The 57,671-nt window shown below is 57.6% G+C and carries 52 protein-coding genes and 1 tRNA gene (2 of these 53 only partly in view); 20 read left to right on the forward strand and 33 right to left on the reverse strand.

Annotated elements, in window-relative coordinates; genetic code table 11:
- The 3 genes in view from JQR90_RS15785 to phrB are tightly spaced (at most 1 nt apart) and all read left to right on the forward strand, a layout consistent with a single transcriptional unit that may run on beyond the window.
- On the forward strand, window positions 1-45 hold the 3' end of the coding sequence (locus JQR90_RS15785) for a YbgA family protein (protein WP_286790331.1). Its footprint begins 927 nt before the window's first position; 45 of the gene's 972 nt are visible here — the last part of the coding sequence; its start codon lies beyond the left edge, outside the window; the stop codon is at window positions 43-45.
- A 1-nt stretch (window position 46) separates the two neighbouring features.
- Complete coding sequence (locus tag JQR90_RS15790; RefSeq protein ID WP_286790332.1) at window positions 47-994, forward strand: MerR family transcriptional regulator; 948 nt, start codon at window positions 47-49, stop codon at window positions 992-994.
- Entirely contained in the window at window positions 991-2,427 is a 1,437-nt protein-coding gene (phrB, locus tag JQR90_RS15795) for a deoxyribodipyrimidine photo-lyase (RefSeq protein ID WP_019364859.1), read from the forward strand. Before JQR90_RS15790 ends, phrB begins: the two co-directional genes overlap by 4 nt.
- 44 nt (window positions 2,428-2,471) lie before the next feature.
- Here the strand turns inward: phrB and JQR90_RS15800 are convergent, their stop codons facing one another.
- From JQR90_RS15800 to hemA, 6 genes are all read right to left on the reverse strand, one after another.
- Entirely contained in the window at window positions 2,472-2,996 is a 525-nt protein-coding gene (locus JQR90_RS15800) for an acyloxyacyl hydrolase (protein ID WP_019364858.1), read from the reverse strand.
- Between the two features lie 89 nt (window positions 2,997-3,085).
- Window positions 3,086-3,880, reverse strand: coding sequence for a glutamate racemase (gene murI, locus JQR90_RS15805; protein WP_010795614.1), 795 nt, complete (start codon window positions 3,878-3,880; stop codon window positions 3,086-3,088).
- Entirely contained in the window at window positions 3,870-4,628 is a 759-nt protein-coding gene (locus tag JQR90_RS15810; RefSeq protein ID WP_010795615.1) for a molybdopterin-synthase adenylyltransferase MoeB, read from the reverse strand. The genes murI and JQR90_RS15810 overlap by 11 nt, the downstream gene beginning before the upstream one ends.
- Complete coding sequence (gene prmC, locus JQR90_RS15815) at window positions 4,622-5,452, reverse strand: peptide chain release factor N(5)-glutamine methyltransferase (RefSeq protein WP_010795616.1); 831 nt, start codon at window positions 5,450-5,452, stop codon at window positions 4,622-4,624. Before prmC ends, JQR90_RS15810 begins: the two co-directional genes overlap by 7 nt.
- Window position 5,453: 1 nt before the next feature.
- Window positions 5,454-6,536, reverse strand: coding sequence for a peptide chain release factor 1 (gene prfA, locus JQR90_RS15820; RefSeq protein WP_010795617.1), 1,083 nt, complete (start codon window positions 6,534-6,536; stop codon window positions 5,454-5,456).
- The gene (gene hemA, locus JQR90_RS15825) at window positions 6,533-7,801 is read right to left on the reverse strand and encodes a glutamyl-tRNA reductase (protein WP_010795618.1); all 1,269 of its coding nucleotides are present in this window, start codon (window positions 7,799-7,801) and stop codon (window positions 6,533-6,535) included. Before hemA ends, prfA begins: the two co-directional genes overlap by 4 nt.
- 133 nt (window positions 7,802-7,934) lie before the next feature.
- Here hemA and JQR90_RS15830 point away from each other — a divergent pair, with 133 nt between their 5' ends.
- The 8 genes from JQR90_RS15830 (at window position 7,935) to ychF (ending at window position 14,808) form a co-directional block, all read left to right on the forward strand.
- The gene (locus tag JQR90_RS15830; RefSeq protein WP_037030477.1) at window positions 7,935-9,665 is read left to right on the forward strand and encodes a tetratricopeptide repeat protein; all 1,731 of its coding nucleotides are present in this window, start codon (window positions 7,935-7,937) and stop codon (window positions 9,663-9,665) included.
- 26 nt (window positions 9,666-9,691) lie between these two features.
- A complete protein-coding gene (gene lolB / locus JQR90_RS15835) occupies window positions 9,692-10,285 on the forward strand; it encodes a lipoprotein insertase outer membrane protein LolB (RefSeq protein ID WP_037030479.1) in 594 nt (197 codons plus the stop codon).
- The gene (ispE, locus tag JQR90_RS15840) at window positions 10,282-11,130 is read left to right on the forward strand and encodes a 4-(cytidine 5'-diphospho)-2-C-methyl-D-erythritol kinase (protein ID WP_019364855.1); all 849 of its coding nucleotides are present in this window, start codon (window positions 10,282-10,284) and stop codon (window positions 11,128-11,130) included. Before lolB ends, ispE begins: the two co-directional genes overlap by 4 nt.
- Window positions 11,131-11,161: 31 nt before the next feature.
- Window positions 11,162-11,236, forward strand: a tRNA-Gln gene (locus tag JQR90_RS15845).
- A gap of 44 nt (window positions 11,237-11,280) precedes the next feature.
- The gene (locus JQR90_RS15850) at window positions 11,281-12,222 is read left to right on the forward strand and encodes a ribose-phosphate pyrophosphokinase (RefSeq protein WP_019364854.1); all 942 of its coding nucleotides are present in this window, start codon (window positions 11,281-11,283) and stop codon (window positions 12,220-12,222) included.
- 107 nt (window positions 12,223-12,329) lie between these two features.
- Window positions 12,330-12,947, forward strand: coding sequence for a 50S ribosomal protein L25/general stress protein Ctc (locus JQR90_RS15855; protein WP_010795623.1), 618 nt, complete (start codon window positions 12,330-12,332; stop codon window positions 12,945-12,947).
- Window positions 12,948-13,099: 152 nt separating this feature from the next.
- The gene (gene pth, locus JQR90_RS15860; RefSeq protein WP_010795624.1) at window positions 13,100-13,684 is read left to right on the forward strand and encodes an aminoacyl-tRNA hydrolase; all 585 of its coding nucleotides are present in this window, start codon (window positions 13,100-13,102) and stop codon (window positions 13,682-13,684) included.
- 23 nt (window positions 13,685-13,707) lie between these two features.
- On the forward strand, window positions 13,708-14,808 hold the full coding sequence (gene ychF / locus JQR90_RS15865; RefSeq protein WP_010795625.1) for a redox-regulated ATPase YchF: 1,101 nt from the start codon (window positions 13,708-13,710) through the stop codon (window positions 14,806-14,808).
- Between the two features lie 79 nt (window positions 14,809-14,887).
- Here the strand turns inward: ychF and JQR90_RS15870 are convergent, their stop codons facing one another.
- From JQR90_RS15870 to JQR90_RS15960, 19 genes are all read right to left on the reverse strand, one after another.
- Window positions 14,888-15,013, reverse strand: coding sequence for a hypothetical protein (locus tag JQR90_RS15870; RefSeq protein ID WP_256205461.1), 126 nt, complete (start codon window positions 15,011-15,013; stop codon window positions 14,888-14,890).
- A gap of 296 nt (window positions 15,014-15,309) precedes the next feature.
- A complete protein-coding gene (locus JQR90_RS15875; protein WP_010795628.1) occupies window positions 15,310-16,089 on the reverse strand; it encodes a type IV pili methyl-accepting chemotaxis transducer N-terminal domain-containing protein in 780 nt (259 codons plus the stop codon).
- A 303-nt stretch (window positions 16,090-16,392) separates the two neighbouring features.
- Window positions 16,393-16,632, reverse strand: coding sequence for a hypothetical protein (locus JQR90_RS15880; protein ID WP_010795629.1), 240 nt, complete (start codon window positions 16,630-16,632; stop codon window positions 16,393-16,395).
- 155 nt (window positions 16,633-16,787) lie between these two features.
- A complete protein-coding gene (locus JQR90_RS15885) occupies window positions 16,788-17,810 on the reverse strand; it encodes an ABC transporter permease (protein ID WP_073449886.1) in 1,023 nt (340 codons plus the stop codon).
- A 101-nt stretch (window positions 17,811-17,911) separates the two neighbouring features.
- The gene (locus JQR90_RS15890; protein ID WP_434140111.1) at window positions 17,912-19,480 is read right to left on the reverse strand and encodes a sugar ABC transporter ATP-binding protein; all 1,569 of its coding nucleotides are present in this window, start codon (window positions 19,478-19,480) and stop codon (window positions 17,912-17,914) included.
- Window positions 19,481-19,542: 62 nt separating this feature from the next.
- Window positions 19,543-20,454, reverse strand: coding sequence for a sugar ABC transporter substrate-binding protein (locus tag JQR90_RS15895; protein ID WP_434140112.1), 912 nt, complete (start codon window positions 20,452-20,454; stop codon window positions 19,543-19,545).
- A gap of 389 nt (window positions 20,455-20,843) precedes the next feature.
- Complete coding sequence (locus tag JQR90_RS15900; protein ID WP_434140113.1) at window positions 20,844-20,996, reverse strand: carbohydrate porin; 153 nt, start codon at window positions 20,994-20,996, stop codon at window positions 20,844-20,846.
- A gap of 462 nt (window positions 20,997-21,458) precedes the next feature.
- A complete protein-coding gene (locus JQR90_RS15905; protein ID WP_286790338.1) occupies window positions 21,459-22,394 on the reverse strand; it encodes a sugar ABC transporter substrate-binding protein in 936 nt (311 codons plus the stop codon).
- Between the two features lie 100 nt (window positions 22,395-22,494).
- Window positions 22,495-22,620, reverse strand: coding sequence for a hypothetical protein (locus JQR90_RS15910; RefSeq protein ID WP_019364843.1), 126 nt, complete (start codon window positions 22,618-22,620; stop codon window positions 22,495-22,497).
- 224 nt (window positions 22,621-22,844) lie between these two features.
- Window positions 22,845-23,867, reverse strand: coding sequence for a Gfo/Idh/MocA family protein (locus JQR90_RS15915; protein ID WP_010795634.1), 1,023 nt, complete (start codon window positions 23,865-23,867; stop codon window positions 22,845-22,847).
- 143 nt (window positions 23,868-24,010) lie between these two features.
- Window positions 24,011-24,868 carry a sugar phosphate isomerase/epimerase family protein gene (locus tag JQR90_RS15920; protein WP_010795635.1) on the reverse strand — a complete coding sequence of 286 codons (858 nt, stop codon included), beginning with the start codon at window positions 24,866-24,868 and terminating at the stop codon, window positions 24,011-24,013.
- Between the two features lie 64 nt (window positions 24,869-24,932).
- Window positions 24,933-25,943: a Gfo/Idh/MocA family protein gene (locus JQR90_RS15925; RefSeq protein WP_010795636.1), complete on the reverse strand. Its 1,011-nt coding sequence runs from the start codon at window positions 25,941-25,943 to the stop codon at window positions 24,933-24,935.
- Between the two features lie 94 nt (window positions 25,944-26,037).
- Window positions 26,038-27,975: a 3D-(3,5/4)-trihydroxycyclohexane-1,2-dione acylhydrolase (decyclizing) gene (gene iolD, locus JQR90_RS15930; protein ID WP_010795637.1), complete on the reverse strand. Its 1,938-nt coding sequence runs from the start codon at window positions 27,973-27,975 to the stop codon at window positions 26,038-26,040.
- Between the two features lie 90 nt (window positions 27,976-28,065).
- Window positions 28,066-28,908, reverse strand: coding sequence for a TIM barrel protein (locus JQR90_RS15935; RefSeq protein WP_010795638.1), 843 nt, complete (start codon window positions 28,906-28,908; stop codon window positions 28,066-28,068).
- Window positions 28,909-28,958: 50 nt separating this feature from the next.
- Entirely contained in the window at window positions 28,959-30,461 is a 1,503-nt protein-coding gene (locus JQR90_RS15940) for a CoA-acylating methylmalonate-semialdehyde dehydrogenase (RefSeq protein WP_010795639.1), read from the reverse strand.
- Window positions 30,462-30,537: 76 nt separating this feature from the next.
- Window positions 30,538-32,004 carry a sugar porter family MFS transporter gene (locus JQR90_RS15945; RefSeq protein WP_073449884.1) on the reverse strand — a complete coding sequence of 489 codons (1,467 nt, stop codon included), beginning with the start codon at window positions 32,002-32,004 and terminating at the stop codon, window positions 30,538-30,540.
- A 145-nt stretch (window positions 32,005-32,149) separates the two neighbouring features.
- On the reverse strand, window positions 32,150-32,959 hold the full coding sequence (gene iolB / locus JQR90_RS15950) for a 5-deoxy-glucuronate isomerase (protein WP_010795641.1): 810 nt from the start codon (window positions 32,957-32,959) through the stop codon (window positions 32,150-32,152).
- 11 nt (window positions 32,960-32,970) lie between these two features.
- Window positions 32,971-33,882, reverse strand: coding sequence for a myo-inosose-2 dehydratase (gene iolE / locus JQR90_RS15955; RefSeq protein ID WP_010795642.1), 912 nt, complete (start codon window positions 33,880-33,882; stop codon window positions 32,971-32,973).
- A 53-nt stretch (window positions 33,883-33,935) separates the two neighbouring features.
- A complete protein-coding gene (locus JQR90_RS15960) occupies window positions 33,936-35,879 on the reverse strand; it encodes a bifunctional 5-dehydro-2-deoxygluconokinase/5-dehydro-2-deoxyphosphogluconate aldolase (protein ID WP_407362274.1) in 1,944 nt (647 codons plus the stop codon).
- A gap of 319 nt (window positions 35,880-36,198) precedes the next feature.
- Here JQR90_RS15960 and JQR90_RS15965 point away from each other — a divergent pair, with 319 nt between their 5' ends.
- Window positions 36,199-37,344, forward strand: coding sequence for a DUF1624 domain-containing protein (locus tag JQR90_RS15965; protein WP_010795644.1), 1,146 nt, complete (start codon window positions 36,199-36,201; stop codon window positions 37,342-37,344).
- A 58-nt stretch (window positions 37,345-37,402) separates the two neighbouring features.
- Here JQR90_RS15965 and JQR90_RS15970 read toward each other — a convergent pair whose 3' ends face one another.
- Complete coding sequence (locus tag JQR90_RS15970) at window positions 37,403-37,918, reverse strand: dihydrofolate reductase (protein ID WP_010795645.1); 516 nt, start codon at window positions 37,916-37,918, stop codon at window positions 37,403-37,405.
- A 106-nt stretch (window positions 37,919-38,024) separates the two neighbouring features.
- Here JQR90_RS15970 and JQR90_RS15975 point away from each other — a divergent pair, with 106 nt between their 5' ends.
- Both JQR90_RS15975 and JQR90_RS15980 read left to right on the forward strand, forming a co-directional pair.
- Complete coding sequence (locus tag JQR90_RS15975) at window positions 38,025-39,422, forward strand: DUF2868 domain-containing protein (RefSeq protein WP_010795646.1); 1,398 nt, start codon at window positions 38,025-38,027, stop codon at window positions 39,420-39,422.
- Between the two features lie 72 nt (window positions 39,423-39,494).
- On the forward strand, window positions 39,495-40,874 hold the full coding sequence (locus tag JQR90_RS15980; RefSeq protein ID WP_010795647.1) for a DUF3482 domain-containing protein: 1,380 nt from the start codon (window positions 39,495-39,497) through the stop codon (window positions 40,872-40,874).
- Window positions 40,875-40,877: 3 nt separating this feature from the next.
- On the opposite strand, the gene JQR90_RS15985 is transcribed toward JQR90_RS15980, so the two are convergent.
- Window positions 40,878-41,831 carry a LysR family transcriptional regulator gene (locus JQR90_RS15985; RefSeq protein ID WP_010795648.1) on the reverse strand — a complete coding sequence of 318 codons (954 nt, stop codon included), beginning with the start codon at window positions 41,829-41,831 and terminating at the stop codon, window positions 40,878-40,880.
- 163 nt (window positions 41,832-41,994) lie between these two features.
- On the opposite strand from JQR90_RS15985, the gene JQR90_RS15990 reads away from it, so the two are divergent.
- Window positions 41,995-42,147, forward strand: coding sequence for a hypothetical protein (locus tag JQR90_RS15990; protein WP_156913089.1), 153 nt, complete (start codon window positions 41,995-41,997; stop codon window positions 42,145-42,147).
- Between the two features lie 64 nt (window positions 42,148-42,211).
- The gene (locus JQR90_RS15995) at window positions 42,212-44,416 is read left to right on the forward strand and encodes an FUSC family protein (RefSeq protein WP_434140114.1); all 2,205 of its coding nucleotides are present in this window, start codon (window positions 42,212-42,214) and stop codon (window positions 44,414-44,416) included.
- Window positions 44,417-44,421: 5 nt separating this feature from the next.
- Here the strand turns inward: JQR90_RS15995 and JQR90_RS16000 are convergent, their stop codons facing one another.
- Together JQR90_RS16000 and JQR90_RS16005 are read right to left on the reverse strand one after the other, a co-directional pair.
- A complete protein-coding gene (locus JQR90_RS16000; protein ID WP_010795650.1) occupies window positions 44,422-45,315 on the reverse strand; it encodes a DMT family transporter in 894 nt (297 codons plus the stop codon).
- Window positions 45,316-45,494: 179 nt separating this feature from the next.
- The gene (locus JQR90_RS16005) at window positions 45,495-46,289 is read right to left on the reverse strand and encodes a thymidylate synthase (protein WP_010795651.1); all 795 of its coding nucleotides are present in this window, start codon (window positions 46,287-46,289) and stop codon (window positions 45,495-45,497) included.
- Between the two features lie 386 nt (window positions 46,290-46,675).
- Between JQR90_RS16005 and tkt the strand changes: the two genes are divergently transcribed.
- From tkt to JQR90_RS16025, 4 genes are all read left to right on the forward strand, one after another.
- Window positions 46,676-48,769 (forward strand): transketolase, encoded by a 2,094-nt coding sequence (gene tkt, locus JQR90_RS16010; RefSeq protein ID WP_010795652.1) that lies wholly within the window; start codon window positions 46,676-46,678, stop codon window positions 48,767-48,769.
- Window positions 48,769-51,591 (forward strand): bifunctional transaldolase/phosoglucose isomerase, encoded by a 2,823-nt coding sequence (locus JQR90_RS16015; RefSeq protein ID WP_010795653.1) that lies wholly within the window; start codon window positions 48,769-48,771, stop codon window positions 51,589-51,591. The genes tkt and JQR90_RS16015 overlap by 1 nt, the downstream gene beginning before the upstream one ends.
- A gap of 25 nt (window positions 51,592-51,616) precedes the next feature.
- Window positions 51,617-52,594, forward strand: coding sequence for a phosphogluconate dehydrogenase (NAD(+)-dependent, decarboxylating) (gene gnd, locus JQR90_RS16020; protein WP_010795654.1), 978 nt, complete (start codon window positions 51,617-51,619; stop codon window positions 52,592-52,594).
- A 90-nt stretch (window positions 52,595-52,684) separates the two neighbouring features.
- Complete coding sequence (locus JQR90_RS16025) at window positions 52,685-53,497, forward strand: Cof-type HAD-IIB family hydrolase (protein WP_010795655.1); 813 nt, start codon at window positions 52,685-52,687, stop codon at window positions 53,495-53,497.
- A gap of 46 nt (window positions 53,498-53,543) precedes the next feature.
- Here the strand turns inward: JQR90_RS16025 and JQR90_RS16030 are convergent, their stop codons facing one another.
- The 4 genes from JQR90_RS16030 to JQR90_RS16045 form a co-directional block, all read right to left on the reverse strand.
- Window positions 53,544-54,437 (reverse strand): ABC transporter permease subunit, encoded by an 894-nt coding sequence (locus tag JQR90_RS16030; RefSeq protein ID WP_010795656.1) that lies wholly within the window; start codon window positions 54,435-54,437, stop codon window positions 53,544-53,546.
- Entirely contained in the window at window positions 54,434-55,330 is an 897-nt protein-coding gene (locus JQR90_RS16035) for an ABC transporter permease subunit (protein WP_010795657.1), read from the reverse strand. Before JQR90_RS16035 ends, JQR90_RS16030 begins: the two co-directional genes overlap by 4 nt.
- Entirely contained in the window at window positions 55,327-56,481 is a 1,155-nt protein-coding gene (gene potA / locus JQR90_RS16040) for a polyamine ABC transporter ATP-binding protein (RefSeq protein ID WP_010795658.1), read from the reverse strand. The genes JQR90_RS16035 and potA overlap by 4 nt, the downstream gene beginning before the upstream one ends.
- 175 nt (window positions 56,482-56,656) lie before the next feature.
- On the reverse strand, window positions 56,657-57,671 hold the 3' portion of the coding sequence (locus JQR90_RS16045; RefSeq protein WP_051370210.1) for a polyamine ABC transporter substrate-binding protein. 56 nt of this gene lie beyond the right edge of the window; only the last 1,015 of its 1,071 coding nucleotides appear in the window; its start codon lies off the right edge, out of view; the stop codon is at window positions 56,657-56,659.

The raw sequence follows: 57,671 nt of genomic DNA on the forward strand, positions 1-57,671 counted from the left end.
CTGCAACCGCACCCGGAAGATTTGAGCTTGAGAAATGCCATCTGACATGCAGTCCATACCCAGCAAGTCCCCAACAGAAATCGAAGGGGACGGTGACTATCAGGCCGCCTTGAATGAAGGCTGGCTTCCCATACGTGAAGTTGCCCGACGCACGGGGGTCAATGCCGTCACACTTCGAGCCTGGGAGCGACGCTACGGGCTGATCATTCCCAAGCGAACACCTAAAGGGCACCGCCTTTATGGTGAAAGCCATATCGAGCGCATTAAAAATATTCTGGCCTGGATCAACCGTGGCGTTGCTGTCGGCCAGGTCAAGGCACTGCTGGACAGTCAGCGCCCGCTTTCCTCGCCCAATGACACCCCCTGGGTCGCGCTGCGCCAGGAAATGCTGGACGCTGTGCGTGAGCTGGCTGGACGCCGTCTGGATGAAGCTTATAACCGAACGGCAGCCCTTTACCCGCCCCGGGTGCTGTGCGAACAATTGCTGATGCCGCTGGTCGAGCATCTTGAACAGCACCGCAAGGCGCCTCTGATTGGCTCCCTGGAGCAATCCTTTTTTCTGTCCTGGCTGCGTAGCAAGCTTGGGGCACGGATTTACCACAATAATTATCAACTCAAAGGGCAGTCCGTTCTGCTGGCCAGTCTGGCTGAAACACCAATGAATGCCGGACTCTGGCTCAGCGCCTGGCTATTGAGCAACGCCGACTGTCCAATTGAAACATTGGAATGGCCGCTTGCGCTGGATGCCTACGCACTGGCCGCCGAACGCATGTCGCCGCGCTGCCTCGTACTGTATTTAAATGCTCCGCTGGAATCACAGCAGATACAACAGCTGCGCAGGTTGGCTGAGACATGCCCTGTTCCCGTCATCATTGCCGGTCCGGCAGCCAAATTACTGGATGACGTCAGCAAGACCGCATTGAATGTGGCCTATGACCCTCTGGATGTCTTTAGCCGTCTTCAGGCATTGGGGTTGATGGCAGAACACGTATGACCCAACTCGTCTGGTTCCGTACCGATCTTCGAGTACGGGACAATACGGCATTGGCTGCAGCCTCCGCGGCCGGACCAGTGCTGGCCCTTTATCTGATTACACCCGAACAATGGCAGGAACACGACGACTCTCCTACCAAGGTCGATTTCTGGCGCCGGAACCTGAAAGTCTTGGCCGAGACGCTGCATACGCTCAATATTCCCCTGTTGATTCGTCAAGTGGCTCGCTGGGCTGATGCGGCCGCTATTGTCGCCAAGCTAAGCCAACAACATGGTATTCAGACCGTTCATGTCAATGCTGAATATGGTGTCAACGAACAACGTCGTGATGATGCAGTAAAGGCAGCGTTGGACTGCAATCGAATAGGCTTTCAGCGTCATCTGGATCAGCTGTTTTTCGAGCCTGGCTCAGTGCTTACGAAGAGTGGGGGTTACTTCAAGGTCTTCGGCCAGTTTCGTAAAACCTGCATCAATCTCCTACAGCATAGCCTTCCACCGCTTAGCCCGCCGCCCCATGTCCAGGCTGTGCGCTCTATCGAATCGGATCCCGTACCTAACCAGATCCCCTCCTATGCGGCAGTCTCGAGCGTGATACAGCAGCAATGGCCTGCAGGCGAAAATGAAGCGCATGCCAGACTGCGTCGCTTTGTCGATGAGCGCATGGAGGTATATCACCACGACCGGGACTTTCCTTCTCGCCCTGGTACCAGTGAGTTATCCGCTTATCTTGCAGCAGGCGTGCTCTCCCCTCGCCAATGTCTGCACGCGGTGTTGAGCGCCAACCGGGGCGAGCTGACGACCGGAGCGCTAGGCGCATCGGCCTGGATCGACGAGCTACTATGGCGAGAGTTCTACAAGCACATTCTTGTAGGTTATCCCCATGTTTCGATGAGCAGAGCGTTTCACAGGCATACCGAGGCGCTACCCTGGCGGCGGGATACAGACGACCTTGACGCATGGAAATACGGCAAAACCGGTATTCCGATCATTGATGCAGCCATGCGTCAGATGCGTGAAACAGGCTGGATGCACAACCGGCTGCGCATGATCACTGCCATGTTTCTGAGCAAGAATCTGTTGATTGACTGGCGTGAAGGTGAACGCTGGTTCATGCAAAACCTGATCGATGGCGATCTAGCTGCCAATAATGGTGGATGGCAGTGGAGCGCCTCGACTGGCACTGACTCCGTGCCCTATTTCCGAATATTCAATACCTATTCGCAATCGGAGCGGTTTGATCCCAAGGGACGCTTCATTCGTACCTGGGTTCCAGAACTGGCCTCGCTCGATGACAAGGCTATTCATAACCCGTTCAAGCGGTGGCAGCGTGCTATCAAGGACTACCCAGCGCCTATCGTCGAAGTCAAGGAGAGTCGTGAACGCGCCTTGATGGCGTTCAGAAACCTGCCCAAGCCTGTCAAACGCCAGGCATGAAAAAGCCGGACTTCAAGGTCCGGCTCTGGCGAAACGACTATGAATCAGATCGTGTGGCTGTAGAACAGCGCGTACGATTCGATACCGTCGTTAGGCTCCTTGATACCTGCGTTGGAGTAATGCGTCGCGCGAATGCCTACTCGCTGGGTTTCGCCGATCTTTACGCCTGCGCCAATGCGGTCTTCAAAGTTGAAGGCTGAGCCCAGATCCTGTTCACCGACACGAGTGCTTGAAAAGACAGACACACCGATACCGGCTTCAATAAAGGGTTTAACAGAACCGTTACCGAACTCGTATACGAATACCGGAGCAAAGGACAGGGAATGCTTGGCAGAAGAGTAATGGTCAGCGCCTTCCCAGTAGGTATAGCCAGCATCCCAGTAACCTGTCAGGCGTCCCGTGGATGTCTCCCACCAGCTCTTGTTCCAGTCGAAGCCCATTCCCAGACGATACGTCATATCGCCTTGGCCCGTTACACCTACTGCGCCGGACACCTCAGCCGCTTGAGCGGAAAGAATGGATCCGGCAGAAAGCGCGGCCACAATGGCCAGTGGAAGCAATTTTTTCATCTGAAAGTCCTTGTATTATTTTGTAACACGTACAACGTTACATTATGGGAGACACTTCTCATCCTGAAAAGGTAGCAAACTAACTGATTTCAGAAAGGCAGCGTTTCCACTGACGCAACTTTGCCCCATAGGCTAGGCAACACCGTCGAAAACTGCTCGACATCCCCACTTGTCCAGAAACGGCATTCCAAAGGAGTGTCCGTTGCCATCTGGTCTTTTTCATGGATCAACGAGCTCAGTCGACGTGCAACCGCCGAGCCGGTGTCGATGAGAGTAATTTCAGCAGGCAGCAGTTCCCTTAGTAAAGGCTTCAGGAAGGGATAATGCGTACACCCCAGAATGATCGTGTCACAGCCAGCTGCCAGCAGTGGTGCTACATACTCTTTCAGCAACGCCCGGGTCACGGGGCCAGTCAGGTCTCCGATCTCTACCCGCTCCACTAGCCCCGGACAAGGCTGAGTGACGACCCTGACCGTACTGGCGAAGCGATCCAACAAGGCGGCAAATCGTGCGCTTTGAAGCGTCCCAGTGGTTGCCAGAACCCCCACCACACCCGACTTTGTCGCTGCAGCCGCCGGCTTCACCGCAGGCTCCATACCCACGATAGGCCACTGTGCATGACATTCGCGCAAGTCGTTTACAGCCGCTACGGTAGCTGTATTGCACGCCAACACCATTGCCTTGGCGCCTTTCTCGAGAAAGAACTCAGCTACCTGCTGGCAACGCTCACGAATGAAAGCCGGATCTTTTTCCCCGTAAGGAATATGAGCACAATCCGCTGCATATAACAGCGACTCACCCGGTAGAAGCCCATGAATTTCACGCAGGACGGACAATCCGCCTACGCCAGAATCAAAAACACCAATAGGTGCATTACTCGGCATGGCGTTTTCCACATACCTCACAAGCAGGGTCACGGCGCACTTTCAGCTCTCTGAAGCGTGACGTGAGCGCATCAATCAACAGCAGGCGCCCCACCAGAGGAGAGCCGAACGCTGCAAGCAGTTTCAAGGCTTCCAACGCCTGAAGGCTTCCTACCAGCCCTACCAAGGGCCCTACGACCCCAGCTTCACTACAGGTTAGCTCCGTCTCGCTACCATGACCGTAGAGGCAGTGATAACACGGACTGTCTTCACGTCTTGGGTCGAATACGCTGAGCTGCCCTTCAAGTCGAATGGCGGCACCACTTACCAAAGGCCGAGCCGCGGATACACATGCGGCATTCACGGCCTCTCGAGTGGAAAAATTATCGGAGCAGTCCAGCACGACGTCTACGCGTTCGACCGCTGCAGCCAGGGAGTCGGCATCCAAGGCAGTTCGGTAAGCGTTATAGGTGATTTCAGGATTGATCGCCTGCAGCCGATCCAGCGCCGAATCGACTTTGCTACGCCCTACCTGGGCCGTGTCATGGATGACCTGCCGCTGCAGATTGGTCATGTCGACCGTGTCGAAATCGGCAAGATGCAACTCACCCACACCCGCGGCGGCCAGATACAGCGCAACCGGGGAGCCCAGGCCACCAAGGCCTATGATCAGCGCCCTGCCCTGCTTGAGACGCAGCTGCCCTTCTATATCGATCTGAGGCAATAAAATCTGCCGGCTGTAGCGCAACAGCTCCGCATCGCTCAGCACGGCCGCTGCCCCAGTGTCACGCGCTCATGCCCACCCAGATCGCGACGGCTTTCAACCGATATGAAGCCCTGCTCAGTCAGTAGCGACCTGACCGCTGGAGCCTGATCGAACCCATGTTCCAGAAGCAGCCATCCACTGGGTAACAAATGTTCCGGGGCCTGCTGAACGATAAGGCGAATATCATCCAGACCATCGTCACCCGCAACCAATGCAGAGGCAGGCTCGTAGCGAACATCCCCTTTATCAAGGTGCGGATCATTGTGTGGAATATAGGGAGGATTGCTGACAATGACGTCAAACCGCTCTGCGGAAAGCGCAGCGAACCAATGACTTTGCTGAAAAGAGGCATTCGAAATGCCCAGTCGTGCCCGATTTCGCTCAGCGAGCACTACCGCGCCGTCTACACGATCCACCCCCATTACCTGCCACTGCGCACGCTCATGGGCCAGCGCCAGGGCGATGGCACCAGTACCTGTTCCCAGGTCAAGCACGCGTCTGCGTTCGGCATCTGTCAGAGCCAGCGCAGTTTCAACCAGAAGCTCCGTGTCAGGGCGCGGTATCAGGGTATCAGGCGAGACCTCGAGATCGAGCGACCAGAACCCTTGATGGCCCAGGATATAAGCTATCGGTTCCCCATCTCGACGACGCTCGATAAAGGTGCTGTAAAGATCCTTCGCTTCACGCGTCACAATACGTTCAGGCCAGGTACGCAGGAAGCTACGCGGCTTTCCCAGCGCAGCCGCCAACAGCAATTCGGCATCCAGGCGCTCGCTGGGTGAATCCGGCAGGCGCGCTTCCTTGAGCAATGCCCCGATAGTGGCCATATCAGTCCCCCAAGGCCGCCAGTTGGTCGGCCTGATATTCCTGCAGGAGAGGCTCGATGACCTGCTGCACCGCGCCCTCCATGACTTCACCCAGAGAGTACAAGGTCAGGTTGATACGGTGATCGGTCACACGGCCCTGTGGAAAATTATAGGTCCGGATACGCTCGGAACGATCCCCTGAGCCTACCAGCAATTTACGGGTGCTGGCGATAGACTGCTGATGTGCCGCCTGTTGCTGGTCATTGAGCTTGGCCGCCAACCACGCCATAGCCTTGGCGCGGTTCTTGTGCTGTGAACGCTCTTCCTGGCACTCAACGACAATACCGCTGGGAAGGTGCGTAATACGAATGGCCGACTCGGTTTTGTTGACGTGCTGACCACCGGCGCCGGAGGAGCGATAGGTATCAATACGCAAATCCGCCGGATTGATCTCTACAGCTGCCTGCTCATCAGGTTCCGGCAGCACAGCCACCGTACAGGCCGATGTATGGATTCGCCCTTGAGACTCGGTCTCGGGAACCCGTTGGACACGATGGGCGCCAGACTCGAATTTGAGCTTGGCGTAGACGTTGTCGCCCTCTACACGGGCAATCACTTCCTTGTAGCCACCATGCTCGCCCAGGTTCTCGGACATGACCTCTATGCGCCAACCTTGACGCTCGGCATAGCGCGAATACATGCGGAACAGATCCCCGGCAAAAATGGCGGCCTCATCTCCACCGGTTCCGGCACGAATCTCAAGGAAAACGTTGCGACTGTCATTAGGATCGCGAGGCAGTAGCATTCGCTGTAGCTGATTTTCCAAGTCGATCAGCGCGGCTTCTGCCTGCTCGGCCTCTTCTTCGGCCATGGCCCGCATTTCCGGGTCGTTGTCCTTTAGCAGGGCACGAGCGCCTTCCAGATCGGCCTGCACCTTGCGAAATTCCCGAAGCGCCATGATGACCGGCTCGATTTCCGCATATTCCTTCGAATAAGCACGAAACTGGGTCTGGTCACTGATTACGTCGGCATCACCGAGCAGCGCTGTCAGCTCCTCGAAACGATCATTTAATCCATCGAGTTTTTGCAGCAGAGAGGCTTTCATTTTTTATCCACGCCCTCGTCGAGAGCGAACAGTTCCTGAGCCAAAGCCAGCGCATCGATGCGCCCTTCAGCAGACAATTTCTTGAGTTGCACACTAGGCGCGTGCAACAACTTGTTGGTCAGGCTCCGTGCCAGCGCGGCCAGCACCTGATCAGGCGCAACACCATTGGCGAGCTGCCGCTGAGCACGAGCCAGTTCGTCATCACGCATCTGCTCGGCCTGTTGCCGGTAGGCTCGCAATACATCCACCGCTGCCAGCTCACGCAGACGATGCATAAACTCATCGACCCCAGCCAGCACCAGTTTTTCAGCCGCCTGGGCAGCGCCCTGCCGGCTCTTAAGGTTCTCAGTGATGACCTCATGCAGATCGTCGACGGTGTACAGGTACACATCGTCCAGCTCGCTGACCTCCGGCTCGATATCGCGCGGCACTGCAATATCCACCATGAACATCGGCTTGTGCTTGCGCTGCTTGAGCGCACGCTCAACGGCACCTTTACCCAGGATGGGCAACTGGCTTGCCGTCGAGCTGATCACGATGTCGCTATTGGGCAGCTCTTCCGGAATATCGGCAAGCAGAATCGTATGCGCCCCGAACTGCTCTGCCAGGTGACTGGCGCGCTCGAGTGTCCGGTTGGCGACCACAATCCGCTTGACGCCCTGCTCGTAGAGGTGCCTTGCCACCAGCGTAATGGTTTCTCCTGCGCCAATCAAAAGCGCCTGGCTGCGATTGAGATCACTGAATATCTGCTTGGCCAGGCTTACCGCAGCAAAGGCAACCGAAACCGGGTTTTCGCCAATGGCGGTATCGGTACGGACACTTTTCGCCGTGTTGAACGTTGCCTGAAAAAGACGCCCTAACAAGGGGCCTACGGTGCCCGCTTCGCGTGCTACCGCGTAGGCTGATTTCATCTGGCCCAGAATCTGCGGTTCGCCCAGGATCATGGAGTCCAGACCGGACGCTACACGCATCATGTGCTGGACCGCCTCGTCATCCTCATGAATGTACGCGCAGGCACGCAGCTCATCCAGCGAGAGATGATGATAGTGGGCGAGCCATGCCAGAACGTTGTCCGGAAGGGGCTGCTCCATTTCCAGATAGAGCTCACTACGGTTACAGGTCGACAGAATGGCCGCCTCGCGACTCAAGGTCTCCCGGCACAGTTGCCGTAATGCCTCTACCATTTGCTCAGGGGTGAACGCTACGCGTTCGCGTACATCCACTGAGGCGGTCTTGTGATTGATGCCAAGCGCGAGGAAAGCCATGCAGAATCGCTAAGTTTTTTGGAAAGCCGGTAATTGTCCTACGTCGTCGATTGAACGACAACTATCAGGCCCATGTGCTTGCCTAATACCTTGTGGCATGATGGGCTGAATGCAGAGAGGCCGTTTCGATCTCATGACTAAATATCTCGCGCTGCTGACCACTGCGCTGCTATTGGGTGGCTGCCAAAACCTGGCCAGCCACACGAATTCTGAACAAACCAAACCTGAACAGGCTGCACCTGCTGCTGCGCCAGCCCAGCCGGAAAAGTACGGCTCCTTCAGGGAAGACACCTTATATGACCTGCTGGTTGCAGAACTGGCCGGGCAACGCAATCGATTCGATATTGCATTGGCCAATTATGTCGAACAGGCCCAGAGCACTCAGGATCCCGGCGTAGCCGAACGCGCGTTTCGCATCGCAGAATACCTGGGTGCAGACAGTTCCGCCTTGGATACCTCTGTTATATGGGCGAAGAACGCGCCAGACAACCTTGATGCCCAACGCGCTGCTGCCATCATGTTGGCACGTGCCGGCCAATACGACGAATCCATGACCTACATGGAGAAAGTTCTGCAGGGCCAGGGCGACACCCATTTCGATTTTCTTGCCCTGTCGGCAGCCGAGACGGACGCAGACACCCGCGCGGGCCTGCTCAAAAGCTTTGACCGCCTTCAGGCCAAGTACCCCGAGAACGGCCAACTGCTGTTCGGTAAGGCATTGCTGCTTCAACAGGACGGACGAGTCGACGAGGCGCTGACGTTACTGGAAGATCACCCTGCCGCCAGACATGAAGTGGCACCGCTGCTGCTCAGAGCCCGCATGCTTCAGAGTCTTGGTCGTAGCAAGGAAGCCCTTCCGCTGCTGGAAAATGGAATCAAGGAGCATCCGGACGATAAACGTCTGCGCCTCGCTCATGCCCGCCTGCTGGTTGAGCTAAACAAGCTTGATCAGGCCAAGCAGGAGTTTGCGGACCTGGTCGCACAGTTTCCCGACGATGACGACCTTCGCTTTTCCCTGGCATTGGTATGCCTGGAAGCCGAGGCCTGGACTGACGCACGCACCTATCTGGAAGAACTGGTCCAGCGTGGTAGCCACGTGGACGCGGCCCACTTCAACCTGGGGCGTGTCGCCGAGGAATTGAATGATCCCGAACAGGCGCTGACCCAATACGCATTGGTCGGCCCGGGTAGCGACTACCTACCCGCCCAGCAGCGTCAGGCTGAAATCCTGATGGGTCAGGGGCGATTCGAAGAAGCCAAATCGCTTCTTGCAGCCTCTCGCCAACGCCAGCCTGACTATGCGGTCCAGCTCTACCTGCTCGAGGCCGAAAGCCTGACCAACAACAATCAGTCGGAGGCGGCCTGGAATACCATTCAGCAGGGCCTCAAGCTGTATCCAAACGACCTCAATTTACTCTATACCCGTGCCATGGTATCGGAGAAGCGCGGAGACCTTGGTCAATTGGAAAGGGATCTACGCCTTATTCTCAAGCAGGATCCCGACAATGCCATGGCGCTCAATGCGCTCGGCTACACCCTGGCCGACCGTACGACCCGCTACGCCGAAGCACGCACGCTGATCGAGAAAGCTCATCAGATCAATCCTGATGATCCCGCTATCCTCGATAGCATGGGATGGATCAATTACCGCCAGGGCAAGCTTGATCTTGCAGAGCAGTATCTACGCCAAGCCCTTCAGCGCTTCCCTGATACCGAGATCGGCGCACATCTGGGCGAAGTTCTCTGGGCGCGAGGCAAGAAGCAGGAAGCACGCAAGGTATGGGCGGCGGCGGCTGAACAGTCCCCTGATAACGCTGTGCTACGTAGCACGCTTAAACGATTGACAGGCTCAGAAACACTGTGAAACTCAATATCCGCTTTATCCTCATAATGGCATTTCTGGCACTCCTGGCCGGGTGCGCGGGTCAAGTGCCCCATGAAACGGTCGAAGGGCATGGCAACAGCGCGGCCTGGAAGGCTCACAAGGCACGCATTACGACGCTGGACGGTTGGCAGATCAACGGCAAGGTGGGTATCCGTGCTCCCAATGATTCCGGCAGTGGCACCCTATTCTGGCTTCAGCGGCAAGGGTATTTCGATATACGCCTGTCAGGACCTCTAGGCCGTGGCGCAGCCCGTCTGACGGGACGCCCAGACGACGTTACGCTGGAGGTAGCCAATCAGGGGCGTTACCACGCAGACTCCCCCGAGGCGCTTCTTGAGCAGCAGCTCGGCTGGCGCTTACCCGTTTCCCATTTGCTCTGGTGGGTGCGTGGACTTCCAGCTCCAGACAGCCGCAGCCAACTTACACTGGACGGCGACAGTCACCTGTCCCGCCTCTTCCAGGACGGCTGGACCGTGGAGTACACCCGCTACACCGAACAGAATGGCTATAGCCTGCCCGAGCGCTTGAAGATCAAAGGTCAGGACCTCGATGTGACACTGGTTATCAAGGACTGGCAGCCACGCCAGCTAGGCCAATGAAAGACGTGTTGACCTTACCGGCCCCAGCCAAGCTGAACCTTTTCCTTCATATCCTGGGTCGGCGCGACGACGGCTACCACGAGTTGCAGACACTGTTTCAGTTCGTGGACTATGCCGATGAGCTCAAGTTTGCGCTGCGTGATGACGGTCAGATCCGGTTGCATACCGTCCTTCCCGGTGTTGAACATGATTCCAACCTGATCGTTCGTGCCGCTCGGCTTCTCCAACAGACAACTCATTGCTCTCTCGGCGCGGATATCTGGCTGGATAAGCGGCTGCCCATGGGCGGTGGTATCGGAGGCGGCAGCTCGAATGCAGCGACTACCCTGCTCGGGCTGAATTACCTCTGGAAGCTCAACGTCAGCGAAGAGGCACTGGCAGAGCTTGGCCTTACCCTTGGCGCGGACGTTCCGGTATTCGTGCGAGGCAAGGCAGCCTGGGCGGAAGGGATTGGTGAGCGACTGACGCCGGTAGAGATAGAAGAGCCCTGGTATCTGGTGGCTGTTCCGCAAGTGTCTGTAAGTACAGCAGAAATTTTTAACGATCCCCTGTTGACACGTGACACGCCTCCCAGTAAAGTTCGCCCCGTTCTCGAGTGGGGCGGTCGAAACGATTGCCAGAGCGTGGTAGAAAAGCGTTATCCAGAAATACGTAACGCTTTGATCTTGCTAAACAAATTTGTTTCAGCTAGATTAACCGGCACTGGTAGTTGTATATTTGGGGGGTTCCCAAATCAGACCGAAGCTGTTAAAGTTGCGGACCAACTTCCAGCTACCCTGCCAAGCTTCGTAGCTAAAGGAAGCAACACTTCAATGTTGCACCGTAAACTGGGAAGTTTGTTCTGAGAAACAGATACAACTGTATCTGAAACGTCACAGGGGCGTCGCCAAGCGGTAAGGCAGCAGGTTTTGATCCTGCCATGCGTTGGTTCGAATCCAGCCGCCCCTGCCATTTCCTTTTCATCAGGTCCACCCTCAGCCGGCAGGTACTGCAGCGTGTCCAAGATGATGGTCTTTACGGGGAACGCTAACCCCGATCTGGCACGGCGCATTGTGCGTCAGCTGCACATTCCTCTAGGTGATGTTTCCGTCGGTAAATTCTCCGATGGCGAAATCAGCGTCGAGATCAACGAAAACGTTCGTGGTAAGGACGTCTTCCTGATTCAGCCGACCTGTGCACCTACGAACGATAATCTGATGGAACTGGTCGTGATGGCTGATGCCTTCCGTCGTTCCTCAGCTACCCGAATCACTGCTGTTATCCCCTACTTCGGCTATGCACGTCAGGATCGCCGCCCGCGCTCCGCACGCGTTGCTATTAGCGCTAAAGTAGTGGCTGACATGCTTACCGTTGTCGGTGTCAACCGAGTTCTGACTGTCGATCTTCATGCCGACCAGATTCAGGGTTTCTTTGACATTCCCGTTGATAACATCTATGGCTCCCCCGCTCTGGTTGACGATATCGAAGACCAGCGTTTCGAGAACCTGATGATTGTTTCTCCCGACATTGGTGGTGTTGTTCGCGCACGCGCCGTGGCTAAAAGCCTGGGCGTAGATCTTGCGATCATCGACAAACGCCGTCCGAAAGCCAACCAGTCCGAAGTGATGCATATCATTGGCGACATCGAAGGCCGCACCTGCGTGCTAGTCGACGACATGGTTGATACAGCCGGTACACTTTGCCATGCCGCCAAGGCTCTGAAAGAGCATGGTGCATCCAAGGTATTGGCGTATTGCACGCACCCCGTGCTTTCCGGACGCGCAATCGAGAACATCAACACTTCCGTTCTTGATGAGCTTGTCGTTACCAACACCATTCCGCTTTCTGCTGCTGCGCAAGCCTGCACTCGTATCCGCCAGTTGGACATTGCTCCAGTGGTAGCCGAAGCTGTGCGTCGTATCAGCAATGAGGAATCCATCAGCGCCATGTTCCGTTAAGAACTGGTGTTGGTATAACGGCCCCGCATCATGCGGGGCTTTTTAGTCAATGGTCTGATCGCTGGTCGCAAGTGACTCAGGCAATTGTCTTTTTTAGGAGACTACAAATGGTCGACTTTACTCTGAATGCCCAAGCGCGTTCCGACCTGGGGAAAGGTGCGAGCCGCCGCCTGCGTCGTAATGCCGAACAAGTTCCTGCCGTAATTTACGGCGGTGAAAAAGCGCCTGTATCCGTTACGCTGGAAGGCAAGGATCTGGCCAAGCTGTTGAACAACGAGGCTGCTTTCAGCCACGTAATCAACCTGAACGTTGACGGCCAGAACGAAAGCGTTCTGATCAAGGCACTGCAGCGTCACCCTGCCAAGGGCTACGTTATGCATGCTGACTTCCTGCGTGTAGTGGCTGGCCAAAAGCTGACCGCAACCGTTCCGCTGCACTTCATCAATCAGGAAGCTGCCATTGGCGTTAAGCAAGGCGGCGGTGAAGTTTCGCACAACGTGAACGAAGTAGAAGTCTCTTGCCTGCCAAAAGACCTGCCTGAGTTCATCGAAGTCGACATGTCCAAGGTCGAGCTGAACCAGATTGTTCACATGAGCGACCTGAAGCTGCCGGCTGGCGTTGAGCTGGTATCCCTGGCTCATGGCAGCGACCTACCAGTAGCAAGCATCCACCTGTCCCGCGTCCAGGCTCCGGCTGAGGGCGAAGGCGAAGGTTCTGCTGAGTAAGGCATTGCCTAAGGCTTGTTGAGGAGAAGGTAACGCCTCTACAGCAGACTATTATGAGCGCATCGCCCTGATGCGCTTCTCGATAGGGTTACTCTGTCTGTATAGTCGCTGCCTTAACCTCATAGACAAACTTAGGAAGAAGGGCTCCCGTTATGACTGCCGTACAACTGATCGTTGGCTTGGGTAATCCAGGCGCTGAATACGAACAGACGCGGCATAATGCGGGGGCCCTTTTTGTTGAACGTCTTGCTGCTCAACATCATGTCAATCTGGTCGCTGATCGCAAGTATCATGGCCTGACGGGCCGATTTACACATGACGGCCATGATGTTCGCCTCTTGATTCCTACGACCTACATGAACCGTAGCGGCCAAGCTGTTGCGGCGCTTGCAGGTTTTTACCGTATTCCTGTGGAATCCATTCTGGTCGCCCACGATGAGTTGGATATGCCGCCAGGTGTTGCCAAGTTGAAAAAAGGTGGCGGGCACGGTGGTCATAACGGCTTGCGCGATATCATTGCCCAATTGGGCAACCAAAACGGTTTTCATCGCCTACGGCTTGGCATTGGCCATCCGGGGCATAGCAGTCTAGTCTCCGGCTACGTATTGGGCCGCGCGCCACGTGCCGAACAGGAGCTGCTGGATACCAGTATCGATTTTGCCCTCGGCGTGCTGCCGGACATTCTGGCCGGGGATTGGACCCGTGCCATGCAGCGCTTGCATAGCCAGAAGGCCTAACCTACTCCGCGAGGGACAATTTCATGGGATTTAACTGTGGCATCGTCGGCTTGCCCAACGTTGGCAAGTCCACTCTATTCAACGCCCTCACCAAGTCCGGCATTGCTGCAGAAAACTTTCCGTTCTGCACCATCGAGCCGAACAGCGGCATAGTGCCAATGCCTGATGCTCGACTCAATGCACTGGCCGAGATCGTCAAGCCCGAGCGCGTAATCCCTACAACCATGGAGTTCGTGGATATCGCCGGTCTGGTAGAAGGCGCATCCAAAGGCGAAGGCCTTGGAAACAAGTTCCTGGCCAACATCCGCGAAACTGATGCCATTGCTCATGTGGTTCGCTGCTTTGAAGACGAAAACGTTATTCACGTAGCCAACTCCGTTGACCCCAAGCGAGACATTGAGGTCATTGACCTTGAGCTGATCTTTGCGGACCTGGAAAGCTGTGAGAAGCAATTGCAGCGAGTGGTTCGCAACGCCAAGGGCGGCGATAAGGAGGCAGTAGCTCAAAAAGCACTTCTTGAAAAGCTGATTCCTCATTTCGAAGCAGGAAAGCCTGCGCGCAGCCTGTTGAAGGACATGGATGACGAACAGAAGCGCATGGTACGCGGCTTTCATCTGCTGACCAGCAAGCCGGTCATGTATATCGCCAACGTGGCTGAAGACGGATTCGAAAACAATCCTCATCTGGATATCGTCAAAGGCATTGCTGCCGAAGAAGGCGCAATTGTTGTTCCGGTATGCAACAAAATCGAAGCTGAAATTGCCGAGCTGGATGATGGTGAGGAAAAGGATATGTTCCTTGAGTCGCTAGGCTTGGAAGAGCCCGGTCTGAACCGCGTAATCCGCGCTGGCTATGAACTGCTGAATTTACAGACCTATTTCACTGCCGGAGTGAAGGAAGTTCGTGCCTGGACGGTCAAGGTAGGTGCTACCGCGCCACAGGCAGCTGCCGTGATTCACACTGACTTTGAGAAAGGCTTCATCCGCGCCGAAGTGGTCGCCTATGACGACTTTATTCAGTACAAGGGTGAAAATGGCGCAAAGGAAGCAGGCAAATGGCGCTTGGAAGGTAAGGACTATATCGTCAAGGATGGCGACGTCATGCACTTCCGCTTCAACGTCTGATCCGCTCAGCGGACCTGCGACGCAGGTCCGCTCCCCTTCCCTTCTACCTGCACACGCTCAAGACAGCAGCAACTTACGTCTACTGGTTGACTGGCAAAGCCGCATGCAGCTGAGTCAGGTCGTTGACCTTGTCGTATAGCTGGTCGGTACTGGTAACCATGGCAGTAGGCACGGACTGGTTAGGCTGGGAAAAACCAGCAGCCATGGTGATAAATTTCCACTGTGCCTTAACCTTGCATAAGGCAACAGCAGTCACTTGATTTGGCGTTCCTGCTTGCCAAATACTGCTTTAAAGTCTCTTACCAATGCCTCGAATGCTCTTTCCAGATCAGGCACAGTTGCCCATAACGACTCCATCACGACAAGCTCACTTCAGCTCTTTTACAGAAGTGCTGCGTTAATCTTTCAGGAAGAAATAAAGGTAGCGTGAGCAAAATGGAGGACGAAGCAATAAGGACCATTTTGCCGATACGACAGAATAGCCCTCAGCATAGGTATCGGTCAGTTGCCGGCAGAGAGCCCCGCGTACAGCCGTGTCAGCTCGTTCATCTGCTTGAACAGCGTATCGGCACTGGAGGCCATTGCTGTGGGGACATAGTTGTCGGGAGTGGTAAGGTCTACCGCTGTGCGGGTGAATTTCCACTGAGCTTCGGCTTTACGCAGCGAAGTGGCAATTTCAGGGTTAGGCGTGCCCGCAGTATTGAGTTCTGTCATGACGGTATCGAACTCACCGACGGACTTGTCAAACGCCTCATCCAGCCCGGGCGCCTGCACTCCCCAGTTCTTGGCCATGTACAGCATGGCGATCCGCTGGCTTAGCACTCGGTTCCAACCACTACGGTTCACCAGACGGGAAGACTCACCGCCATTGTTCTTTGCCACGAGATCCGTCAGCTTTTGGCACTGATCCAGGAGCTGATCACTGACGCCCAGCATGGCGACGGCCTGATCCTTATCAGGATTAGCCTGAACCAGCTGCTTGTACTCCTGCCAAGTCTTCTCTATCTCGCTGAGTTTGCTGCGAATTTCAGTATTCGGTGCGAACTCGACAAGCAATTTGTGATGGTTGTCGAACAGTGTAACGGTGTCCTTGAGCTGCTTGGCTGCAACGTCTACGCGAACACCGGACCCCATCATCAGGTAATCCTTGGCCATGCGTTGGCCCAGCGTGCGCTGAAGGCCAGCCATGTTCATCGCTTCTTCAGGGGTAATGGCCGCCCAGCAAGAGGCACTAACAAGACTGACGCCCAAAACGGCTACACGCAAAAAATCCTTTAGCATTTACTTCTCCAAAAGGGCCATTCGCTGGCCAGGCAAAGCGGGGCCTTTTTTAGAAACAGCAAGGCGCCGCGAATAGTTAAGCTCCGCGGTTATCGATTTAATTAGTGCGGGATTTGGTATGAAGGCGAATTGTCATGACAGCTGATGTCATAACGCCATCGAATCATGAGGTCGCTATTGTAGCGTGTTGAAAAGTCAATAGGACGTTTTTACTAGGACATAATGTCGCCCCTGCCCAGAAGCGTGACAGCAACAGCACCTCCGCTGGAACAAGGGCACATTGGAAGCAGGCCGCTTACATGATCAACCGCTAACCCGCAAAGGACCGCCAACCGGAACGTACTCAACAGGTGTCTCACCTGGGAGGTCTTGGACAGGATCGTCCTGATAGCCGAACCCTTCCTCCTTCAGGTTGATGGAATGCGTGCCGTGTTCTCGGGCACTCGTATTGCTCAGTTTGGTAAACAGGCGATCATCATCCTGCAAGGTGAAGCGGTCTCCTGGGCAAAGCTGTGCGAAAGTAATCGTGGCGGCGGTACTCATCAAGCAGTCTCCTTATAACCGTTGAGGTCTCTTATGAATGGAGAGTTTCCGGTCGATCAAGGTTCCGAACAGCGACCGGAACTGACTTGCAGAGCACACATTGCAGAATAAAAAAGGCTCGCCTGGAAACGACGAGCCAAGACGTGGAAAGCCGTTTAGCGCTTGGCCTTGCGCTTATTTCGGTACTGGTCGATGACAACGGCCAACACAATGATGATGCCCTTGATGATGTCCTGGATGTAGGCATCGACTCCGAGGAAGGTAAAGCCGCTGGCCATGACGCCCAGAATCAGGGCGCCGATGACCGTTCCGGTAATACGTCCTACGCCGCCCGCCAGGCTGGTACCGCCAATCACGGCGGCAGCAATCGCATCCAGCTCGTAGGACATCCCCATCCCCGCCTGACCTGTAGCGGCTCGGGCCGAGGCAACGACACCAGCGAGGCCTGCTAGAAGGCCAGCGATGCTATAGACGATGATCAGATGGCGCTTGACATTGATGCCCGAGATGCGAGCCGCCTGCATGTTGCCGCCAATGGCATAGGTGTACTTGCCGTATTTGGTATACCGCAGGGCGATATGAAAGATGACAGCCACGACCAGAAAGATGATGACCGGCATGGCACCGCTGCCAATGGCGGTGTACGAGTCGGACAGCATGCTGATGGGCTGACCTTCGGTGTAATAACGCGCCAGACCGCGGGCCGACACCATCATGCCCAGCGTGGCGATGAAAGGAGGAATGCCGGTAGCGGCAATAATGCTTCCGTTAATGACGCCGGCCAGCAGTCCCACGCCTAATCCGGCCATGATCGGCACCCAAACCGGCATGTCAGTCAATGAGGGGAAGACCGCTCGGCCAAAATCGGACGTTTGCGCCAGACTGGCTGCAACCATTGCAGAAAGCGCGAGCACGGAGCCTGAAGACAGATCGATTCCTGTCGTGATAATGACCTGGGTAACGCCAATGGCCAGAAGACCAATGATGGAAACCTGGAGAATCATCAGCACCAGGCGCTGGGAGTTCATGAGAAAGCTCTGATCACGCATGACCCAGCCGAAAAGCTCGAACACCAGGCCAATACCCAATAGTACGAGCAGAATACCCACTTCAGTAGGAATACGCCGCTTGGTCTTCCTGGGTACCTCAGCTGTTTTATTTTCAGTGATAGCATTCATAGTGATTTCCTCTTCTCCTGCTTTCGCCCAGGCGAACGTGCCCGCTGACTACTGCCAGGCCGCTATGCGTATCGATATGCGGAGAAAACCTCCGCCCCTACTCAGTGAATCGCTCTGATTCCGGATGCGTGATGCATGATTCGTTCTTGCGTGGCCTCGTCGCGGTCGAGCACGCCAGTCACCTCCCCTTCATGCATGACCAGGATGCGATCGCTCATGCCAAGCACTTCAGGCAGTTCGGACGAGATCATGATGACGGCCATGCCTTCACTGGCCAGCAGAGAGATCAGCCGGTAGATCTCAGCCTTGGCACCTACGTCGACCCCTCGCGTCGGCTCATCCAGAATGAGGACACGCGGGTTGGTCATCAGCCACCGTGCCAGCAACGCTTTTTGCTGATTACCGCCGGACAGGTTGGCAATGCACTGCTCCAGCGAAGGCGTCTTGACGCGCAGCTTCCTGCACATATCTTCGCAGAGGTCGCGCAGTGGTTTTTGCTGGACGAAACCGCTACCGCTGTAATTGGGCAGGACCGCGACCTCCATATTCTCCAGAACCGACAGGCATGGAAAAATGCCGGTGTCCTTCCGGTCCTCGGTCAGGAGCGCCAGTCCTTTCTGAATGGCCAGACAGGGGTCGCTCATGGTGATCCTTTCACCGTCCAGGTAGATTTCCCCGCTGGTGGCTGGCGTGACACCAAACAGGGTTTCGGCTACGTTGGTACGCCCTGACCCCATAAGGCCGGCGATGCCAAGGATTTCACCCGCATGCAGGTCGAACGATACGTCTTTGAAGATACCGTCCAGGGACAGGTTGCGTACCGAGAGCATGACCTTGTCGGTCGGAGCGGTACGTTCGGGAAACAGCTGAGTCAGCTCACGGCCTACCATCATGGAGATCAGGCTGTCGCCATCCATGCTTTCCGCACGCTGCAGGCCGATGTAGGAACCATCCCGGAAGACCGCGACCTCATCGGCAATCTGGAAAACTTCATCCATCTTGTGCGTGATATAGATGATGCCCTTTCCCTGCGCCTTAAGGTCAGCAATGATCGAGAACAGGTGAGCCACTTCTTTTTCGGTGATAGCTGAGGTGGGCTCGTCCATGATGAGGATATCGGAGTCGTAGGAGACCGCCTTGGCAATCTCGACCATTTGCCGGCCAGCAATGCTGAGGTTGCCGACCGGCTCTTCAGGATCGAGATCAATCCGCAGGCGCGCCAGCAGCGCTTCGGTATTACGGTGCATGGCACCATGATCGACCATGTGCAGGGCGTTGAGCGGTTCACGGCCCAACCAGATGTTTTCAGCAATGGTCATGTGGGGCATCAGGTTGAGCTCCTGATGGATCATGGCGATGCCTGACTGCAGGGCGGCCAGCGGCGTTTCGAACGTCACGGGCTTGCCACGCAGGCGAATCTCGCCACTGTCGGGCTGATGAATTCCTGCAATGATCTTCATGAGGGTGGATTTACCCGCCCCGTTTTCTCCCATCAGCGCCAACACGGTGCCTGGACGAACACGGAGCTGCACATCGGATAGAGCCACAACGCCTGGAAAGCCTTTGCTGACGTTCAGGATTTCCAGCAGGTACTCCGTACCCATGGGGTCGGCTTCGTAATTGATCTGTTTGTAGGTTGAGGGCGTTACAGCAGTAGTTGAGCCGAGCATCTTATTCTTCTCCTCGGAACGTTCGTGAGCGCCAGCTGAAGCAGGGCGCTGGCGTCTGATCGTTATTTACTCTGGAATTGCTGATAGTTCTCGGGGGTAACCAGCTGCACCGGAACCCAGATGTCGCCTTGCAGGTTTTCCTTGTTGACGAGGCGGACGGCGGCATCTACCGAGCCGGCCCCGATACCGACGGTATCGCGGTACACCGTTACACTCAGCAGTCCGCGCTTGATGGCAGCCAAGCCGTCGGCCGTGCCGTCGACACCGCCTGCCATGACGTCCTTGCGACCGGCCTGACGCAGTGCCATGGCTGCACCGATACCCATCTCATCGTTATTGGCCGCAACAGCATCGATCGCCTTGCCGGACAAGAGCCAATTGCTCATCAGGTCCATGCCTTTGTCACGTTCCCAGTTGGCGGATTGCTCTTCTACCACCTTGATATCGGGGTATTTAGCCAGAACATCCTTCACCCCAGTCGTGCGCTTGCGCGTATCGTCATGGGCCAGTCGGCCAAGGATGATAGCGAGGTTTCCCTTGCCGCCCATCTTTTCGGCGAGATACTCCATTTGCATCTGGCCAATGCGCCGCTCATCCGTGCCTACAAACACGACACCTGCCGGGAAACTGTTTACCTCAGGGCGGCTGTTGAGATAAACCAGCGGGATACCCGCCTGGGTAACGCGCTCAGTGATCTTGCGGGTCGCGGCCGTATCAGCCGGGTTGACGATAATGGCATCAACTTTCTGACTGATAAAGTTTTCAACCTGCCCTAGCTGACGCACTACATCACCACCCGCATCCTCAAGTTGCAGAGAGGCGCCACCGGGTATCTCTTTGGCACGCGCCTGCATGGCCTGAACAAGGTAGGCGATGTAGTTATCGTACTGTGCGACCGCCACACCGATTTTCATATCGGACCAGGCCAGCGGAGAGATAAGCAGGCAGAACAGCAAACCCAGACAGCGCTTCATGGTGGCTCCTTAAGCCCTGTGCACCAGCATCATGCTGGCATCGAAAAAGGCAAACCCCGTCGAGGCAGAGCACCGAGCCGGAACGGTTATGTTCGGAGTGCGACGTGAGCAGGACGAAGGGCCATGCTGGTTGCACGATAGGACATGTGCGCTGAGCACGCTGAGGCTCGAAGCGAGTGCGCGACGGTCTACGGCTGGTAGACCGCTCGGAGTCGTCCTGTAAGGAAGAGAGGGTTTCATCGACAGTACCTGTTTGTTTTTGTTGGTGTGCGCGCCTCCTGCAGAGGAGGCGCGTTACAGTCGTCAACCTTGGATCAGAATCTACTAGAATAAATTTTCCATTACAATGCAATTTCCGAATTTATTTTTCATTATATAAGTAACCCGCTCTACCATAAGCGCTCCAGCTGAACACCTATATGAGCGCTGTGCCGGTCAGCGCCAAAGACACCTGTGTTCGATAATGCCGAGCCGGGTGCCAGAGGATCAGCAGCCCGTTGCGCACCACGGCTCCAGACGGCATAGGTCACGTAGAAATGCACCTCAGGACGGGCCTTCGAAAGGTGGGGCCATTAGGCGATTAGATAGGCGCAACGGTCAGCTTGGTCAGCGTACAGGGGTCGTCATCAACATTGATCCGGTCATGGTTGATCTACGTGGCGAATTCCCATTGCCGGTCAGTCCATACACGGTGCGCCTGCCAATGGAATACCACTGCTATGTGCCATCGAAACGGCGTTTGTCACGCGGATATATCATCTGGAACTGGCTGCCAGCACTGGGCTACCTGCCAGTCGAAAAACTCAACAATCCGGAAACTGACGCTGCCCTTGTCATAACCTGTCGGTCCTGTAGACCCTAGCGCCACACCCGGCTCCGTACTGGACTGCCAAGGTGTTGCTGCCGCCCCACCCTATGCACAGCAGCAAAAGCGAGTCCATGGCGCGTACTGGAATCAGTGAGGGAGTAGCGCCGCAGAACGCGGCGCAAAAGACGGTGTTGCGTTAGTGCTTGATGCGGCTCTGGAACGAATCCACATTCTCGGGCGTGATCAGCTCATAGGGAATCCAAACGTTTTGCTCAACCGGCTCCTTTTTTGCCAGCTTTACGGCTGCTTCCACAGCGCCATCAGCCTGCCCTTTGGCATCCTGGAAGACAGAGGCTGCCAGCATGCCGCGCTTGACCGCAGCCAAACCATCCGGCGTGCCGTCAACGCCTCCGATCAATACCGAGCCCTTTGCCTTGCCGGCCTGCTGTAGCGCCATGGCCGCACCAATTGCCATTTCATCGTTGTTGGACGAAACCGCATCGAACTCCTTACCTGACAGGAGCCAGTTGCTCATCAGGTCCATGCCCTTGTCACGCATGTAATTGGCCGTCTGCTCTTCTACTACTTTGATCTCGGGATACTTGGCCAGAACCTCCTTTACCCCCTTGGTGCGGTTATGCGTGGAGTTGTTGGCCAGATCGCCCAGCATGATGACCAGATTCCCCTTACCGCCCATTTTATCGGCCAGGTACTGCATCTGCAGGCGTCCGGCTTCCAGGTCGTTGGATGTCACTGTGACCACGCCTTTTGGCAGGTTTTCCTCATCCGGGCGGCGATTGACATACACCAGCGGAATCCCGGCTTTCGTCGCCGCCTCGGTGATATTGCGGGTAGCTGCAGTATCGACCGGGTTGACGATAATGGCGTCGACCTTCTGGCTTACAAAGCTTTGTACCTGGTTGAGCTGCTTGACCACATCGCTGCGGGCATCCTCGAATTGCAACTGAACGCCTTCATCCTTGGCTTTCCTGGCCATCGACTCGCGCAGGTACGTCAGCCAGTTGTCGTCAAACTGCGCCATGCTGACCCCGACCTTGATATCGGCTGCCATAGTGGTTGTAGCCATGAACAGCGACAGGGCTACGGCGGCGATTCGTTTGCTCATCTGCATGATGAATGACTCCAGATATTGTGAGTGTTATGGGTGGAAGTGCATCACGATCAAGCAGAGCCCCTGGGCGGGACTCCCCTTTCTTACGAACAGGAACGCGTCATTCTTGGCGATTACCCAGGCAAGCCAGAAGGCAGCAGGAACCAGTCAGGTAAAAGACCGGGTAGGAAAAGCGAGGCGGCGCGGCCAGAAAGGCCGCTTGAGCGCAGAGAGGATTATCGTTCATCGACGGCACCTTTTTGTTTTTATCGGCCTGCCCGTACAAGCCCTGTATGGGTCGTGAAATCGTCAATCTGATTCAAACTGTATTGGAATTTAATTTCCAAAGCAACAGCATATAGAATTATCTTTGTTTATCGTAACAGTGGCAGAAAATGGCAGTTTGCAGGCGTTGTAAAGCCGGGAAGCAATTCTCGGCTCCAGGCTTCTATAAGGATGAGAACGAGATGATCAGCCCAGCGTAATAACCTGACCCTGCTGAGCACTGCGGCGGGCGGCATCAAGGATGCGTGTGGTTTCCAGGGCGTCTTCCAACGAAACAGGCAGTTCGCCTTTTCCGCTCAGGGCAGCTGCCAGGTGCTCATAGAAGAGGTCCCAGCGGCCCCGCTCGGAGGGCACCAGCTCACGCTCTTCGCCATGCTGCATCCAGCCCCAGCGCAGGTGGTCCTCAACGCCCCAGCGGTCCCGCTCGGTCTTGGGTGAACGTCCCGCCAGGAGTGCCTGATCCTGCCCATCCAGGCACTCGATCCGATAGCAGCCTTCGGTGCCGTTAACCTTGAGTCGAGGCCCTGGATTGTGCTGAATCGTACTGCCCCAGAGACGTGAGATGACACCGTTTTGATGGGTAAGCGACAGGAAGAAGTCCTCATCGAGTTGCTGCTGCTCATCCATGAAACGGACCTCGGCATAGACCGAGCGTACCGATCCGAACAGCCAGAGCGCCTGATCGACCAGATGACTGCCCAGATCCCGCAATAAACCTCCACCACTGGCGTTACCCCGAGTGCCGGATACAAAGGTTTCCACACGCGATTCGAATGTAAGGACTTCTCCCAACTTGCCTGACGTAATCATCCGGCGAGCGGTACGGATGTCCGAGTCCCAACGGCGGTTCATGTAAACCGTGAGTGGTACGCCAGCTTCGCGGGCGGCTGAGATCAGTAGTTGAGCACGCGATTCGCCCAGGGCAAACGGCTTGTCGCTGACGACGGGAACGCCTCTGGAGACAGCCTCCAGAATCATGCCTTCCCGGATTTCGGGCGGCGTGGAAATTACCACAGCATCAACACCGGCATCGATCAGCTCGGCTAGCGTTTCGTAGGCGGGTACGCCGGGATAATCCTGTTGCAATTCGGCGCGGCGCTCAGATGAACGTATCACGACACCCACCAGGGCGATAGGTGACACTGACGTGATCAGGGGCGCATGGAAAAACCGTCCGCCCTTACCATAACCCACCAAACCAACACGCATAAAACCTCCAAGCAATAACAGGCCTACCCTGTGTCCGACAACGAAGCGCGTCAGGGTCCTTTTTTAGTAGGGGAAATAGCCGTCTTGCATGACGGCTGCGCAAGCCGGGAGCCCGTAAACAGCTCCCGGTCGAAAGAGATGGATTAGCCAAGCTCCCGCTTGACCCGCTCCAGCATGAAGCGGCTCGATTCATCAGCTCGATCTTCGAAGCCAAACACCGCCACGGTGGCGATACCGTCGAACTTCATCTCTCGCAGCGTGGAGAAGAATGCCTCCCAGTCCACCTCGCCCTGACCGATATCCAGATGCTGGTGAACCGTAGCGTTTACGCCCGGCGGATTGACGATATAACGAAGGCCCGACGAAGCTCGATGGTTCCAGGTGTCGGCAATGATCACATGGGTCAGCTTATCGCCCGCGTAGTGCAGCATCGAGGCAATATCGCCCTTGCCGTCATCGTAGAAAAAAGTGTGTGGCGCAGCGTACAGGTAGTTCACGAAGTCTTTGTCGAGGCCACGGATCAGGTCGACCGACTCGTTGTTGCGCTCGCTGAAGTCATAGGGATGCGCCTGGATGTCGAGCTTGATGCCTTCGCGTTCGAAGATTGGCAGGAGTTCTTCCATGGACTTCATGAACTGGTTTTCGCACACCAGCGGCTGGTCCGACTGACCACTGAATTCGGTGTTCATGAGATCGCAGTCCATTTCCACGGAGATCTCGATAGCGCGCTTCCAGTTACGAACCGCTGCCTTGCGCAGCTCCTCATCCGGTGCGGCCCAATGATAGACCGGTAGCAGCGAGGACAGCTTTACACCGGTATCGCTCAGTGCCTTTCTGAATTCACGGATCCGAGCCTTGTCGACGCGTGGGTACTTGTAGAACGGCAGGAAATCGTCCCGCGGGGACAGCTCGATGTATTCGTAACCCAGCTCCGCTACTTTATCTACCATCTTGGGAATAGGCAGAAAGCGATACATGTTTGGGTCCAGACAAATACGCATGATCTGTGCTCCTCTGGCGGCCTCTCCCTCAGGAAGAGGCCTGTTTATTGGTTATAGTGACGGCTTATTCATAGAACGCAGGACGCTGTGGCAGGCGGATCGGCTCAATGGCGCCGCTGCGCTGGGCAGCCACGCAGGCATCGGCGGTCACGGCGGCGGTGTAACCATCCCATGAGGATGGACCGGTGATCTTGCCCGCCTTGATACCGTCAATGAACGCCTGCAGCTCCACGTCGTAGGCATCGATGAAACGCTGTTTCCAATCCATGAGGATTTCAGTGGACAACTTGGCACCGCTGCGCAACTGAACGGAAGCAGGCTCCGGCAGCTTGGCAATGCCACGCTCGCCGACGACTTCGCACTGGATGTCGTAGCCGTACTGGCAATTGACAAAGACTTCCACGTCGATACGGGTGCCCTTGGCAGTTTCCAGCAGGACAATCTGTGGGTCCTTCAGATGAGCAAATGCCTGGGACGTCTTGCGGGGATAAATGACCTGGGCTGACACATACTGATCGTCCAGCAGCCAGCTCAAGACATTAATCTCGTGGATCAGCGTGTCGACGATGGCCATCTCGGTGGTATAGGACTCGCCTACCGTCGGGTTGCGGTGCGCCGCGTGAATCATCAGCGGCTCACCGATCTTGTCGCTGTCGATCACGGCCTTGAGCGCGCGATAACCTTGATCGTAAGGACGCATGAAACCGACCTGCACCAGCCGCTTGCCATGCTCCATCTCAGCCTCGACGATTTTCTTGCAGCCCTCTGCCGTGACGGCCAGCGGTTTTTCGCAGAAGACCGGCTTGCCGGCCGAGATGGCCGACAGCACGAACTCTTCATGACTTGGCCCCCAGGAGGTAACCAGAATGGCGTCCACTTCCGGTGCATTGATCAGGTCGTGGCCGCTGGCATAAACCTCGGCTTCAATGCCCTGCTGCTGGACGACCTTGGCGGCCTGCTCCTGATTGATGTCGTTGACCGCCACGACTGTACTGCCCACCAGTGCATGACTGCACCGACGAATGTGATCCTGTCCAATAGCCCCTGTTCCGATTACGCCGATACGCAGTGTCATGGTCATTCTCCGTTTGGAATTCTTGTTCGAAAACGTTGGGGTAATACCGGGCGTGATAGGCATCGCTGAACTCAGCCCATCACCGCTCTGCAAATCAATACTGTCGTGCTTTGGCAGTGTTCTCCTTGAGCATGCGTGACACTGCCTGGACCTTCTCGCTGGTGGAGACTTCGGCACCACCGACGCGCCACCAGGAGAGGTATTTGTGAATCATGGTCTTGGGCAGGACCTTGATATCGATCAGCGTGGAGACCGTCTGCCGACGCGCGTCTTCCAGCGCGGCATGCAGTTCGTCCAGCGTTTTTACACGATAAGTCTTGCAGCCATAGGCGGCGGCGCTCATAGCGAAATCCACGGGGACAAAACCACCATCGAGCTTGCCGGTTTCTGGGTTGCGATAGCGGAACTCGGTACCAAAGCTGTCCATGCCGTGCTCCATCTGCAGGTTGTTGATGCAGCCGAACGTCATGTTGTCCAACAGGATCACGTTGATCTTCTGGCGTTCCTGAATGGACGTTGCCAGTTCGGAGTGCAGCATCATGTAGGAGCCATCGCCGACCAGGGCATAGACTTCGCGTTCGGGCTCGGCCATCTTCACGCCTAGGGCTGCGTTGATTTCATAGCCCATGCAGGAGTAGCCATACTCCAGGTGATAGGTGTTGGTGCCTTTGCTGCGCCAGGCCCGCTGTAGATCGCCCGGCAGGCTGCCGGCAGCGGCAACAATGATGTCTTCGTTGGCCAGGGTTTCGTTCAGCGCACCCAGCACACGGCTCTGGGTCAGGCTGGAGCCGGTCAGCTCGACAAACTCTTCGAGCACGGCACGTGGCAGGTGATCGTCGATCTCCGGCACAAAGTTTTCAGTGCCGTATTCAACGCTATAGACACGGTCGATTTCCTCCTTGAGCTTAGCGCGGGCCTGCTGCGGTGCATCGTCCCATTGCGCCTTGTAGCCGGTACGACCCAAGGCTTCGCCTAGCGCTTCCAGCCCTACCTTCGCATCCGCAACGACCTGCACGGCATCGAGTTTGTAAGCATCGAAGGCACTGGCGTTGAGGTTGATAAACTGGACGTCCGGGTTCTGGAAAATCCACTTGGACGAGGTGGTGAAATCGGTGTAACGCGTGCCGACGCCAATGACCAGGTCGGCTTCCTTGGCCAGCATATTCGCTGCCAGGCAACCCGTCTCGCCGATTCCCCCCACGTTCAATTCATGGGCCGAGACGATGGCGCTCTTGCCCGCCTGGGTCTCGGCGAACGGAATTTCGAAGCGCTCGGCAAAGCGCTGTAGGGCTTCGGCTGCGCCGGAGTACTTGACCCCACCGCCACAAATCAGCAGCGGCTTGCGCTTGCTCTTGAGCAGCGCCACGGCATCGTCCAGCATGGCCTCAGTGGCTGGGCGGCGGTCGATACGGTGCACGCGCTTCTGGAAAAAGTAATCCGGGTAATCGTAGGCCTCGCCTTGTACGTCCTGCGGCAGGGCCAGGGTAACAGCCCCGGTTTCGGCCGGGTCGGTCAGCACGCGCATGGCATTGATGGCAGCAGTCATCAATTGCTCGGGACGGGTGATGCGATCCCAGTACTTACTGACGGCCCGGAACGCATCGTTTGTGCTGATGGAGAGATCGTGGGACTGTTCGATCTGCTGTAGCACCGGATCAGGCTGACGGCTGGCGTAGACGTCCCCCGGCAGGAGCAGTACTGGAATCCGGTTGGCTGTTGCAGTGGCTGCCGCGGTGATCATGTTGGCCGCCCCTGGGCCGACCGATGAGGTGCAGGCATAAATCTGGCGACGCAGCTTCTGCTTGGCAAAGCCCACGGCGGCATGAACCATTCCTTGCTCATTGCGGCCCTGATGGACGATGAGCTCACCCGGGTCCTGTTCCAGTGCTTGTCCAAGCCCCAGCACGTTGCCGTGCCCAAAGATGGTAAAGATGCCTTTGACGAACTTGGTTTCAACCCCATCGACGCTCACGTACTGGTTATCGAGAAACTTCACCAGCGCCTGGGCCATGGTCAGTCGTGTTGTACTCATGTTGTCACCCTTTCAATTCCACGCCTGGGGTCGAGTACAGGGCGACATGTGCCGCCCTGCCTTGCCCTTTGTTATAAGTACTGTCTCTGCTTAGGCCGCCTGCCCTTTGGCAGCGTCTACACGTGCTTTCAGATGCTGCATGCTGGCTAGCAATGACGGCTGGATATCCGTCAGCGCATGGACGCTTTCGGCGAACGGCTCGAACGACAGGTGGCCGTTATAGCCCAGCTTGAGCAGCTCACGGACCTGTGCGGCATTGCCCAGGATGTCGGCCTCGCCCACCAGTACGCGGTGGCCATCGCGGATGGTATTCAAGGGCAACGCACCGTCTTCCACACCCGAGATGTGTACCAGACCGGTCATTTCAGGGAAGAACTCCTGCTCGCCTGCCAGATGGTGATGGAAGGTGTCATGCACGATACGGAACACGTCACGCCCACCAACCGCATTGATAGCGTCTACGGCATCGCGCTTGCGGCGCAGCGAGCATTCCTCAAAGCCCAGCGGCTCCACAAAGCCCAGGATGCCGTGCTCACGCAGGATAGGCGCCAGTTCGGTCAGCGCCGTACGCAGATCACGAGCGCGTTCGGCTTCGCTGCGTGGATCCTTGGGATCATTGAGCGGACACATCACCAGACCCTCGGCACCACAGTCGCGGGCGTAGGCTGCCAGCTTTAACGTCTGGGCACGACGCTCGTCATTCCACACATCGAAGGGATACAGCGCATTGATCGACAGCACACGGATGCCCTTCTCCTGGCACAGCTGACGTACGCGTGAAGCGGGAGTGCCATCCTCTATTTCGATGCCTTTAAGGTCGTTGCGGATCTCAATGGCATCCGCGTTAAGCGTGATAGCAAGCGAGATGAACTCTTCCAGCGGCAGGCGTGGGGCAACCATGCGGTTAAGGGCAAAACGTAAGGGCTGGCTCATCTTGTTGTTCTCCAGGATTCGATAAACGCAGTGCTGGTTTAGGGTATGGGTTATTTAGCGGTCGGCATGCTGAACTCGGCACCCTTGGCGATGCTGTCGGGCCAGCGCTGCATGACGCTCTTGTAACGGGTATAGAAGCGGATACCTTCCTCGCCATAGGCGTGGTGGTCGCCAAACAGAGAGCGCTTCCAGCCACCAAAGGAATGCCAGGCCATGGGAACAGGAATCGGTACGTTGATACCGACCATACCCACCTGGATGGAGCGGGCAAACGCGCGGGCCACGCCACCGTCGGTGGTAAAGCAGGACACGCCATTGCCAAACTCATGGGCGTTGATCAACTCCACGGCCGAGGCAAAGTCCGGCACGCGCACGATGCCCAACACCGGGCCGAAGATTTCGTCCTTGTAGATGGTCATCTCGGGCTTGACCTGATCGAACAGCGTTGCACCAACGAAGAAGCCATTCTCGGCACTCGGCACCTTGAAGTTGCGACCGTCAACGATCAGTTGCGCGCCCTCTTCAACGCCTTTGGTGATGTAGCCCTCGACCTTGGCCTTGTGCTGAGCGGTCACCAGCGGGCCCATGTCGGCGTCGCCTTCCATGCCGTTGCGGACACGTAGGTTGTCGATGCGGGGCAAAAGCTTTTCGATCAGCTTGTCGCCCACATCGCCTACGGCCACGGCGATGGAAATCGCCATGCAGCGCTCACCGGCGGAGCCATAACCGGCACCGATCAAGGCATCGGCCGCCTGATCCAGATCAGCATCCGGCATGACGATCATGTGATTCTTCGCGCCACCCAGGGCCTGAACGCGCTTACCGCGGCGGGTCCCTTCCTGGTAGATGTATTCGGCGATGGGTGTAGAACCCACGAAGGAGATGGCTTCGACATCCGGGTGTTGCAGCAAGGCGTCTACGGCTTCCTTGTCACCCTGTACCACATTGAACACACCATCGGGCAAACCGGCCTGCTTGAGCAGATCCGCCATGAGCAGGCTGGCGGAAGGATCGCGCTCGGAAGGCTTGAGAATAAAGGTATTGCCGGTGGCCAGTGCCATAGGGATCATCCACAGCGGCACCATGACCGGGAAGTTGAACGGCGTGATCCCGGCACAAACGCCTAGCGCCTGACGCATGTTGTAGTTGTCGATGCCACCACCGATGTTGTCGGTGAACGCTGTCTTCATCAGATGGGGCGCACCGCAGGCAAACTCGACAACCTCGATGCCACGGGTGACTTCCCCCATGGCATCGGACAGGACCTTGCCATGTTCAGACGTAATGAGCTGCGCCAGCTCCTTGTGGTGCTTGTCCAACAGCTCCTTGAACTTGAACAGGATGCGCGAACGGCGCAGAGCCGATTGTTCGGACCAGGCCGGAAACGCGGCCTTGGCGGCTGCGACAGCTTCATTCACCGTTTGGGTGGTCGCCAGGGCCACACGGGCCTTCACTTGCCCCAACGCCGGATTGAACACATCGCTGTAACGCTCGGTGCCCGCTTCCTGGACCTGACCATTAATGTAATGGCCGATGACTGTTTCTTGACTCATGTCGAACTCCTTAGGGGCCGCTCGAAGCACGGCGTAGCTAACAAAACCAATGGATCCTTACCGCGATCCGCTCTTATCAAATGGGCTTGGATGACAAGGCCCGACCGGTTTTCCGAGTACTGGCCGACATGGGCTGGCGACGAATCTTGGCCAGCATCACGCCTTCCATTTTTTCCAGCGATACACCACGGGTTTCAGGGACGAAACGGATGACGAACCAGTAACTGAACACGCCAAAGCCTGCGAACAGCCACATTGGGAAGGCACCATTGAATGCGCTCATCAGGTAGGGATGGTCATTGATCATCGGGAACGTCTGGGTCACCAGGAAGTTGGCAATCCACATGCTGCACACGGCCACACTCATGCCCAGCGAGCGCAGACGGTTCGGAAAAATCTCAGAGATCAGCACCCAGGTGCCGATCCCCCAGGACAGCGCATACAGCAGCATGAACAGGAGCATCCCAAACAGCGTCAGGTAGCCGTCCTGATGGGTGTACATGGCGTAAGAGGTGATCAGGAGCCCGCTGACCGAGCCGATGGTGCCGTACTTCATCAGCGGAATCCGGCCGACGCGGTCGATCAGCCAGGCGCCGATCAGCGTGCCCACCAGCTGCATCACACCAATCCAGATGGTCTGGAACAACGCGGACTCGGTACTGGCGGTGACGCCTTTGAGTACCATCGGCGCGTAATACATCATCACATTCACGCCGCTGACCTGCTGAAGCATGGCCAGCATGCACCCGACGAACAGGATCATCCCCAAGCCGGACCTGCACAGCTCCACCTTTTGCGAGCAGCCCTGGCGGTCCTGCTTCAATGAGTCCTTGATCTCCGCCAGGAGATGCCCGGCATGCTCGGCGTTGGAAATACGTGTCAGCGTCTTTAGGGCCTTATCGTCCTGACCGACCATCACCTGCCAGCGGGGCGACTCCGGAATGGTGAATACCATGATGCAGAAGAGAATGCAGGGCACGACTTCGGAGCCGATCATCCAGCGCCAGCCGTAGTCGACCAGCCACTCGGCCGCCACGTCCCGGGCAATCAGGTAATTCACGGTAAAGACGATCACCTGGCCGGCAACGATGGCAATCGACTGCATGCCAAGCGCACGGCCCCGCATGTTCTTGGGCGAGACCTCAGACATGTACATGGGCGAGACCGTAGCCGCCAGCCCCACGGCCAACCCGCCAATCATGCGGTAGATGACAAACCAGACGAAGCTGTCGACCACCGCAGCCCCTACCGCCGACACGGTAAACAGCACAGCGGCTAGAACGAGCGCTTTCTTGCGACCCAGACAACCGGCTACCCAGCCTGCACTCAAGGCACCGACGACGCAGCCGATGACCACATTGGAAACCGCCCAGCCGGTCTCGGCCGCAGACAAGGAAAAATACGCACGCAGCGAGTCCACGGCGCCGGAAATGACGGCAGTGTCATACCCGAACAGAATGCCGCCTAACGCCGCCACGGCGCAGATTCTCAGCACATAACCGATGTCATGGCGATGTGCATGGGTGGAAGTAGGGATCGTCATATCGCTCGCTCTGGTTCTTGTTCTTGGGTTTCCAGAAGTCAGCTACTACGAAGTTGCTTCTGAACGTGTATTCGGCTCGTGCTCTCCTTGAAGCGCGTTGTCGTGGCTCCCGCCAACCATGGCGGGAGTTCGGTGTTGAAGCGGATCAGCCCTGAAGCAACCACTCGTGGGCCGGGTCGTTATGGAATTTCCAGACACGCTTGGGCCCGGCCATTACGTTGAGGTAGTAGGAGGTGTATCCCCAGGGCACAGAAACCGGGTGGTAACCCTTGGGAACGAGTACCACATCGTTGTTTTCCACGGTCATGGCCTGGTCGATGCTGCGGTCGTCGGTGTAGACCCGCTGGAAGGCAAAGCCCTGGGGCGGATTCAGACGGTGGTAGTAGGATTCCTCCAGAAAGCTCTGCGCCGGCAGGTCATCCGTGTCGTGCTTGTGGGGCGGATAGCTGGAGGAATGACCAGACGGAGTGATCACCTCTACGACCAGCAGCGAATGCGCCTCGGCCGTGTCCGGCAGGATGTCGCAGACGTAACGGGTGTTGGCGTCCTTGCCTCGGGTTGAACGCTTCATGGTTGCTGGCTCGATCAGCCGGGGCGGCAACGTTTCTTCTGGATTGCCCGGCGCCAGACATACAGCAATTTCCACATCACCGTGGGCTATCACCAGGGCTTCAGTAGCGGGCGGCAGGTAAGCGGCATAGGGTGACTTGTCCTCGAACACGCTTTGGCGATCGCCAATGTGTTCCCAGGCAAACGCACCCTTCTGCGGGTGATTCGCCTTGATGGTCGCCTTGCCGGCCAGCAGTACGATGCACACTTCCCTGTCCTGTCCGTTCACAGGCAGCTCATCGCCATCCTTGAGCTTATGGGCCGAAAAGCCCACGTATTCGAGTGCATTGTCGGGTACCTGGACCAGCGTGCGGCGTTCAGCGGAGCCTTTGACAAGCAAATCCATACAACCTCCTCTTAATAAAGGGTGAGTCGAGCGTTGGCGCGGGATACCAGTGCACGCAGCGTTTCATACCCTTTCTGGGCGTAGAGATAACTGGGCGCTACGGCCGGATCCTGTTCGGCCTCCACTACCAGCCAGCCGCGGTAGTTGGCGGCATACAAGGTGTCGAGCAGTGGCCCAAATTCGATGTCGCCATCGCCGGGCACCGTAAAGGTGCCGTTGACGATACAATCCGGGAAACTCCATTGGTTGTTACGGGCCAGCTGCACAACATTCTTGCGAACGTCCTTGAAGTGCACATGGCAAACGCGGTCGATATGTTTCTTTAATACGGCCAGCGGATCGCCACCGCCCATGTAGCAGTGGCCTGCGTCGAACAGGAGGCCGACCTCCTCGCCAGTCACCTCCATCAGCCGATCAATGTCCTCGGGGGACTCCACATAGGCCCCCATATGGTGGTGGTAGGCCAGACGCACCCCCTGGGACTGGGTGAAGCGTGCCAGAGCCGTCAGCTTGTCGCCGTAAACCTTCCACTGCTCGTCTGTATAAAAGCGTGGACGCTCAACCAGAGGGACCCGCTTGCTCTGAATGGAACCGGCCACTTCGCCATATACCAGGACCTTGGCGTTATTTTCGGCCAACAGGCGGCAATGCTCGGCAATGCCCTTGATTTCATCTTCTGCGCTGCGATGCGCCATGAGGCTTGAGTACCAGCCGGACACCAGCTCCAGCCCGTACTCGCCCAGCACGTCACGCACACCTTCCGGCGTCTTGGGAAACTTGCCGTTGAGCTCAAACCCCTGGTAACCGATCTCCTTACCCTCGCGCAATGCTGTGCTCAGCGGGGTTTCGCCGCCCAGCGAAGGGAGGTCGTCATTGCTCCAGGAGATCGGATTGATCCCGATCTTGACCGGTGAATTCGTCATGGTTGCCACACCTAATCTTGTTGTTGTCTGGTAGTGCGAAAAGTCGAGACGTATCAGCCCAGGCGGCGAGCCTCACGCCAGGACTTGATCAGAAACTCGAAAGTCGATTGCACCCGGCTGATCAACGCTTCGTCATCGATCTCACCAGCCAGCCAGGCGCGGCTCGGCTCCTGAAAGATCGTCCGGCCAACGGCAAACCCGCGACAGGTCTTGCTGGCACTGGCATGACGGAACCCTTCAGCCAGCTCTTCGGCCGGTGCATTGAGTCCCAGCAGCACAACCCCATGGCAATACGGATCGCGCTCGGTGATAAGTTCATCCAGCTTTTCCCACACTGCCTCAGGCTGGGACTCGATCTTCCACCAGTTGGGGTAAATTCCGATGTTGTAGAGCCGCTTGATGGCGCGGTAGAGCACATCCGGCTGATCGGAGGTGTGGTTCTTCGGCGGAATCACCTCCAGCAGCAGCTCATGCCCGCTGACCTGAGCCGCTTCGTATAACCCCTTGAGCTGAGCTTCCTGCTCAAGGCGAAGCTCAGGCTCATCGTCCGGGTGAAACTGCACCAGACATTTGATGATCTGCTCCTGAGGCCACTTGATGAGATTGCTGCCAATGGAACGGCCATGCTCGAACGCCAGGGGACGCGAGCCCTGCAACTCCACCGGGCGGGCAATCCACCAGCCACGCCCCGTTGCCGTATTGAGGGCATCCTGGCCGAAACGCTCATCGGCCAGCAAACCAACATCGCCCTGCACGCCGTTCTCCCTCAGATCCGCCTCCACCCGCTCGATGGCACGGATGAACAGCTGCTTCAGCTCGGGAATGGCCTTGAGGTCGCGCCCGGCCTGCTGCGCCAGCTCCACCAGCTGACCGCGGTGATCGAAGGCAAAGATGTACAGCGGTTGCCATGTCTTGCGCGGCACGCTTACCTGGTGCAGGCGGTTGAGCGCAGGGTCCAGATCCGGTCGGGTAATCGGTATCGGGCTGTTGAAGAAATAATCGAGCTCCGCCAGGGTAGGCATGGCCGGTGCACAGGCATGACGGGAGACGACCAGACCACCACAGGCATTGGCCAACTGGCAGCAGCGCTCATCATCACCGCCGGTAAGCCACCCGCGCAGGAAACCGGACATGAACGCGTCACCTGCGCCCAGCACGTTGAGCACTTCCACACGGATGCCCTGGTAAATGCTACCGTCTTCCAGGCGCTCGGGAATCTCGCCATGAATCACGGTGCAGCCCAGCGCGCCCAGCTTGACCACCAGTGTCGCCTCGCTGACTTCACGCACCTTGCGAAGGGCAGTCAGCAGATCATCCGAGCCGCCGGCAATCATGAACTCTTCTTCAGTTCCGACGACCAGATCGAAACGCGGCAGGATACGCTGAACGTGGGCGCTTACCTGTGCATTGGCAATAAAACGGGTCTCACCATCCGCCTTACCGGTGAGACCCCAAAGTACCGGACGATAGTCAATGTCCAGTACACGCTTGACGTTGTGCTTCTCGGCATAGTCCAGCGCACGGCTGCTCGCCTTGTAGACGCCCTCGGTGGAGAAGTGCGTACCGGTGATGAGCAAGGCCTTGCTTGAAGCGATGAAGGATTCGTCGATGTCTTCCTCGCGCAGCGCCATGTCGGCGCAGTTTTCGCGATAGAACACCAGAGGAAAGGTTTCACGGTCCTTGATTCCCAGCAGGACCATGGCGGTGAGCCGCTCAGGATCGACCTTGATGGCCCGGGTATCACAGCCTTCCTTGTTCAGAGATTCCACCAGGAAGCGGCCCATATGGTCATCGCCGACGCGGGTCAGCATGGCGGACTTCAACCCCAACCGGGCGGTGCCAAAGGCGATGTTGGCGGACGAGCCGCCCAGGTACTTGGCAAAACTGCTCACATCTTCGAGCCGTGCCCCGATCTGCTGTGCATACAGATCGACGCCGAGGCGCCCAAGACAGATGACATCCAGCTGACGTCCATTGGCAAAGGTTGTGTCGCCCATGGTGGCTCCTATTTATTTTTATCGGCCTGCGGTCTTTCGCACCGGGGTGCTGAACGAGTTGAAATCAGCCTAAAACGTCTTCACGCATTAATCAAACATTTTTTCCATGTTTTATATTTTGGAATTTTATTTCCACAAGCGAAGCGAAAAAGTCCTTTTGGCTTGAAGGTAGAAAAATCAGGATCCTGAGCGTTATTCAGATAATCACAGGGGTCAGCCAAACCGTAACCAAATGTGGCAGAACCAGGGATATACCATTGAAATAAGATAACATTACAGATCGCACTATCTGCTGATGTGTCTCATGGAACGACCTTAAATGACCTCAACGTCCCACCGCCTCAAAAGCATCGACGCCCTGCGCGGGCTCGTGATTGTATTCATGCTGCTCGATCATGTTCGCGAAACGTTCTTCCTGCATCGGCAGGTCATCGACCCCATGGATGTCGCCTCGACCTCACCTGACCTGTTCTTCAGCCGGATTGCCAGTCACCTATGCGCACCGGTCTTCGTCTTCCTGACAGGCCTGGGTGCCTTTCTTTATGGCGCAAAGCACAATGATCGGGCTGCGGTTTCCAGCTTCCTGTTCAAGCGCGGGCTATTTCTGGTCATTCTGGAATTTACGCTGGTCAGCCTGGCTTGGTCGTTCCAGTTCCCACCCAAGGTGATCTATCTGCAAGTAATCTGGGCCATTGGCCTGAGCATGATCATGCTGTCGGCACTGGTCTGGTTGCCCCGCGCAGCGCTGATCGCCATCGGCCTCGTGCTGGTAGCCGGGCACAATCTGTTGGACGGGGTGCATTTTCCGGCAGGCTCGCCCTTCCATGTCCCATGGGCGATATTGCATGACCGCGGCTGGATCGAATTGGGCGAAAGCCTGCGGCTGCGGACGTCCTATCCGCTTCTGCCCTGGATTGGCGTGATTGCGCTGGGCTATGCCGTGGGTCCGTGGTTTACCCAGCTGAACCCGTCCGAGCGCCAGAAGCGTCTGTTAGGCTGGGGGATTGGCGCCCTGTTGCTCTTCCTGGTATTGCGGATGATCAATGGCTATGGTCAGGCGCAGCAGTGGGTCACCGGAGAAACACCCCTGCTGACGGTGATGAGCTTTCTGAACATCACCAAGTACCCCCCCTCCCTGCTATTCCTCTCGCTCACACTGGGCCTGGGCCTGTTATTACTCGTGCTGTTCGAGCGCAAGCCGGAAAGCCATCTGCTGCACTGGTTTACCGTGTTTGGCGCGGCACCGATGTTCTTCTACATCCTGCATCTGTACGTGTTGGGCGTGCTGTACCGGATTGCCGTTGCCCTGTTCGGCCTCAATCAGGGAACGTACTTCGGCTTTGATCATGTCTGGGCCTTGTGGATCAGCGCCATCGTGCTGGCCTTTGCGCTCTACTGGCCGGTTCGCTGGTTTGCCCACCTCAAGGCGCGCCGCCGCGATATCACCTGGTTGAAGTATTTCTAGAACGAAACGGGGCGCCTGATAGGCGCCCCGTTTAACAGGTAATCAACATGAGCAGCGCTTAGCGCTTGCGTTCCCACACTTCCAGCGCATATGCCGGACGGCCATCCTCGGACGGGTGCTCGTCACGCGATACCCGCTGCCACTGCTGCTCATCCCATTCGGGGAAATACACATCCCCTTCCGGCTCCAGTGCTACACGGGTGAGGTAGAAGCGATCCGCATCAGGCAGCGCCTCGATGAAGAGCTGCGCCCCGCCGATCAGCATAACCTCACTGGCACCCTGCTCCCTGGCCCAGGACTCGGCTCGCGTCACCGCATCATCCAGCGATGTAAAGGTTTCGGCACCTTCGAGCGTCAGATCGGTCTGACGGCTGACGACCAGATTCAAACGCCCTGGCAATGGACGACCCAGCGAATCCCAGGTCTTTCGACCCATGATCACCGGCTTGCCCAAGGTCACGGCCTTGAAGTATTTGAGTTCTGCCGGCAAGTGCCAGGGCAGACGATTTTCGTGGCCGATCACGCCATTGTCGGCGACCGCCACGATCAAGCTGAGAGGAAGTGTCTTGTTCATAGCCGCGCAGCATAGCAGAGCACAACCGCCTTGCCAGTGGCTTGCCAGTTAACACGCCGGATGCCGACCCGTTATTCTCCGCGCATCCCCAGGACGAGTTTGACGAGTGACCGAACCCACTACTGCCCCTTCCGATTCCACCCTTGATGCACTCTGGCTGACCGAAGCCGTCCGCCTGACCGAGGAAGAAGCCGGTCCGCTGGAAGACAGCGAGGCCAACCGCCGCGCGCGCGCCGCCGGCGGCAGCTTCATGCAGCGCCTGAACCTGCGCGCCCATCTGTTAGGCCAGCGTGACGGCCTGATCGAAGCCCGTCGCCACTGGCGTCAGGGTGCCACCCTCGCATTCTGGCTGCTCGCCTTTCTGGCTGTATTGTCCGGTGCCGGCCTCGGCTTTGGCGCTCTGGGCGATGGCATGCGCCCGGTCAATGTCTTCTGGGCCCTGGGCAGTCTGTTGGGCCTGCACCTGTTGACCCTGCTGTTATGGCTGATCGGCTTTTTCGGCGGTGGACGCAGCGCCAGTGTGTTGGGCCGCCTCTGGCTGTGGCTGGCCGGCAAGCTGGCCCGGGATGCTCGCGCAGCCCAGCTCGGCCCGGCACTGCTTATTCTCCTCGGTCGTCAACGGCTGGTGCGCTGGGGGCTGGGCACACTGGTGCATGGGCTCTGGCTGCTGGCCTTGAGTGCAGCGCTGGGCATCCTACTTGCCCTGCTGGCGACCCGCAGCTACAGCTTTATCTGGGAAACCACCATTCTGAGCAGCGATACCTTTGTCACCATGACTCACGCGCTGGGTGCGCTGCCTGCATTGCTGGGTTTTCCCATGCCGGATATCGAGACCATTCGTGCCAGTGGCAACGCGGCACAGGGGCTTGAGGCGGCACGTCATGCCTGGGCCGGTTGGCTGGTAGGCGTGCTGATTGTCTATGGTCTCATTCCCCGCGCGCTTCTCTTTGCCCTCTGCCTCTGGCAATGGCAACGCCGCCGCCAGCAACTGACGCTGGATATCGAGCAGCCCGGCTATGTGCTGCTACGTGAAAAGCTGATGCCTACCACCGAGCGTCTGGGCGTCAATGACGCTGCGCCTGAGCAGCTACCGGAGCCGTCTGCCGGTAACTTGGAAATTGCCGGTGAAAGTGCTGTGCTGGTCGCGATTGAGCTGGACGACACACAGGCCTGGCCACCCGCGCTGCCGGACACCGTGCGCAACGCCGGTGTACTGGACGACGGACAGCAGCGCCGCCGCTTGCTGGAGCAACTCACCCGTTATCCGCCCGTACGCCTGGTGATTGCCTGCGATCCCCGTCGTTCACCGGACCGGGGCACCCTGTCCCTGATCGGCGAACTGGCCCGCTGCGCAGGTACTACCCGCGTTTGGCTGCTACCCGCGCCTGCAGGCGCCCAACTGGATGCCGACCGCCTCGATGACTGGCGCCAGGGGCTGGATCGAATGGCACTTCCCCACGGAGAACGGTCTCCGTTGGAATGGTTGGAGACTGGATATGAATAAGTGGCGTTTGAGCGCGGTTGGAGTAAGCAAGGCGATGCTCAACAACGCCTGCTGCGCCTCAGGAGAACGTTCATGACCCAACCGCTCGTTCTGGCTGTTGTGGGCCATACCAATGTTGGCAAGACGTCCCTGCTGCGAACACTGACCCGCGACATCGGATTTGGCGAGGTCTCTCATCGCGCCAGTACCACGCGTCATGTAGAGGGTGTCCGGCTTTCCGTGGACGGCGAAGCCCTGATCGAACTCTACGATACGCCGGGTCTGGAAGATGCCATCGCTCTACGGGACTACCTTGACCAGCTCGAACGCCCCGGCGAGCGATTGGATGGCCCCGCTCGCGTGGAGCGTTTCCTCGATACCGCCGAGGCCCACAACCGCTTCGAGCAGGAGGCCAAGGTACTGCGCCAGCTGCGCAGCTCGGATGCCGGGCTCTATGTCGTCGATGCCCGCGAGCCGGTACTTGCCAAATACAAGGATGAACTGGCCGTGTTGGCCGGGTGCGGCAAGCCGCTGCTGCCCGTCTTGAACTTTGTGACAGCCGAGCAGCATCGCGAGGAAGAATGGCGCACCGCACTGGCACGCCTCGGGCTGCATGCCCTGGTGCGCTTCGACAGTGTTGCTCCGCCTGAGGACGGCGAGCGCCGCCTGTATGAAAGCCTGGCCTTACTCATCGAGCCGGCGCGTTCACGCCTGGAGCGCCTGATTGCCGATCACGAAGCCCAGGCAGTGGCACGTCAGCACAGCGCGGCACAGCTCATCGCCGAACTGCTGATCGATGCCGCCGCCTGCCGCTATGTAGTGCCGCCAGAGGACGATGCGGTAAAGGCCGCGACTCAACGCCTGCGGGACGATCTGCGTAAGCGTGAGCAGCGCTGCGTGGAGGACTTACTCAAGCTGTACGGCTTTCGCTCGGGCGATGCACGCGCCGCTGACCTTCCATTACTGGATGGCCGCTGGGGCGATGATTTATTCAACCCCGAAACCCTGCGCATTCTGGGTATCCGTCTGACCGGGGGTGTTGCTGCCGGTGCTGCGGCAGGGGCCGGTATCGACCTATTGGCGGGTGGCTTGATGCTGGGTGCTGCAACAGCGTTGGGCGCCCTGGCAGGCGGGCTGCTGCAAACCGGCGGTCATTATGGTCAACGCCTGCTTGGCAAGCTACGCGGCCAGCGTGAGCTGACCGTGGACGATGCCGTGCTGCGCCTGCTCGCCCTACGCCAGCGTCAACTGGTCAAGGCACTCGATGCCCGCGGTCACGCAGCCATGAAGGCCATCGAAGTGGAAACACCTGAGGATCAGCGCTGGCGTGAGGGCAAGCTTCCTGCCGCCCTGAATCACGCCCGCGCCCATCCGGAGTGGTCTTCGCTCAACGCTTCTCACAAGCTACGAGACGCCAACCGCCGCGAGCAGATCAAAGACCTGGCCGAGCAATTGGCGCAGCAGCCTGACTAATCATCAGGCGCTGACCGGGCCTTCTTCATACAGCCGCTTCACAGCCTGCTCGTCGGCCTTTAGAAGCCCCGGCAAGGTATCGCGCAGGAAGTCCACCAGCGTCCGGATCTTTGCATCCAGGTACTGGCGAGAGGGATACAACGCATAGACGTTAAGCGGGTACAGGCTGTGGTGTGGCAGGACCTGCTGCAGCGTCCCGTCCTTGAGCCCCTTGACGGCGGCATAGATCGGCAGCGCCCCGATGCCCATGCCAGAAGCAATGGCCTCCATCAAGGCATCCGCCGTGTTGACCTGAAACAGGGTCTGGTCAATTGTTACCAGCTCCTCGCCTTTTGGGCCTTGGAACAACCATTTATCCAGTGACATAGCCTTGTTCACCAAGCGCAGACAACGGTGTTGACGCAAGGCAGCCGTCGTCTGGGGGGTGCCGTATTTTTCCAGGTAAGCCGGCGATGCGCACAGAATGCTATGAGTACTGCCCAGTCGCTTGGAAAAGTAACCTGAATCCTTGAGCTGGGAGGCCAGGATTACAGAGACGTCGTAGCCGTCCTCCAGGATATCGGTAAACGTGTTGGTCAGCCGCAGGTCGAAGTTCACCTCAGGGTATTGCTCGCAGTAACGGGCAATCGTCTTGATCAGGTAATGCTGGCCCAAGCCGGTCATGGTATGAACCTTGAGTTTGCCCACCGGATGCGCATGGGCATGGCTGGCTTCGGCTTCCGCCTCCTGAATGTAGGCAAAGATCTGTTGGCAACGCTGTAGGTAACGTTCCCCCGCCTCGGTCAGCGCGATCCGACGGGTAGTGCGGTGAAGTAAACGGGTTTGAAGGTGTGTTTCCAGATTGGTGACCGCCTTGGAAACGTAGGCGGTGGTAAGCTCAAGGCGTTGGGCCGCCGCAGTAAAGCTGCCGGCTTCCACAACACACATGAAAGCACGCATGTTAAAGAGATTGTCCATCGTACTCCTCTCAGAGCGGCAAATTCTGGCACAACTCCCTACCCTTTTATTACTCGCTTTACAGTTAATAATCCTTCACGATTTTCCTGCTTATTCCCGCCACCCTGCTCTACATAGAATGGATAGCGCTCGTCTGAGCTAGTGACTGTTTGAGTAGGCCACCGTGCTGCAACTGTTTCGGAAAACGCTTCCGCTTCCCGCTCCGCCTTATCTGATCGTAACGCCCCTGTCAGCCAGTCTGTTCAGGCCGCTGTCTCGTCTGTTCAAGAAGATCTTGCCGCCGCTTCACGGTCAGTGCGCTATCGCCCTGCGCTGACTGCAACGCTGTTCTTCACCCTGACCGATTCACTCCGTGCGCCCTTTGAGCGTCGAGGTTACCGTTGCGCGCTATTTCTCTTGCCAGTCGATTACCGAGCCGCTCGGCCTGGCACCGTGCCCTGCTGGAATGGGCCCGTACCGATGGCATTACCTGGGCCTTCATTTTCAAGGCGCTGCTGACAGCACTGATTGCACTCTGGCTGGCCTACCGGTTGCAGCTACCCCAACCCAGTACGGTACTGGTCACCGTCTTTATCGTCATGCAGCCCCAAAGCGGACAGGTGCTGGCCAAGAGTTTCTATCGCATCATCGGAACGCTGGTCGGCCTGAGCGTAATGGTGCTGTTCATTGCCCTCTTCGCCCAGGAACGGATCCTGCTGCTCGGCTCGCTGGCCATGTGGGTAGGCCTATGTACGGCGGGCGCTGCACGTTATCGCGACTTTCGCGGTTATGCCTTTCTACTGGCCGGGTACACCGCCAGCCTGATCGGCTTGCCAGCCACGAGCCATCCGGAAAATGCCTTTATGCAGGCCCTGTGGCGTGTACTGGAGATTGGCCTGGGCATCTGCTGCACCGGTGCAGTCAGCGCTATCGTCCTGCCGCAGACGACCCGCACCGTGCTACGTAATACGCTTTCCCTGCGTTTTCGTGATTTTGCCCGCATGGCTCATGAGGGTCTGAGCGGCGCATTGACGCGCGAACAGTTCGAAACCCTGGCGGCACGCTTTGCGGCCGAGTCCGTAGGCTTTGAAAGCCTGCGCAGCGCCAGTGCGTTCGAAGACCCACACCTGCGTCAGCGCAGCGGTCGGCTGGCCAACCTGGGCAGCCAGTTCATGCAGCTCAACACCCGCTTCCATGCCTTGAACCAACTGCTGACCCGGATCCGCCAGCGCCCGCTCCTGCTGGACGCCTTCTCGCCTTGCCTTTCGGAGATCACCACATTGCTTGCACCGTTCGGGGAGCGGCTGACCACCGAGACTGACGCGGCCCGTCTGGCAGAAAAGCTCGCGCTGCACCGTGAGCCACTGATGCAGTCTATTCGCGAGGGCCGAACGCAGCTTCAGGATCAACAAGTTGGAGACGGCGACCTGCTGGACTTCAACACGGCCGCCGAACTGCTCTACCGCTTTGCCGAAGACCTCTACAGCTACTGCCTGGCCTATGCCACCCTGAACGGTCCCAAGCCACCCAAGACGCCGCCCCCGGAAAGCTTCACCCCCGTGGCCAACCCCATGGCAGCGGCCATTTCCGGTATACGCAGCGCCCTCGTGGTTCTCGTGCTGGGGCTGTTCTGGATCGAAACGTCCTGGCCCAGCGGTGATACCTGTGCGCTGGCAGCCGTCCTGATCTCGGCGCTTTCATCTACCTCGCCCAACCCACGCCGTTACTGCCTGCAATTGGCCGTCGGGACATTGGCCGGCTCGTTGGCCGGCTTTTTTCTGGTGTTCTGGGTGCTGCCCCAACTGGATGGCTTTCCCCTGTTGTTCTACGCGCTGTCGCCGGTGTTTGCCATTGGCGCATTTTTCATCACCCGTCCCCAGTGGGCGGGTTACGGCACAGGGCTGATGGTGTGGTTCTGCTCGGCGGCCTTGCCGGCCAACGTCACGCTGTATGACGCCAATATCTTCTTCAACCAGTACCTGTCCTATCTGCTCGCCGCCTTTATTGCCGCGGTCGCCGCTGCGGTGCTCATGCCGCCCAATCGCCCATGGCTATGGGGACGTCTCGAGCAGGATTTACGCATGCGGGTCGTCTATGCCATCAGCGGCAAGCTCAAGGGGTTGGCATCAGGCTTCGATAGCAGTACCCGCGACCTGCTCAACCAGGCCTATGTACTTTCCACCGGTCATACCGCCGTGCAGCGCCAGCTTCTGCGCTGGATGTTCCTGTCATTGGAAATTGGTCATGCCATCATCGAGTTGCGCTACGAACAGGAAAACCTGCCCCTGCACCCCTGCTATCAGGAATCGCGCCCCTGGCGACAGGCTATCCGCATCATGGGACGCGCCCTGATCCGCCTGTTCGTGCAACCCAGCCCCAAGCATATGGAGCGGGCCTTGTCGGCAGTAGACCATGCCATCGAGACGGCTCAGGCCGCCCAGATCCATCAGGAGCCCAACTCGGGGCAGTTCGAACGTTCGCCGCTACGCCGTGTGTGCAGTTACCTGCACTTCATCCGAACCTCGCTGCTGGACCCTAACTCGCCATTGAGCAAGCACAATAGAGGCTTCATGCAGACACGCTCTACCAGACTGGATGAACTATAGGTGTGCTATACGGCAGCGCTACGTAACCGCGTTGCCCAGATAGCAGTCGCTACAATCAGAAAACCACCGATCCAGCCTTGAACCGACAGGCTTTCCTGCAGCCACAAAACCGCGAACAGGGCACCAAACACCGGTTCGGTTCCCATCAGAAGTGAAATACGGGTTGGGCTGGAATAGCGGATGGCCTGGATCTGGACCACAAAGGCAAACAGGGTGCAAAAGACAACCAGGTATCCCGTGGCTAGCCAGAATGTGTACGTGACTGGCAAGGCAGGTAATCCCGCCGGCAGCAGGCAGGCCATTACAAGGCAGCCCAAGCCAGCCACCGCAGCCTGCACAGCAGTAAGCGCAAGGGCAGGAATAGCCTGTGTGCTGAAGTAGCGCTTCGTCACGCACATCATGAGCGCGCGAAGAGCAGCTGCTGCCACCATGAGTGCATCACCCAGATTGAACTGTAGCTCGCCTGCGCCCTCTCCCGTCAGCAGCAGAATACCCAGCAGAGAGACGGCCGCAGCTAAAAAGGCTCCTCGCGCAGGGCGCTGACCTAAAAGCACCCACTCCAATAGTGGTGTAAAAATCACAAACAAGCTGATTAGGAATGCTGCCTTGCTCGCTGTAGTCTGTGCCACTCCAAAGGTCTCGCACAAAAAGATCGCTAGCAACATCAGGCCCAGCGGTAGCCCTGGCCGGATTGCTTTTCGCCCCTCGCCCCGTAATTGAGGCAATAGCAGCAGCGCCGTCAGGCAAAACCGGATAGCCAGAAAACCAAGCACGGGATAAAGCAGTAAGGCTGTTTTGGCAACGCTGTAACTGGAACCCCAGACCACTGCCACCAATAAAAGACTAATGTCGGCTAGCCAGGCGGGGCGCTGGGCAAGATGCCAACCATGCGACAACATGAGAAGCATGCTCCAGGAGATAAGGCCGCTTAGTATGACGGCATGACCGAAATGACATAAGCCAGCGAGCCTGCACAGGAATTGTTCCCTGGACGCACGAATCGTCAGCGCTGACGATTACTGGGAACAAGATCAACCTGCCTGGACGCTGCGCATGAGCACAGCATCCAGGCAAAGCATCAAACAGCGACGGGTGCCTTGATGTGGGGGTGGGATTCGTAGCCGACCAGCTCGAAGTCATCGAACGTGAACTCGAACAGGTCTTTGACCGCTGGGTTGAGCTTCATGGTAGGCAGGGGCAGCGGCTCGCGGGTCAGTTGCAGGTCCGTCTGCTCCAGATGGTTGGCGTACAGGTGGCTGTCACCGCCCGTCCAGATAAACTCGCCCGGCTCGTAACCCGTGACCTGTGCCACCATCATGGTCAGCAGCGCGTAGCTGGCAATATTGAAAGGCACACCCAGGAAAATGTCCGCCGAGCGCTGGTAGAGCTGGCAGGAGAGCTTGCCATCTGCCACATAGAACTGGAACAGCGCATGGCACGGCGGCAGGGCCATCTCATCCACCAGGGCAGGGTTCCAGGCGGAGACGATCAACCGGCGCGAGTCGGGATTCTTCTTGATCATCTCGATAACGTTGGCGATCTGGTCGATATGACGGCCATCCGGCGCGGGCCAGCTCCGCCATTGATAACCGTAGACCGGGCCAAGGTCACCGTTCTCATCGGCCCACTCATCCCAGATGGAAACGCCGTTTTCCTTGAGGTAGGCGATATTGGTCGAGCCTTTGAGAAACCACAGCAGCTCATGAATGATGGAACGCAGGTGCAGCTTCTTGGTGGTGACCATGGGAAAACCATCGGCCAGGTTGAAGCGCATCTGATAGCCGAACACGCTGTAGGTGCCGGTGCCGGTGCGGTCGCTTTTGAAGGTGCCGTGCTCACGCACGTGTCGCATCAGGTCTAGGTACTGTTTCATGCTGGGCTCGGTGCGGCGCCCCGAAGGGCGCAGGAGAAAAGTCAGCGCCTATGATAACGAAGCTGGCTGTTTGGATCACGTGCCCGGTCGTCGCGTGTCGGCCTGATACCTTTAAAGACCTTCAACGCACTCTCTCGCAAAATGAGAGGAACAAACGCCCGCCTGAAAGCTCACACCTCCTAGTACTGTTCCGTCGCATGCGAATCAGCTGTCGAGAAGTAGCTTAACGCCAGCCTATCGGCCGGATCGCCAGCCCAGGCCCTGCGCCTGGATAACCCGCATGCCCGGTCAGCCGAGCTGCTGTCCTTGCCTATCGCCTGCACCATGACGAGCCGCGAGACGGCATCCCGGCCATTCGCTTCCACGCTCCAATCGAGGAATCCGCAATGTGCTCTGCCAACACCACTTTTTCCAACGACCCCAACATCGAGCGTGACCAGCTGTGCGTGAACACCATACGCACCCTTTCCATGGACGCCGTGCAGAAGGCCAACTCAGGCCACCCAGGCACGCCCATGGCCCTGGCACCTGTGGCGTATACCTTGTGGAGCAAGTACCTGCGCTACCACCCTGAGCATCCGGACTGGCCCAACCGCGACCGCTTTGTGCTGTCTGTAGGTCATGCGTCAATGCTGTTGTATTCGCTGCTGCATCTGGCCGGTGTGACCGAGATCGACGAGCATGGCCAGCCCTCCGGCAACCCGGCCGTCAGCCTGGATGACATCAAGCAGTTCCGTCAGATGGATTCGAAGACGCCCGGCCACCCTGAATACCGCATGACTACCGGCGTGGAAACCACTACCGGCCCGCTGGGCCAGGGGTGTGCTAACAGCGTTGGCATGGCGATGGCCCAACGCTGGCTCGGACAGCGCTTCAACCGTGACGGCGCTACCCTCTTCGATTACAACGTTTACGTGCTGTGTGGCGATGGCGACATGATGGAAGGTGTCAGTGGTGAAGCGGCTTCGGTAGCCGGGCACCTGAAGCTGTCCAACCTGTGCTGGATTTACGACAACAACACCATAAGCATCGAGGGCCACACGGACCTGACATTCAGCGAAGACGTTGGCGCACGTTTCAAGGGTTATGGTTGGAACGTGGTCCATGTCAAGGACGCCAACGACGCCCTGACCTTTGGCCAGGCCATCGAGTTTTTCCAGGCCCATGACGATGCACCAACCCTGATCATCGTCGACAGCATCATTGGTTATGGTGCACCCAACAAGCACAACACCGCCGCCGCCCATGGCGAACCACTGGGCGCTGATGAAATCCGCCTCGCCAAGAAATCCTATGACTGGCCTGAAGACGCTGACTTCCTGGTGCCGGACGATGCACGAACCTGGCTGCGCGACCAGATGGTTGAGCGCGGGCAAAGCCAATACGAGCAATGGCAGGCAGCGCTGAAAACGCTTGAGCAGCAGGAGCCTACCCTTGTAGACGAGCTCAACCGCATGCGCGCCGGTCAGATGCCTGAAGGCTGGATGGATGCACTTCCAGAGTTCGAAGCCAACGCCAAGGGCGTGGCAACTCGTGAATCCGGTGGCAAGGCACTCAACGCCTTCGCCAGCAAGATCCCGTGGCTGATCGGCGGTTCGGCGGACCTGGCGCCCTCTACCAAGACCAAGCTGACCTTTGACGGCGCTGGAAGCTTCTCAGCGCAGACACCCGCCGGTCGCAACCTCCACTATGGCGTACGTGAACACGCGATGGGCGCTATCGCCAACGGCCTTGCCCTCTGTTACCTGCGCTCCTTTACGGCGACGTTCCTGGTGTTCAGCGACTACATGAAGCCGCCGATTCGCCTGGCCTCGATCATGGAGCTGCCTGTGGTGTTCGTCTTTACCCACGACTCCATTGGTGTTGGCGAAGATGGGCCTACGCACCAGCCCATCGAGCAGCTGGCTCAGCTCCGGGCAACTCCTGGTCTTCTGACCCTGCGTCCCGGTGATGCCAACGAAGCCGTCCAGGCTTGGAAGGTTGCGCTCGAGCAGACCAACCGCCCCTCCTGCATCGTCCTCTCCCGCCAGCCCATGCCGACGCTTGACCGCACCCGCTACGCCTCGGCGGAAGGTACGGCGCGTGGTGCGTATGTCGTGGCGGATGCCGAAAACGGCAAGCCGGATGTCATTATCATGGGTACCGGCAGTGAGGTCGGCCTGTGTGTCGAGGCTTATGAGCAGCTCAAAGCAAACGGTATAGCGGCGCGTGTCGTCTCCATGCCGTGTTGGGAACTGTTCGAGCAGCAGGACGAAGCCTACAAAGAAAGCGTGCTGCCTGATGACGTAACCGGTCGGGTTGCCGTCGAGCAGGCTGGCCCGATGGGGTGGGAGCGTTACGTAGGCCGCAAGGGCGCCATGGTCGTCATGAACAGCTTTGGTGCCTCTGCACCAATCGGCAAGCTGCAGGCGAAATACGGCTTTACGGTTGAAAACGTTGTCAAACTGGCCACTGAACAGGCGAACGCCGGGAGGTCATGATGAGCAGCCTCTTGCGAGAGTTGGGTATGGCCGGTCAGGCCGTCTGGCTGGATTTCGTCAGTCGGGAATTTTTGCGCAAGGGTGAGCTGCAGACGCTCATTGAGCGGGATGGCCTGACCGGCGTTACCTCCAACCCATCCATCTTCGAAAAGGCCATGGGACACGGTACGGATTACGATGAATCGCTAGAGCGCTTCCTCAACCGTGCCGATGCCTCACCGGTCGATGTATATGAATATCTGGCGGTTGAAGACATTCAACAGGCCGCCGACATCCTGCGGCCTGTCTATGACCGTTTAAACGGCAAGGACGGCTACGTCAGCCTGGAGGTATCGCCTTATCTGGCCATGGATACCGAGTCCACCCTGATAGAGGCACGTCGACTCTGGAAAGCTGTCGATCGACCGAACCTGATGGTCAAGGTGCCTGGTACCGAAGCGGGCGCAGCAGCCATCCAGCAACTGATTGCCGAAGGGATTAGCGTCAACGTGACACTGCTGTTTTCCCGGGAATCCTATCGCGCTGTTGCCGAGGCCTACATGGCTGGGCTGGAGACGCGTATTCAGGCTGGAGAAGACATCAGCCGCATAGCCAGTGTTGCCAGCTTTTTCATCAGCCGGATCGATTCGGAAATCGAGAAAAAGATCGATGAACAGCTGAAAGCCGGGAATGACGACGCAACGCTCAAGTCCCTCAAGGGTCGGGTTGCCATTGCCAACGCCAAACTGGCCTATGCTGATTATCAGGCCATGATAGCCAGCGAACGTTGGCAAGCCCTGGCCGCCAAGGACGCTCAACCTCAGCGACTGCTATGGGCCTCTACCGGCACCAAGAATCCCGACCATCCCGATACGCTGTATGTCGATGAGCTGATCGGACCGGACACCGTCAATACCATGCCGCCCAAGACCATGGATGCGTTTCGTGATCATGGCACGGTGAAGGAAACCCTCACTACAGGGTTGGATGAAGCCCGCGCCACACTCGAAGCCACCGAGCGGTTCGGGCTGGATCTGCCGGGCATAACGACAGACCTGGTAAAGGCAGGCGCCAAACTTTTCTCCGATGCAGCTGACGATCTGCTCGGTGCTGTGGGTGCCAAGCGCGTCAAACTGCTGGCCGGTAAACTCAACCAGGCTAAGTTCAGCCTGCCAGAAGACCTGTCCCAAGCCGTCGAGCAGCAGCTTGAGCAGGCCCGCCGCGAAGGCTGGTCACGTCGGCTATGGCACATGGATGCTTCCCTCTGGACCGGTCAGGACGAAGCGAAATGGGGTGGCTGGTTGAAAGCCGCTACTGAGCCACATATCAACACCTCTGCTCTGGTCATACTGGAGCAATCGCTCAAAGCCGAAGGCTATACCACTGCCGTTCTACTGGGCATGGGTGGCTCCAGCCTTGGGCCGGAAGTGCTGGCGAAAACCTTGGGCAACACACCTGAAGGCCTGCGCCTGCTGGTGTTGGACTCTACCGATCCGGCTCAAATTGCCGCCACGGAGCAGTCTATTGACTATGCCTGCACGGTGTTTCTGGTATCGAGCAAATCCGGCTCGACCCTGGAACCTGAAATTCTCAACGCCTACTTTTTCGACGCTGCCTGCAAAGCGCTCGGTGAGGATCAGGCCAGCCATCATTTCATTGCTATTACCGATCCCGGCTCCAAGCTCGAGGTCAGCGCCAAGGCGCAGGGCTATCGCACCCTCTTCTATGGCGACCCGACCATCGGCGGGCGTTACTCGGTGCTCTCGGCCTTTGGGCTCGTACCGCTGAGCCTGCTTGGACACGATGTAGACAGCCTGTTCGAGATTACCCGCCCAATGGTGCTGGCGTGCGATCCCAGTGCACCGCCTGCGATCAATCCGGGCGTTTATCTGGGTGTGGTCATGGGTGAGGCCGTCAAGGCCGGGCGAGACAAGCTGACCCTGTTCGCCTCGCCCCAGATCGCCAGTATCGGTGCCTGGCTTGAGCAACTGCTGGCGGAGTCCACAGGCAAACAAGGCAAAGGCATCATTCCGGTCGACCTGGAGCCCCCGGCTGCCCCCACCCATTACGGTGATGATCGCTTGTTCGTCTATCTGCGTGCAGATAACGACGGCAGCGAACTGGATGCCCAGGTCGAGGCATTGGAAAAGGCCGGCCAGCCCGTAATCCGCATAAGCCTGATGCGGCCTGACCTTATCGGTCAGGAATTTTTCCGCTGGGAAGTGGCTACCGCCATTGCAGGCGCCGTGATAGGCATCAATCCTTTCGATCAGCCTGACGTCGAGGCCAGCAAGGTCAAAACGCGCGCGTTAACCGATGAGTATGAAAAAACCGGACAGCTTTCCAGCGGAAATCCCTTCTTCACCGATGGCGAGCTGGCGTTCTACAGCGATTCCCCCCTGAGCGGCGATTCGGCCGAGCAGGTACTTCGGGAGCATTTTGCTCGCCTCAATCCGGGCGATTACGCTGCCGTGCTTGCCTATATCGAGCGTAACGGCGCCCACGAAACCCTGATGACGCGGCTGCGGACCCTGTTACGGGATCGTTACCGTGTCGCCACCGTTGGCGGCTTCGGCCCCCGTTTTCTACACTCCACAGGCCAAGCCTACAAAGGAGGGCCAAATAGCGGGGTTTTCCTGCAGATTACCGCCGAACCCCAGCAGGATCTGGCCATTCCCGGACGCAAGGTAAGCTTCGGCATCGTCGAAGCCGCTCAGGCACAAGGGGACCTTTCCGTGCTCGCCGAGCGAGATCGTCGACATTTACGTATTCACATTCAGCACGGCAATAGCGAAGCAGGGCTGCAACGTATCGTACAATTAGTCGAGGCGGCTATCGCCTGACGTAAAAGCTCGTGGAGGCAACAACATGCAACTTGGCATTATCGGACTGGGCCGGATGGGCGGAAACATTGCCCGCAGGCTGATGAAAAACGGGCACGAGGTCTTCGCATACGACCGCAGCGCCGACTCCATCGAGACGCTGGCCAAAGAAGGCGCCAAAGCAACAACCGGTCTTGAGGACATGATCCAGCAGATGGCTAAGCCACGCGCGCTATGGGTCATGCTTCCGGCGGGTGACCCGACCGAACAGACCATCAACACCCTGGGCCAGATGCTGGAGCCGGGCGACACCATCATTGATGGTGGCAATACTTACTACAAGGACGACCTGCGCCGCGCCAAGGCGCTGGCCGAGAAAGGTATCCACTACCTCGACGTAGGCACCTCTGGAGGCGTCTGGGGCCTTGAGCGCGGCTACTGCATGATGATTGGCGGCGACAAGGAAACCGTGGACCGCCTGGATCCCATCTTCGACACCCTGGCCCCTGGCTACGGCGACATCGAGCGCACCCGTGGCCGCAACGCCCCGGACGAGCGTGCCGAACGTGGCTATATCCATGCAGGCCCGGCTGGTTCCGGTCACTTTGTGAAGATGATTCACAACGGTATCGAATACGGCATGATGCAGGCGTACGCCGAAGGCTTTGACATTCTCAAGATGCGCGGCTCCGAAAATGTACCGGAAGAAGAACGCCTGCAATTGGATTTGGCAGACATCGCCGAAGTATGGCGCCGTGGCAGTGTCGTTTCCTCCTGGCTTCTGGACCTGACCGCTCAGGCACTGGCTCAGGACGTGGAACTGGAAAAATTCAGCGGATTCGTGTCCGACAGTGGTGAAGGTCGCTGGACCATCGAGGCCGCTATTGAGGAAGCCGTACCTGCCCCGGTACTGACGTCCGCACTGTATGCCCGTTTCCGCTCACGCCAGAAGGCGACCTATGGCGACAAGCTCCTGTCGGCCATGCGCTTCGGCTTTGGTGGGCACGTAGAAATCCCGCAGTAACGCTTTCCGAGCAGGCTTGGAGGTAGCGCATCGAGGCGCACCTCCAGGCAGCCTGTCGCTCTTTTCTACTATGGCTCGACAGGAACGATAATGACGAACCACCCGTATCAACTTATGCTGTCGGATGTCGATGGCACCCTTTTGCGTACCGACAAGCAATTAAACCAAGCCACGATCGAGGCCGTACAGCGCCTGCGTGAGGCTGGAATCGACTTTACGCTGGTCAGCAGTCGCCCGCCACGGGCCATGCATTGGCTGATCGAAGCGCTTGATCTTACCCTCCCCGTCGGCGCCTTCAACGGCGGCACCCTGCTCAAGCCGGATGGCACGCTCTTGCAGGCACACCGTATACTCCGGAATGCCGTGGACAGCGTGTTTGAGCAGCTTGAGGACGAAGACCTGGATATCTGGCTATTCGCCGATAATGAATGGATCATTGCCAATCCAGACAACCACTACATCGGCCATGAGAAAAGAGCCCTGGGCTATGATCCGCTGATCGTCGACCGCTTTGACGACTACCTTGACCGGGTCGACAAGCTGGTAGCTGTCAGTAAGAACCATGATCGCCTCGCCAGCCTGCAACCCGAGCTGGATCAGAAGCTGGGGCAATACGCCCACACCGTACGCTCCCAACCCTACTATCTGGATATTACAGCCGCCCAGGCCAGCAAAGGCCATGCGCTAGTGGCACTGGCGGAGCATCTGAGCATTCCGCTCACGCGTACCGTCGCCATTGGAGACGGTGAAAACGATATTTCAATGTTCAAGAAAGCCGGGCTCTCCATTGCCATGGGACAAGCCGAGGAAGACGTCAAGGCTCATGCCATGCAGATCACCGCCGAAACCGACAGGAACGGTCTGGCCGAGGCCATACACCGATTCATTCTGGCAACAGGCTGATCCACCCCAGGCATAAAAAAAGCCACCTTTCGGTGGCTTTCTTGTATCAGCTATTGGTAGGCGGCGCGGTGAAACGCTCAACGTCCCGCTCATTGGCAGTTTCCGTCACCGTCGACTCCATGGCCTCCTTCAACCCCTGCAGCCGCTTCTTCTCAGCCCGACGCGTGAAATACCACGCGAGGAAGGTAAACAGCGAGACCGCCAGCAGAATCAGGCTGGCAATGGCATTGATCTCCGGCTTCACACCCAGGCGCACAGCGGAGAACACCTCCATTGGCAAGGTGGTTGAGCCAGGGCCGGACACGAAGCTTGCAAGCACCAGATCATCCAGCGATAGCGCAAAGGACATCATTCCACCCGCTGCCAGAGAAGGCGCAATCATCGGGATGGTGATCAGCATGAACACCTTCCAGGGACGCGCACCCAGGTCCATGGCAGCTTCCTCGATAGACAGGTCCAACTCGCGCAGACGCGCCGACACGACTACCGCTACGTAAGACGCGCAAAAGCTGGTATGGGCGATCCAGATCGTGACGACACCCCGATCCTGCGGCCAGCCGATGAACTGTGCCATGGAAACGAACAGGAGCAGCAGCGACAGACCGGTAATCACCTCAGGCATGACCAGCGGTGCAGTGACCAGACCGCCAAACACCGTACGCCCGCGAAAGCGAGGAATACGCGTCAGCACGAACGCCGCCAGCGTTCCCAGGATGACCGAGGAAATCGCCGTGTAGAACGCGATTTCCAGGGAGCGCCCTACGGCGCCCATGAGCTGGTTGTTGTCCAGAAGCCCTGCATACCAGTGCACCGACCAGCCGCCCCAGACAGTCACCAGACGCGAGGCGTTGAACGAATAGATCACCAGGATGACCATCGGCAGGTAGATGAACAACAGGCCCAACACCAACATCAGGTTTGTGAACTTCAGGCTTCTCATAGCTTGCCCTCCAGTTCCTTCGCCTGGTTCCTGTTGAACAGGACAATAGGCACGATGAGGATGATCAGCATGACCACCGCCAAAGCCGAAGCCACCGGCCAGTCGCGGTTATTGAAGAATTCCTGCCACAACACACGGCCAATCATGAGCGTTTCCGGCCCGCCCAGCAGTTCCGGAATCACGAACTCGCCTACTGCGGGAATGAAGACCAGCATGCAGCCCGCGATAATGCCGTTCTTGGACAACGGCACCGTGATACGCCAGAAGCTGGTAAAACGACTCGCTCCCAGGTCGGATGCCGCCTCCAGCAGTGTCAGATCGTGCTTCACCAGATTGGCGAACAGCGGCAGGATCATGAACGGCAGGTAGGAATACACAATCCCCAGATATACCGCAAAGTTGGTGTTGAGCAGACGCAGCGGCTCGTGAATCACACCGATAAACATCAGGAATTCGTTGATCAGGCCGTTGGTGGACAGAAGCCCCATCCAGGCATAGACCCGGATCAGAATGGCCGTCCAGGTCGGCATCATGATCAGGAGAAGCAATACCGTCTGCACATCCTTGCGCGCCCGAGCGATGGCATAAGCCATCGGATATCCGATCAGAAGACAGATCAGCGTACTGATGCCAGCGATCTTGAGCGAACCAAGGTACGCGTCCAGGTATAGCGGATCGTCCGTGAACATCAGGTAATTCCCGAAATTCAGGGCAATATCCAGCTGCTGGTCGGCATAGGTCAGCAGTTCGGTATAGGGTGGAATCGCGACGTCCGCAATGGCGAAACTGATCTTCAGCACAATGGCGAACGGCAGCAGGAAGAACAGGAACAGCCACACGAACGGGACGCCAATAACCAGGCGGCGGCCGTCGAACAGTTTCTTCAGACTCATGATTGCAGTACCACGCCGCTGTCATCTTCCCAGTACACCACTACCGGATCGTCCCACGTCGGGCGTTTGCCCAGGCGCACGGCGTTGGCGATGAAGCACTGGACCAGTTGCCCGGACTCCAGCTTGATGTAATACACCGAATGCCCGCCCAGATAGGCGATGTCATGCACGGTCCCGCTTAGCCAGTTGTAGTTGGGGTGTTCATGGTCTTCCGGTAGGCGGCTGGCCATCAAGAGCTTTTCCGGGCGAATCGCATAGGTCACGCGCTTGTCTTCAGCGCGGGTGCTAATCCCGTGGCCCACGTAGATGTACCGCTCGAGCTGCGGCGAGGCAATGATGGCGTGATCCGCATCGTCCTCGATCAGTTCACCGTCGAACAGGTTCACGTTGCCGATGAACTCACAGACCAGGCGGCTGGCTGGCGTTTCATAGATGTCCATCGGGCTGCCTACCTGAGCGATCCAGCCCAGGTGCATGATCGCGATGCGCTGAGCCATGGTCATGGCTTCTTCCTGGTCGTGCGTCACCATCACACAGGTCACGCCCACACGCTCGATGATCTCCACCAGTTCCAGCTGCATCTGCGAACGCAGCTTCTTGTCGAGCGCCCCCATCGGCTCGTCGAGCAACAGAAGCTTGGGCCGCTTGGCCAGTGAGCGCGCCAGGGCCACCCGCTGACGCTGCCCACCAGAGAGCTGATGCGGTTTACGCTTGGCATACTGTGTCATGTGCACCAGCTTGAGCATTTCGGCCACGCGCTGGTTGATCTCTTCTCTGGGCAGCCTGTCCTGCTTCAAGCCGAACGCAATGTTCTGCTCGACCGTCATGTGCGGGAACAAGGCATAGGACTGGAACATCATGTTGATCGGCCGGTCATACGGCGGAATATTAGTGATGTCCTGCCCGTCCAGGAAGATCCTTCCCTCGGTGGGTTGCTCAAACCCCGCCAGCATGCGCAGCAGCGTGGATTTACCAGAACCGGAGCCACCAAGCAGCGCAAAGATCTCGCCTTTGTTGATGGTCAGTGAAACATCATCAACTGCCACCGTTTCATCGAATTTCTTGGTTACCCGATCGATCTTCACCAGCACTTCTTTGGTCTGCTGAACACCGGTCACGGCTTTTTTAAAGGCACCGGAGGCTATCGCCATTATTTACTCCCCAGGGGTCTTGAAATCCTGCCTGACAGCTACGGCATGAGGTTCTAGAGTCGGTGCGGAAAACCCCTCCGCCCTTCTTGCCCTAGCGCCGACCGTGCCTCTTTTCGCCTTGCTGTCAGCCAGGCATTCAGCCTGACTCAACGGTCAGGCTATCGAATATGGAACGCTATTTACCGGATTTGATCCGGGTCCAACTGCGTGTACTGATCCGCAATATCTGCGGAGGCAGTTCCGCCATCACATACAGCTTGTCCATCACCTCTTGGGGTGGATAGACCGTTTCATCCTGGCGCACCTTCTGGTCCATCAACTCGCCTGACTTGGGGTTGGGGTTAGCGTAACCAACGGAGTCGCTTACCTTGGCAATCACCTCAGGCCGCAACAGGTAGTTGATGAACGCATGTGCCTCTTTCGCATTGGACGCATCCTTGGGGATGGCCAATAGATCAAACCACAGGTTCGCTCCCTCCTTGGGAATGGCATAAGCGATCTTGACGCCCTTTCCCGCCTCCTCGGCACGTGACGCTGCCTGGAAAACATCACCCGAATAGCCAAAGGCCACACAGATATTGCCGTTGGCCAGATCGGAGATGTATTTCGAGGAGTGGAAATAAGTCACGTACGGGCGAACCTGCAGGAGCTTCGCCTCGGCTTTCTTGTAATCGTCAGGATTTGTGCTGTTGGGGTTGAGCCCCAGGTAGTTCAGCATGGCCGGAATGACTTCATCCGGCGAGTCCATGAAGGAAACACCGCACTTGGTCAGCTTCTTGATGTTTTCCGGCTCGAACAGCACTGCCCAGGAGTCGATCTTGTCGGTGCCAAGCACCTCCTTGACCTTGTCGACATTGTAACCGATACCGTTGGTTCCCCATAGGTAAGGCACGCTGTGCTCGTTACCCGGATCGTTGGTCTGAAGCTGCTTGAGCAAAGCAGGGTCCAGGTTCTGCCAGTTGGGCAGCTGGCTGCGGTCCAGCTTCATGAACGCGCCAGCCTTGATCTGCTTGCCCAGGAAATGGTTGGACGGCACTACCACGTCATAGCCGGTCCGGCCGGCCAGAAGCTTGCCCTCGAGGGTTTCATTGGAGTCGAACACGTCATAGACCGGCTTGATTCCGGTTTCCTTCTGGAAATCTTCCAGCGTGGTCTCACCGATGTAATCGCTCCAGTTATAGATGTGCACG

Origin of the sequence: Pseudomonas sp. JZ114, from assembly GCF_051027705.1 — a bacterium.
In the GTDB taxonomy this organism is placed as follows: Bacteria; Pseudomonadota; Gammaproteobacteria; order Pseudomonadales; family Pseudomonadaceae; genus Chryseomonas; species Chryseomonas luteola.

Bases quoted from the DNA above. Each gene is read 5' to 3' on its own strand.
- JQR90_RS15790 (WP_286790332.1), top strand. From the start codon at position 47: ATGCAGTCCATACCCAGCAAGTCCCCAACAGAAATCGAAGGGGACGGT.
- phrB (WP_019364859.1), top strand. From the start codon at position 991: ATGACCCAACTCGTCTGGTTCCGTACCGATCTTCGAGTACGGGACAAT.
- JQR90_RS15800 (WP_019364858.1), bottom strand. From the start codon at position 2,996: ATGAAAAAATTGCTTCCACTGGCCATTGTGGCCGCGCTTTCTGCCGGA.
- murI (WP_010795614.1), bottom strand. From the start codon at position 3,880: ATGCCGAGTAATGCACCTATTGGTGTTTTTGATTCTGGCGTAGGCGGA.
- prmC (WP_010795616.1), bottom strand. From the start codon at position 5,452: ATGGCCACTATCGGGGCATTGCTCAAGGAAGCGCGCCTGCCGGATTCA.
- prfA (WP_010795617.1), bottom strand. From the start codon at position 6,536: ATGAAAGCCTCTCTGCTGCAAAAACTCGATGGATTAAATGATCGTTTC.
- hemA (WP_010795618.1), bottom strand. From the start codon at position 7,801: ATGGCTTTCCTCGCGCTTGGCATCAATCACAAGACCGCCTCAGTGGAT.
- JQR90_RS15830 (WP_037030477.1), top strand. From the start codon at position 7,935: ATGACTAAATATCTCGCGCTGCTGACCACTGCGCTGCTATTGGGTGGC.
- lolB (WP_037030479.1), top strand. From the start codon at position 9,692: ATGGCATTTCTGGCACTCCTGGCCGGGTGCGCGGGTCAAGTGCCCCAT.
- ispE (WP_019364855.1), top strand. From the start codon at position 10,282: ATGAAAGACGTGTTGACCTTACCGGCCCCAGCCAAGCTGAACCTTTTC.
- JQR90_RS15855 (WP_010795623.1), top strand. From the start codon at position 12,330: ATGGTCGACTTTACTCTGAATGCCCAAGCGCGTTCCGACCTGGGGAAA.
- pth (WP_010795624.1), top strand. From the start codon at position 13,100: ATGACTGCCGTACAACTGATCGTTGGCTTGGGTAATCCAGGCGCTGAA.
- ychF (WP_010795625.1), top strand. From the start codon at position 13,708: ATGGGATTTAACTGTGGCATCGTCGGCTTGCCCAACGTTGGCAAGTCC.
- JQR90_RS15870 (WP_256205461.1), bottom strand. From the start codon at position 15,013: ATGGCTGCTGGTTTTTCCCAGCCTAACCAGTCCGTGCCTACTGCCATG.
- JQR90_RS15875 (WP_010795628.1), bottom strand. From the start codon at position 16,089: ATGCTAAAGGATTTTTTGCGTGTAGCCGTTTTGGGCGTCAGTCTTGTT.
- JQR90_RS15880 (WP_010795629.1), bottom strand. From the start codon at position 16,632: ATGAGTACCGCCGCCACGATTACTTTCGCACAGCTTTGCCCAGGAGAC.
- JQR90_RS15885 (WP_073449886.1), bottom strand. From the start codon at position 17,810: ATGAATGCTATCACTGAAAATAAAACAGCTGAGGTACCCAGGAAGACC.
- JQR90_RS15890 (WP_434140111.1), bottom strand. From the start codon at position 19,480: ATGCTCGGCTCAACTACTGCTGTAACGCCCTCAACCTACAAACAGATC.
- JQR90_RS15895 (WP_434140112.1), bottom strand. From the start codon at position 20,454: ATGAAGCGCTGTCTGGGTTTGCTGTTCTGCCTGCTTATCTCTCCGCTG.
- JQR90_RS15905 (WP_286790338.1), bottom strand. From the start codon at position 22,394: ATGCAGATGAGCAAACGAATCGCCGCCGTAGCCCTGTCGCTGTTCATG.
- JQR90_RS15910 (WP_019364843.1), bottom strand. From the start codon at position 22,620: ATGAACGATAATCCTCTCTGCGCTCAAGCGGCCTTTCTGGCCGCGCCG.
- JQR90_RS15915 (WP_010795634.1), bottom strand. From the start codon at position 23,867: ATGCGTGTTGGTTTGGTGGGTTATGGTAAGGGCGGACGGTTTTTCCAT.
- JQR90_RS15920 (WP_010795635.1), bottom strand. From the start codon at position 24,868: ATGCGTATTTGTCTGGACCCAAACATGTATCGCTTTCTGCCTATTCCC.
- JQR90_RS15925 (WP_010795636.1), bottom strand. From the start codon at position 25,943: ATGACACTGCGTATCGGCGTAATCGGAACAGGGGCTATTGGACAGGAT.
- iolD (WP_010795637.1), bottom strand. From the start codon at position 27,975: ATGAGTACAACACGACTGACCATGGCCCAGGCGCTGGTGAAGTTTCTC.
- JQR90_RS15935 (WP_010795638.1), bottom strand. From the start codon at position 28,908: ATGAGCCAGCCCTTACGTTTTGCCCTTAACCGCATGGTTGCCCCACGC.
- JQR90_RS15940 (WP_010795639.1), bottom strand. From the start codon at position 30,461: ATGAGTCAAGAAACAGTCATCGGCCATTACATTAATGGTCAGGTCCAG.
- JQR90_RS15945 (WP_073449884.1), bottom strand. From the start codon at position 32,004: ATGACGATCCCTACTTCCACCCATGCACATCGCCATGACATCGGTTAT.
- iolB (WP_010795641.1), bottom strand. From the start codon at position 32,959: ATGGATTTGCTTGTCAAAGGCTCCGCTGAACGCCGCACGCTGGTCCAG.
- iolE (WP_010795642.1), bottom strand. From the start codon at position 33,882: ATGACGAATTCACCGGTCAAGATCGGGATCAATCCGATCTCCTGGAGC.
- JQR90_RS15960 (WP_407362274.1), bottom strand. From the start codon at position 35,879: ATGGGCGACACAACCTTTGCCAATGGACGTCAGCTGGATGTCATCTGT.
- JQR90_RS15965 (WP_010795644.1), top strand. From the start codon at position 36,199: ATGACCTCAACGTCCCACCGCCTCAAAAGCATCGACGCCCTGCGCGGG.
- JQR90_RS15970 (WP_010795645.1), bottom strand. From the start codon at position 37,918: ATGAACAAGACACTTCCTCTCAGCTTGATCGTGGCGGTCGCCGACAAT.
- JQR90_RS15980 (WP_010795647.1), top strand. From the start codon at position 39,495: ATGACCCAACCGCTCGTTCTGGCTGTTGTGGGCCATACCAATGTTGGC.
- JQR90_RS15985 (WP_010795648.1), bottom strand. From the start codon at position 41,831: ATGGACAATCTCTTTAACATGCGTGCTTTCATGTGTGTTGTGGAAGCC.
- JQR90_RS16000 (WP_010795650.1), bottom strand. From the start codon at position 45,315: ATGTTGTCGCATGGTTGGCATCTTGCCCAGCGCCCCGCCTGGCTAGCC.
- JQR90_RS16005 (WP_010795651.1), bottom strand. From the start codon at position 46,289: ATGAAACAGTACCTAGACCTGATGCGACACGTGCGTGAGCACGGCACC.
- tkt (WP_010795652.1), top strand. From the start codon at position 46,676: ATGTGCTCTGCCAACACCACTTTTTCCAACGACCCCAACATCGAGCGT.
- JQR90_RS16015 (WP_010795653.1), top strand. From the start codon at position 48,769: ATGAGCAGCCTCTTGCGAGAGTTGGGTATGGCCGGTCAGGCCGTCTGG.
- gnd (WP_010795654.1), top strand. From the start codon at position 51,617: ATGCAACTTGGCATTATCGGACTGGGCCGGATGGGCGGAAACATTGCC.
- JQR90_RS16025 (WP_010795655.1), top strand. From the start codon at position 52,685: ATGACGAACCACCCGTATCAACTTATGCTGTCGGATGTCGATGGCACC.
- JQR90_RS16030 (WP_010795656.1), bottom strand. From the start codon at position 54,437: ATGAGAAGCCTGAAGTTCACAAACCTGATGTTGGTGTTGGGCCTGTTG.
- JQR90_RS16035 (WP_010795657.1), bottom strand. From the start codon at position 55,330: ATGAGTCTGAAGAAACTGTTCGACGGCCGCCGCCTGGTTATTGGCGTC.
- potA (WP_010795658.1), bottom strand. From the start codon at position 56,481: ATGGCGATAGCCTCCGGTGCCTTTAAAAAAGCCGTGACCGGTGTTCAG.